The following is a 56,361-nucleotide window of genomic DNA, read 5'->3' as shown; positions in this document are numbered from 1 at the left end:
GGGAGGGGCTGCGCGGCCAGCGCGAGTCCCGCGAGTCGGGGCCGCCCGCAGGGTCGGTCCTGGTGGACGTGCCGGGCGGCGGCCACGGCACCGGGGCCGTGCGGGCCCGGCTCGTGCTGCTGGCGGTCGCGTCGCCGCTGCTGCCGGTCCACCGGATGGCGGCGGAACGGGCGGCGGCCATCCTCGCGGTGGTGCTGATGCAGGCGCGCCAGGAGGAGGAGCTGGCCGCGCGCGGGCGCGGCGACTTCCTGACCGACCTCGCGGAGGGCCGGATCACCGCCGAGGACGCGCCCGGCCAGGCGAAGGTGCTCGGCTTCAAGCCGGGCGAGGGCCCGCTGCTTCCGGTGGTGATGCGGCTGACCACCGAGTTCTCGGAATCCTCCGCCACCGGCAACTGGGCGGTCCTGGCCCGCGCGGTCCTGGAGGAGCTGTCGTCGGTCGGGGTGCCGGTCCTGTTGGGCGTACGTCCGGTGGAGGGCCGGGTGCCGCTGCTGCTGGGGCTGCGCTCGGAGTCGGAACGTACGGCCGTGGCGGACCGGGTCGCGGCGGCGCTGCGGGCGGGTGTGGAGCGGGCGGGGCTCGCCCGGGCCGGGGCGCAGCCCGTCGTGGTGGTCGGGGTGGCGGGCGGCTGGGCGGCGGCCACGGCGGGGCTGCGCCACGCGGCCGAGACGGCGGCGGCCGCGCAGGGCCTGCCCGAGCTGCCCTGGTACGACGCCCGGCGCCTGGACATCGACCTGCTGCTGTGGCGACTGCGCGAACACCCGGATCTGGCGGCGTTCGTGGAGCGCGCGATCGGCCCGCTGCGCACCCACGACGCGGCCTCGCGCCCACCGCTGCTGCCGACCCTGGAGGTCTATCTGGCGCACGCGGGCCGCAAGGCGGAAACGGCCCGCGAACTGCACCTCAACCGCCAGACGCTCTACAACCGGCTGGCCCGCATCGCGGAACTACTGGGCACGGACCTGGACGACCCACAGACGGTCCTGGCACTGTCGTTGGCGCTACGGGCCCGCCGCCACGTCCCCTGAGCGTCCCTGTGCCTAAAGGGCGCGGGGCTGTGTCATTTCGCGGCTCCGCCGCATGGGCGCGACCAGCCACGCACGGCCCGCAGTCGAATACCGCCTAGTGACGGTTAGTCAACTCATCGTAAACACTGAGTACTTGGGCAACAGTCTCATCCTCGGTAGGCCAGTCCGCCGCCTGCACAGGCCCCGCCTCGGCGAGTTCGAGCCGCCGCACCGGATCCCCCAGCAGCCGCACAACCGCGTCCGCCAGCGCGACAGCGTCCCCGTACGGAACAAGCTCCGCCGCGTCCCCGACCAGCTCCGGCACCCCACCGACGGCGGTGGCGACCAGCGGCACGCCAAGCCGCAGCGCCTCCTGCGCAAGGAGCGCGCGCCCCTCCCAACGGCTCGGCAGCACGGCCACATCGGCGGCGGCGAGCAGCTCGGTGACGTCGTCGCGCCGCCCGATCAGCCGCACCGGCAGCGCCTCGGCCTCGATGCGCCGCTGGAGCGCGGCCCGCTCCCGCCCCTCCCCCGCGATCACAAGCAGCGGTACGGGGTCGAGCCCGCGCCAGCCGTGGGCGGCGTCCAGGAGCACGTCGTACCCCCGGTGCTCGACCAGGCTGCCCACCGCGACGAGCAACGGCCGGTCCACCACGCCCAGTTCGGCCCGCGCCTTGCCGTCGGCGACCGGGGTGCGCGGCCCGGGCACCGCGATCGCGGCGAGCCGGGCGTCCCGGGCGCCGTGCCGCCGGGCGCGGTCGACCAGGTCGGAGGAGGTGCCGAGCACCACGGCGGCCGCGCGGGCGGCCCGGCGCTCCAGGACGCGCAGCAACTGCCCCCGCGCGCCTTCGGCATGGGCGAGGGCGTGCCAGGTGACGACGAGCGGGACCGCGCCGCGCCCGCCCATCGCGAGCGCGGTCCGCACCGCTGCGTTCAGGCCGTGCGCGTGCACCACGTCCGCGCCCGCGCAGACCGCCCGCAGTGCGCCCACCGCGACCGGGTCGCCGCGCCGGGGGACGGGCACGAAGTGCGCGCCCGCGCCCCGGAAGTCGAACTCCCGCTCCAGCGCGGCCGGTGCGCACACGGTGACCCGCACCCCGCGCGCGGCGAGGCCCGCGGCGAGGGAGCGCACATGCGCGCTGCTGCCCGCGCTGCCGCCGCCCAGCACTTGGACCGTACGCAGCTGTGACACGTGAACAGGCTCCCCGGTCGGCGGTCGGGCGGTGTGGGCCCCGGCCAAGAATGCCAGCCCGTACGGACGTTCCGCTCCCGTCCGGACGTTTCCCTGCGTCCACGGCGGGCGGACCCGGACGAGGGACCACCCACACGGGTGATCCCCGAGGCCCGCGTCTTACGCCGTACTCCTTGTGACGCCTAGCCCTCGGCCCGCGCGGTGGCCAGCAGCTCCTCCGCGTGGGCGCGGGCGGTTTCCGAGTCCTCCTGGCCCGCCAGCATCCGGGAGAGCTCGCGGACGCGGTCCTCGCCCTCCAGGACGGTGACGCCGGAGCGGGTCACCGTGCCGTCGTTCGTCTTCTCCACCAGCAGCTGGCGGTCCGCGAAGGCCGCCACCTGGGGCAGATGGGTCACCACGACGACCTGCGCCGACTTGGCCAGCTTCGCCAGGCGTCGGCCGATCTCGACCGCCGCCCGGCCGCCGACACCCGCGTCGACCTCGTCGAAGAGGTACGTCGGTACGGGATCGGTGCCCGCGAAGACCACCTCGACCGCCAGCATCACCCGCGAGAGCTCACCGCCGGAGGCGCCCTTGGCGATGGGCCGGGGCGGGGCGCCGGGGTGCGGGGCGAGCAGCAGCTCGACCTCGTCGGCGCCGGTCGGGCCGTACGCCACGGTCCGCCCGCCCACCTCGACGCCCTCGGCGTCATCCACCTGCCGTACCGCGAACGACACGCGCGCGTGCGGCATCGCGAGGGACGCGAGCTCGGCCGTCACCGCGTCGGCGAACCGCGCGGCCGCCTCCGTACGGGCATCCGTCAACTCCTGGGCGAGCAGCGACAGTTCACCGCGCAGCCCGTCGCGCTCGGCGGTGAGCTCGCCGATCCGGTCGTCGTCGCCGTCCAGCTCGGTCAGGCGTGCCGCGCCTTCCTGCGCCCAGGCCAGGACCGCCGTGATGTCCTCGCCGTACTTACGGGTGAGCGCGGTCAGCGACGCCCGCCGCTCCTCGACGGCCGCGAGCCGCAGCGGGTCGGCGTCCAGGTCGTCCGCGTACCCGGCGAGTTCACCGGCCACGTCGCCGAGCAGGATGCCGACCTCGCCGATGCGCTCGGCGAGCGCGGCCAGCGCCGGGTCGTGGGAGCGTACGGCCTCAAGGGCCCGGTGCGACCCGGCGACCAGCGTGGTCGCGTCGACGCTCTCGGGGTCCTCGGGGTTGCCCGCCAGGGCCGCGTGCGCGAGGGCCGCGGCCGACGCCAGCGCCTCCGCGTGGCCGAGCCGCTCCGCCTCCGCCGCGAGCTCTACGTCCTCGCCCGGCAGCGGTTCGACCGCCGCGATCTCGTTGAGGCCGAACCGCAGCAGATCCGCTTCCTGCGCCCGCTCGCGCGCCCGCGTGGTCAGCTCGTCCAGCTCCACGGCGACGGACCGCAGCCGCCGGTAGGCCTCCGCGTACTTGGTGAGGGGTCCGGTGACCGCGTCGCCCGCGTACCGGTCCAGGGCCTCGCGCTGGCGGGCCGGGCGCAGCAGGCCCTGCTGGTCGGTCTGGCCGTGCACCGCGACGAGTTCGTCGGCGAGCTCCGCGAGCACGCCGACCGGCACCGACCGCCCGCCGAGGAACGCCCGCGAGCGGCCCTCCGCCGAGACGGTACGGCTGACCAGCAGCGCGCCCTCGTCGAGTTCGGCCCCGGCCTCCTCCGCCCGGATCGCCGCGGTGCCGCCCGCGCGCAGCGCGATCCGCCCCTCGACGACCGCCGACTTGGCGCCGATCCGCACCAGGGCGGGGTCGGCGCGCCCGCCGAGCAGCAGCCCGAGGCTGGTGACGACCATGGTCTTGCCCGCACCGGTCTCGCCGGTCACCGCGGTGAACCCGGGCGACAGCTCGACGACCGCGTCGTCGATGACCCCGAGCGACCGTATCCGCATCTCCTCCAACACGCCCCCGACCTTACGAGGTCCCGGGGCCTGATTGCGACGCCCCCCGCACGCTCACCCTCCCGGGCCACCTGCGCTCACCCTCGGGTTAACCCCCGGTTGATCCTGACGGCCGCCCCATTCACCCAGCACCACCCCCTCCACCAGGCTTTTCACCATGAGCACAGGACTGGCCCATTCGGCCCTGCGCGGCCACCGCCCCGCTTTCATCGGTACGTTCGTCGCCGCGATGTTCGCCGCGACCGTGGTGAGCGCGTCGATGACGATGCTGATCAGCACCTCCCCCGACGGCCTGTCCCCGCAGGCGCGTGCCGCTCTGTCGGCCAATGACATCGGCGACATGTCGGTGGTGATGCTGATCGGATCCATCTATATGTCGATCTTCGTGATCGCCTCGACGATGGGTACGGCGGTCACCCAGCAGCACCGCGAGCTCGCGCTGGTACGGGCGATCGGCGCCCGTCCCCGTCAGATCAGGCGGGCCGTGGTCGTCCAGGCCGTCGCCGCCGCCGTCCCGGCCGCGGGGACCGGGTTCCTGCTCGGCGGGGGCGTGCTGAGCCGGGTCTGGTTCGCCGGGATGCGCGACCACGGGCTGATCCCGGCGGAGGTGACGTACCGCTTCACGTGGCTCGCGCTGCCGGTCTGCCTGGCGGTCGCGGTCGTGACGTCGTCGCTCGCGGCGCTGCTCGCCTCGCTGCGGTTCTCGCTGCTGCGGCCCGCCAGGGCCCTGGACGAGGCCTCGGCGGGCCGCCAGGGCCTCGGGTGGCTGCGGGGCCCGCTGGGCGTCGTCGCGGTCGCGGGGGCGTGCACGCTGTCCGTCGCACTCTCGAAGCAGTCCGCCGACAAGGCCGCCCAGGGCGCGTTCCTGGTCCTGCTGCTGTTCTGCCTGGGCGCGGGGCTGCTCGGCCCGAAGGTGGTGGGCCCGGCGGCCCGCCTCGTGTCGGCCCCGGCCCGCCGGTTCGGCGGCAGCGCCCGGCTCGCGATGCTCAACGTCCGCTCCCAGCCCCGCCGTTTCTCCGCCGCCGTGGTCCCGCTGGTCCTGGTCACCGGCTTCGGCCTCACCAAGATCGCGATGCATACGACGGCGGCCCACCGCACCGGCTCCTCGGGCAGCGCGGGCGAGGTGTGGCTGGACTACTTCGGCACCGGCCTGTACGCGGGGTTCGCCGCGATCGCCGCGGCGAACACCCTCGCCATGATCTCCTTCGAGCGCCGCCGCGACATCGCGCTGCTGCGCGTGGTGGGCACGCTGCCCCGCCAGGTGCGGGCGATGGCCGCGTGGGAGGCGGCCATCGTGGCGGCCACCGCGCTGGTGCTCGGCTCGGTGATCGCGCTTGCCACGCTCGCGCCCATGCTGGCGGCCCAGTTCGGCTCGCCGGTCCCGTATCTGCCGTGGCCGACAGCCCTGGCCATCACCACCGGGACCGTACTCCTGACGCTGCTCGCGACCGGCCTGCCGGTACGGGCGGCGCTGCGCAGGCGCGCGATCAGGACGCTCAACGCGACCTGACCGGACGCCTGCTGAGACCGGCTCAGTGCGGCGCGCCGCGCCAACCGCTCACCGGCAGCGCGAACTTCGCGACCAGGCGGTCCGTGAACGAGGCGTGGTGCAGCCGTGCGAGCCGCACCGGCACCGCGCCACGGCGGACCTCCACCCGTGCCCCGGGCGGCAGTTCGACCGTCCGGCGCCCGTCGCACCACAGCACCCCGTGCGGGGTGTGCGGCTGCACCTCCACCGCGAGCACCGAACTCGGCGAGGTCACCAGCGGCTTGGCGAACAGCGCGTGCGCGCTGATCGGCACCATCAGCAGCGCCTCGACCTCCGGCCACACCACCGGCCCGCCCGCCGAGAACGCGTACGCGGTGGAGCCGGTCGGCGTCGCGTACACGATGCCGTCGCAGCCGAACCCGGTCACCGGACGGCCGTCGATCTCCAGGACGACCTCCAGCATCCGCTCGGGCGACACCTTCTGCACGGCGGCCTCGTTCAGCGCCCAGTCGGTGTGGACCACATCGCCGTTGCTGTGCACCACGACGTCGAGGGTCATCCGCTCCTCGACCTCGTACGCGCGCGTGACCACCCGGTCGACGACCTTGTCCAGGTCGTCCCGCTCGGCCTCGGCGAGGAAGCCGACCCGCCCGAGGTTGACGCCGAGCATCGGCACCCCCGACGCCCGCGCGAACTCGGCGCCGCGCAGCAGCGTCCCGTCCCCGCCGAGCACGATCAGCAGCTCACAGCCGTCCAGGCACTGCGGCGTGGCCTCCTTCACCGTCTTCACGGCGTCCGGCAGCGGCAGATCGGCCGCCTCCGCCTCCAGGACGCGTACGCCGATGCCGGACCGCAGCAGCCCCTGCACCACCAGCTCCGCGCTGCGGATGGCGGCGGGCCGCCCCGTGTGCGCGAGCAGGAAGACCGTCCGTACCCCCTCGTCCTGTCCCTGTGCCGCCTCTGCCGAACTGGTCGTGCTCTCCAACGCGCTCAACTGGGTCCCTCCGCCACTGCACGGTCGACATCCGCCGGATCGAGCGCGGGCGCCCCCGCCCGCAGCCACAGAAAGTATTCGACATTGCCGGAGGGTCCGGGCAGCGGGCTGGCAGTGACGCCCACCACGCCGAGGCCGAGGGCCGCGGCCTGCGCGGCCACCGTCCGTACGGTCTCGGCCCGCAGCTCGGGGCTGCGCACCACCCCGCCGCTGCCCAGGCGGTCCTTGCCGATCTCGAACTGCGGCTTGACCATCAGGACCAGGTCCGCGTCGGGCGCCGCGCACCGCACGAGCGCGGGCAGCACCAGCCCGAGGGCGATGAAGGAGAGGTCCCCCACGATGATGTCGACCGGCTCGCCGTCGATGTCGTCGAGCGTCAACTCCCGTACGTTGGTACGGTCCTTGACGGTGACCCGGTCGTCGCTCTGCAGGGACCAGGCGAGCTGTCCGTAGCCGACGTCCACGGCGACCACGTGCCCGGCGCCGGAGCGCAGCAGGACGTCCGTGAAGCCGCCGGTGGAGGCGCCCGCGTCCAGCGCCCGGCGCCCCTCGACCTTCAGCCCCCGCGGCACGAACGCCGCGAGCGCCCCGGCCAGCTTGTGGCCGCCGCGCGAGACGTAGTCCGGGTCGCTGTCGTCGTCGGCGACCACGATGGCGGCGGCGGTCTCGACCTGGGTGGCGGACTTGGTGGCGACGGTCTTGCCCACGGTCACCCGCCCCGCGGCGATCAGCTGGGCGGCGTGCTCGCGCGACCGGGCGAGTTTCCGGCGGACCAGCTCGGCGTCGAGGCGGCGGCGTGCCACTCCTGCCACGTTCGGTTCAGCTCCTGTTGTCGTACGGATGCGGTACCGGGGCCGGTGGCCCCGGGCGGGCGTCGAGCGCGGTCAGCGTCTCGCGCAGCCCCCGGTGTACATCCTCGTACACGTCAAGGTGTCCGTCCGTATCGAGGTGGTCGACGTCGCCGAGCCGCTCGACCAGGGCGTCCACCCCGGCGTCGCCGGTGGGCTCGCGGGGGACGCCCAGGGGTGCCGGGCCAACCGGGTCTGCGGGGCTGTCGCCCACGCCGGCGTCCGCCTCGGGCCCCGGCATCAAGTCACTCATGCCACGACGCTACCGCGTGGCCCTGGGGTACGGTCGATCACGATGGCGACCACGCAGGAGTGCCGCGCGGCACTCGACGAGCTTTCGGACAACATGGCGGGCGCGGAGGGCGACGTGCACGCCGCCGCCGCGCTGGACCGCTCGCTGAGCTGCCACATCACGGACCTGGACATCACGTTCACCGGACGCCTCCGGGACGGCCGTATCCACGTCCACGACACGCTGGACGGCCCGCCCCGCGACCGCGCCCAGATCCGGCTCGCCATGCGGGGCGACGATCTGGTGGCGCTGGTCGGGGGCGACCTCGACTTCGCCCGCGCGTGGGCCACCGGCCGGGTCCGCCTGGAGGCGGGCTTCCGCGACCTGCTGCGCCTGCGGACGCTGCTCTAGGACCCTGTGGACGCCACCGCGGCCCGCTGCCGGGCCGCCGGTACCACCAGCGGGGTGCCCGTCTCCGGGTCGTCGATGACCTGGCAGCGGACCTGGAACACCCGCTCCACCAGCTCCGCCGTGACGATCTCGGACGGGGGACCCTCCGCGACGATCTCGCCGCCGCGCATCGCGATCAGATGCGTGGCGTACCGGGCCGCCTGATTGAGGTCGTGCAGCACCGCGACCAGGGTGCGCCCCTGCTCCTCGTGGAGCTGGGCGCAGAGGTCCAGGACCTCGATCTGGTGCTGGATGTCGAGGAACGTCGTCGGCTCGTCGAGCAGCAGCAGCGGCGTCTGCTGGGCGAGCGCCATCGCGATCCACACCCGCTGGCGCTGCCCGCCCGAGAGCTCGTCGACGTACCGCTCCCCCAGCTCGCCGACCCCGGTCGCCTCCATCGACTCCCGTACGATCCGCTCGTCCTCGGCCGACCACTGCCGCAGCAGCCCCTGGTGCGGGTAGCGGCCGCGGGCCACCAGGTCGGCGACGGTGATCCCGTCCGGCGCGACGGAGGACTGCGGCAGCAGTCCCAGCGTCCTGGCCACCTTCTTCGCGGGCATCGCGTGGATGGTCTCCCCGTCGAGCAGCACCCGGCCCCGGCTGGGCTTGAGCATCCGCGACAGGGCGCGCAGCAGCGTGGACTTGCCGCAGGCGTTGGGGCCGACGATGACCGTGAACGAGTGGTCCGGGATCTGGACCGACAGGTCCTCGGCGATGACCCGCTGGTCGTAGCCGAGGGTCACCGAATCGGCGCTGAGGCGCTGCATGCTCGTACTCCTGGAATCCGTACGGGGGTTGGGGAGGTGCGGGGCGCTCATATCCGGCCCGCCTTGCGCTCGGTGACCAGCAGCCACAGCAGATAGAGACCGCCGAGCACCCCGGTCACCACGCCCACCGGCAGCTTGCTCTCGCCGAACAGCCGCTGGGAGGCCCAGTCGGCGACGACGAGCAGGGTCGCGCCCATGCAGCCGGCGGCCAGGATGTTCGGCCCGGTGGCGCGGGTGAGACGGCGGGCGAGCTGCGGCGCGGTGAGCGCGACGAAGGAGATGGGACCTGCCGCGGCGGTCGCGGCGGCGTTGAGCAGCACGGCGGCCAGCATCAGTACGGTCCGGGTGCGCTGGACGGGCACGCCGAGCGCGTACGCCGCGTCGTCGCCCATCTCCAGCATCCGCAGCGGCCGTCCGTACGCGAGGATCGCCGGGAGCAGCACGGCGAACAGCGCGAGCAGCGGCCAGACCTGGGCCCAGTCGCGCCCGTCGAGCGAGCCGGTCAGCCACACCATGGACCGGGTCGCGTCGACCAGCTGCGCCTTGGTGAGCAGGTACTGGATGCAGGCGGTGAGCATCGCGGCGGTGCCGATGCCGACGAGCACCAGACGGTACCCGTGCACGCCCTTCTGCCAGGCGAGGACGTACACGGCGACACCGGTCGCGAGCCCGCCGATCAGCGCGCCGACCGCGACCTCGGTGGCGCTGCCGCCGAACCACACGATGACGACGAGCGCCCCGACCGCCGAACCCTGCCCGAAGCCGATGATGTCCGGACTGCCCAGCGGATTGCGGGAGATGGACTGGAAGACCGCACCGGAGATCCCGAGCGCGGCGCCGACCAGGAGACCCACGAGCACGCGCGGCAGCCGCAGCTCGTTGACGATGAAGTCCTGCTGCGCGGTGCCGCCGCCGAAAAGGGTGCGGACGACGTCGACGGGCGCGATGTCGAAGTCGCCGCTGCCGACCAGGACCACGCCCGCTGCGAGCGCCGCGACGAGCAGCCCCACGACGACGACCAGCGAGCGGGGGTCGAGCCGGAAGGAGTAACCACCGGGCGTACGAACAGCCTTGACGGACGACTTCGGTGACGGCTTCACGGTCGGCTTCACAGGTGGGCCATCCTCTTGCGGCGTACGAGAAAGATGAAGACGGGCCCGCCGATGAGCGCGGTGACGATGCCGACCTGGAGCTCGGAGGGCCGGGTGACGACCCGACCGACGACGTCCGAGCCGAGCAGCAGCACCGGCGAGAGCACGGCGGCGTACGGCAGGATCCAGCGCATGTCGGGCCCGGTGATGGCCCGGACGATGTGCGGGACCATCAGCCCGATGAAGACGATCGGCCCGCAGGCGGCGGTCGCGGCCCCGCACAGCAGGGTGACGGTGACCATCGACAACACGCGTGTACGGGTCAGATGGGCGCCCAGGGCTCGCGCGGTGTCGTCGCCGAGCGCCATCGCGTTGAGCGGCCGGGCGATGAGCGCCGCGAGCACCAGACCGGCCACCACGAACGGCGCGATCCGGGTGACCGTGGCCGTGTCGGCGGAGGCCAGCGAGCCCACCGACCAGAACCGCAGCCGGTCCAGGGCCGCCGAGTCCATCAGCTGCACGGCGTTGATGTAGCCGTAGAGCGCGGCCGTCGCGGCCGTTCCCGCGAGCGCGAGCCGGACCGGGGTGGCGGCCCGGCTGCCGCCCAGGATGTACACGAGCGCCGAGACGACCGCGGCCCCCGCGAAGGCGAACCACACGTATCCGGTGAGGCTGGTGACGCCGAAGAAGCTGATGGCCGAGACGACGGCGGCGGAGGCGCCCGCGCTGACCCCGAGGATGCCGGGTTCGGCGAGCGGGTTGCGGGTGAGCGCCTGCATCACCGCGCCGGAGACGCCGAGCGCGGCCCCGACGAGCAGTCCGAGCAGGGTGCGGGGGACGCGGGTGTCGTGGACGATGACGTCGTTGGCGGTGCCGGAGTAGTGGAACAGCCCGTGCCAGACGTCCGACACCGGTATCTGTTTCGCACCCACCGCGATACTCGCGACGGCCACGAGGGCCAGCACGCCCAGGGACACCAACAGCCCGGCGGCGCGCATCGCGTGCCGCCGGGGGGTCGCGGCCGGGTTCGGCTTCGGTAGCGCGGGGTCGGTCGTCGCGCCGGGCTCGGGAGGGCTGTCTACCAACACCCGAGTTAGGTTAGCCTACCCTCTCAAGCCCCCGACAGACCCCTTGATCTTTTACGACCTGTCGCACGAGGGAACAGGAGCGGCCAGGTTCACCACCTGCCCACTCCCCGACGTCACAACCCCAGCCGCGCCAGCGCCTTCCCCGCGTCCAGGTCGCACGTACCGTCCCCCGCGTACGTCCACGCCGCCGCGCACAGCGCCCGCAGCCCGTCGATCGGCTCGCCGTCGCCGTCCAGCGCGAACGCCTCGTCGCGCACGGCGGCCGTCCACCCGCCGCACAGGAACTCACCGCTGTTTTCGGCCACTTCCGGCTGGCCGGTCAGCATGCCCCGCAGATCCGCGTCCACGAAGGTGGGCCGGTGCTCGGGCCGGGCGGCGAGCAGCTGGGCGCCGTCGGTCACCCCGGTGAGGACGAGCAGCGAGTCCACCCCGCCGTTGAACGCCCCCTCGATGTCCGTGTCGAGCCGGTCCCCGACCACGAGCGGCTTGCGCGCACCCGTCCGCAGAATCGTTTCCCGGTGCATGGGAGGCAACGGCTTGCCGGCCACGGTCGGCTCGGCGCCGGTCGCGATCCGCACCACCTCGACCGCCGCGCCGTTGCCCGGCGCGATGCCGCGCCCGCTCGGGATCGTCAGATCGGTGTTGGACGCGAACCACGGCGCCCCGGCCGCGATCGCGTAGGACGCCTCCGCGAACCGGCTCCACGCGAGGTCCGGCCCGCCGTACCCCTGCACCACCGCCGCCGGATCGTCCTCGGCCGACTCCACCGGGACGAGCCCGCGCTCGCGCAGCGCGACCCGCAGCCCCTCCCCGCCGATCACCAACACCCGTGATCCGTCCGGGACATGCTCGGCGATCAGCCGCGCCACCGCCTGCGCCGAGGTGATCACATCACCGGGCTCGGCGGGTACGCCCAGCTCGGTGAGGTGCGCGGCCACCGCGTCGGGGGTGCGCAGCGCGTTGTTGGTCACGTACGCGAGATGCATCCCGCCCTCGCGCGCGGTGCCCAGGGAGTCGACCGCGTGCACGATCGCCTCACCGCCCGCGTAGACCACCCCGTCAAGATCCAGCAGAGCCGTGTCGTACGCCTCGCTCAGCGCCACCGCGCTGCCGCTCGGCCGGGTCCTGCTCGGCTGGCTCATCCTCATCCACTCCTCGCTCGATGCTCTCCCCCGATCATCGCGCATGTCCGCACCCCACTTACCATGCACCAATGACCACAACTGGGCGTGCGGACGACGGGCTGCGCCTGATCCCGTTCCGAGGACTGCGCTATGTACCCGAGCGCGTCGGCAGCCTCGCGGCCGTGACCTCCCCGCCGTACGACGTGGTGGTCCGCCCCGACGGCCTGCTGCACCTGGAGTCGGCGGACCCGTACAACATCGTCCGGCTGATCCTCCCGCAGGCGGCCACGCCCACGGCGCGCCACCAGCAGGCCGCGCTGACCCTGGAGGACTGGCTCTCGGAGGGCGTCCTCGCCCCCGATCCGGAACCCGCGCTCTATGTGTACGAGCAGGTGGGCGGCGGACTGCTCCAGCGCGGGCTGATCGGGGCGCTCGCCCTGTCCGAGCCCTCCGAGGGCGTCGTGCTGCCGCACGAGGACGTGATGCCGCACGTCGTCGAGGACCGCGCCGACCTGATGCGGACGACCGCCGCCCACTTCGAGCCGCTGCTGCTCACGTACCACGCCGAGACGGGCGCGAACGGGAGCGCGGCGGGGCTGAACGGAAGCGCGGCCACCGGTCCGGGGGGCGCGGGCGCCGTGATCGAGCGGACCGTACAGCACGAGCCGCTGCTCGCCACGACGACCGAGGACGGCTACAGCCACCGGCTGTGGGCGGTCACCGACCCCGCCGACCTCGCCGCGATCCAGGCCGACCTCGCCCACCACCAGGCGGTCATCGCCGACGGCCACCACCGCTGGGCGACCTACCTGCGCCTGCGCTCCGAGCAGTCCGGCCCCGGCCCCTGGGACTTCGGCCTGGTCCTGCTCGTCGACACGGCCCGCTACCCGCTGCGGGTACGCGCCATCCACCGCCTGCTGCACCGGCTTCCGGTCAGCGAAGCGCTGGCCGCCGTGGCCGAAACAGGTGCCTTCCGCGTCCGTACGTTCGCGGTGCCGCTGCCCGACGCGCTGGACCTCCTGGCGGAGGCGAGCGCCGAGGGCAACGCGTTCCTGCTGGCGGGCGACGGCCGCTTCCACCTCCTCGACCGGCCCGACGAGGACCTCCTCGCCCGCACGATCCGCACGGACCGCCCGCAGGCCTGGCGCGACCTGGACGCCACCGTGCTCCACTCCACGCTCCTGGACCACGTCTGGCGCATCCCGGACGCGCCCGAGCACATCATGTACATCCACGACACGGCGGCCGCCGTCGAGCAGGCGGAACGGCGCGGCGGCACGGCGGTGCTCATGCATCCCGTACGCGAAGAGGTCGTCCGCGACCTGGCCCGCCAGGGCGTGACGATGCCCCGCAAGTCGACGTCCTTCGGCCCGAAGCCCGCGACGGGCCTGGTGCTGCGGAGCCTGACGGTGAGCTGACGCCTTTTTCAGGGCGCGGATACGAGAAAGGGCGGCACCCCGACCGGGGTGCCGCCCTTTTTACTCAGTGGGTTCAGGCCTTGTCGGCCTGGCCCTTGTCCGCGTCGGTGTCAGCGTCCGCTGCCACGACGGGCTGGTCGGCGACGGCCTCGATGTCGAGGTCGTCGTCGGCGTCCACGTCGGCACGCTCGTCGTCCTCGTCGGGCGCGCTGTCCGACTCACCGGCGACGTCGAGCTCCGGCTCGTCGGCGATGACGTCGGCGTCCAGCTCATCCTCGTCGGTCATGGCGTCCACGAAGTCCACGCCGTCCATCTCGGCCAGACGGTCCGAGGCGTCCGTGGCGCCGTCCTTGTCGGACTCCAGCGCCTTGGCGAACCACTCGCGCGCCTCGTCCTCACGGCCGGCGGCGAGCAGCGCGTCGGCGTACGCGTAGCGCAGACGCGGGGTCCACGGCTGGACCGAGTTGGAGGCCAGCTCCGGGCTCTGCAGGGTCACGATGGCGGCGTCGAGCTGGTCCATGTCCCGGCGCGCACCGGCCGCGACCAGGCGCATCTCGACCTGACCGGCCTTGTCCAGCTTCTGCACCTCGGGCGCACCGGCCATCTCAAGGGCACGCTCGGGCCGGCCGAGGCCGCGCTCGCAGTCGGCCATGACGGGCCACAGCTCGACGTGCCCGGTCATCCGCTTCGCGGCCCGGAACTCGGCCAGCGCCTCGGAGTACTTCTGCGTCGCGTACGCGGCGAACCCGGCCGCCTCGCGGACCGCAGCCACACGGGAGGCGAGCCGCAGCGCGATACGCGAGTACGCGTACGCCTGCTCGGGGTCCTCGTCGATCAGCCGGGCCACCATGACGAGGTTCTGCGCGACGTCCTCGGCGAGGGTCTTGGGCAGGCTCAGCAGCTCCTGACGCACGTCCTCGTCGATCTCGTTGCCGGTGACGTCCTGGTCGATCGGCAGCCGCTTGATCGGCTCACGGTCGCGCTCCCGCTCACGGCGGTCGTCGCCACGGTAGCCGCCGCGGTCGTCACGGCCGCGGTACCCACCACGGTCGTCGTCGCGACGCGGTCCACGGTCGTCGCGACGGAACCCGCCACGGTCGCCGCCGCGGTCATCGCGACGGAACCCACCGCGGTCGCCGCCCCGGTCGTCACGGCGGTCATCGCGACGGAACCCACCGCGCTCGTCGTCGCGGCGCGGGCCACGGTCATCGCGACGGTCGTCACGGCGGAAACCACCACGGTCGTCATCGCGACGGGGGGCCGGACGGTCATCGCGACGGCCGTAGCCACCGCCAGAGGGACGGCCACCACGGTCGTCATCGCGGCGGAACGAGGGGCGCTCATCACGACGGTCATCGCGGCGGAAACCACCACGGTCGTCATCGCGACGCGGGGCCGGACGCTCGTCACGACGGTCGTCACGGCGGAAGCCGCCACCGGTACCGCCACGGTTGTCGTCACGACGACCGTAGCCACCACCGGACGGACGACCACCACGGTCATCGTCACGGCGGAACGAGGGGCGCTCATCACGACGGTCGTCGCGACGGAATCCACCACGGTCGTCGTCGCGGCGGGGGGCCGGACGGTCGTCACGACGGCCGTAGCCACCACCGGAGGGACGACCACCGCGCTCGTCGTCACGGCGGAAGGACGGACGCTCGTCACGACGGTCGTCACGGCGGAAGCCACCACGGTCGTCATCACGACGCGGAGCCGGACGGTCGTCACGACGGAAGCCGCCACCGGTACCGCCACGGTTGTCGTCACGACGACCGTAGCCACCACCGGACGGACGACCACCACGGTCGTCATCACGGCGGAACGAGGGGCGCTCATCACGACGGTCGTCACGGCGGAAGCCACCACGGTCGTCATCACGACGCGGAGCCGGACGGTCATCGCGGCGGAAGCCGCCACCGGTACCGCCACGGTTGTCGTCACGACGGCCGTAACCGCCACCGGAGGGACGGCCACCACGGTCGTCATCACGACGGAAGGACGGACGGTCGTCGCGACGGCCATAGCCACCGCCGGAACCGCCGCCGTAGCCGCCACCGGACGGACGACCGCCACGGTCGTCGTCACGGCGCGGGCCACGGTCATCGCGGCCTCGGTCATCACGGCGGTCGTCGCGGCGGAAGCCGCCACCGGAGCCACCACGGCTGTCGTCGCGGCGGCCGTAGCCACCGCCGGAGCCACCACGGCTGTCGCCGCGGTTGTCGTCACGGCGCGGGCCGCGGTCGTCACGACCGCCCCGGTAGCCGCCCCTGTCACCGCCGTCACGGCTGCGCCACTCGCGCTGCGGACGGTCCTCGGGAGAGTTGGTGGACATCGGTGCGACTCCTGTCTTCGGGTACTGCTAGTCATTCTCGCGCAGTCGGCTGCCCGACGCGCTTCGGCAAATTGAAACAAAAACAAAAAAGGACCCTTGGTCCCAGCGTGAACGCTGGGACCAAGGGTCCTGAAAGATTGTTCGGCGGCGTCCTACTCTCCCACAGGGTCCCCCCTGCAGTACCATCGGCGCTGAAAGGCTTAGCTTCCGGGTTCGGAATGTAACCGGGCGTTTCCCTAACGCTATGACCACCGAAACCCTATCGGTTTCGAGCGAACAAGCACACTCTTCAATTAAGTGGGTTCTGCTCAACCAGCAACTGTTCGTTGCTTCAGAACAAACACAGTGGACGCGAGCAACTGAGGACAAGCCCTCGGCCTATTAGTACCAGTCAGCTCCACCCCTTACGAGGCTTCCACATCTGGCCTATCAACCCAGTCGTCTACTGGGAGCCTTACCCTCTCAAGGAGGTGGGAATACTCATCTCGAAGCAGGCTTCCCGCTTAGATGCTTTCAGCGGTTATCCCTCCCGAACGTAGCCAACCAGCCATGCCCTTGGCAGGACAACTGGCACACCAGAGGTTCGTCCGTCCCGGTCCTCTCGTACTAGGGACAGCCCTTCTCAATATTCCTACGCGCACAGCGGATAGGGACCGAACTGTCTCACGACGTTCTAAACCCAGCTCGCGTACCGCTTTAATGGGCGAACAGCCCAACCCTTGGGACCGACTCCAGCCCCAGGATGCGACGAGCCGACATCGAGGTGCCAAACCATCCCGTCGATATGGACTCTTGGGGAAGATCAGCCTGTTATCCCCGGGGTACCTTTTATCCGTTGAGCGACGGCGCTTCCACAAGCCACCGCCGGATCACTAGTCCCGACTTTCGTCCCTGCTCGACCCGTCGGTCTCACAGTCAAGCTCCCTTGTGCACTTACACTCAACACCTGATTGCCAACCAGGCTGAGGGAACCTTTGGGCGCCTCCGTTACTCTTTAGGAGGCAACCGCCCCAGTTAAACTACCCATCAGACACTGTCCCTGATCCGGATCACGGACCCAGGTTAGACATCCAGCACGACCAGAGTGGTATTTCAACGACGACTCCACAACCACTGGCGTGGCTGCTTCACAGTCTCCCACCTATCCTACACAAGCCGAACCGAACACCAATATCAAACTGTAGTAAAGGTCCCGGGGTCTTTCCGTCCTGCTGCGCGAAACGAGCATCTTTACTCGTAGTGCAATTTCACCGGGCCTATGGTTGAGACAGTCGAGAAGTCGTTACGCCATTCGTGCAGGTCGGAACTTACCCGACAAGGAATTTCGCTACCTTAGGATGGTTATAGTTACCACCGCCGTTTACTGGCGCTTAAGTTCTCAGCTTCGCCACACCGAAATGTGACTAACCGGTCCCCTTAACGTTCCAGCACCGGGCAGGCGTCAGTCCGTATACATCGCCTTACGGCTTCGCACGGACCTGTGTTTTTAGTAAACAGTCGCTTCTCGCTGGTCTCTGCGGCCACCCCCAGCTCAGAGTGCAAGACTCATCACCGGTGATGGCCCCCCTTCTCCCGAAGTTACGGGGGCATTTTGCCGAGTTCCTTAACCATAGTTCACCCGAACGCCTCGGTATTCTCTACCTGACCACCTGAGTCGGTTTAGGGTACGGGCCGCCATGAAACTCGCTAGAGGCTTTTCTCGACAGCATAGGATCATCCACTTCACCACAATCGGCTCGGCATCAGGTCTCAGGCTTCATGCTGTCCGGATTTGCCTAGACAGCGCCCTACACCCTTACCCCGGGACTACCACCGCCCGGGCTGGACTACCTTCCTGCGTCACCCCATCGCTTACCTACTACCACCTTGGATCAGCGGCTCCACCACTCCCCTTTGTCCGAAGACTCCAGGGCGGCTTCACGGCCTTAGCATTAATGGATTCGATATTGGGCGTTTCAAAGCGGGTACCGGAATATCAACCGGTTGTCCATCGACTACGCCTGTCGGCCTCGCCTTAGGTCCCGACTTACCCTGGGCAGATCAGCTTGACCCAGGAACCCTTAGTCAATCGGCGCACACGTTTCTCACGTGTGTATCGCTACTCATGCCTGCATTCTCACTCGTGAACCGTCCACAACTAGCTTCCGCTGCTGCTTCACCCGGCACACGACGCTCCCCTACCCATCACAGCGGGCGTTGGCCCTCATGCTGCAATGACACGACTTCGGCGGTACGCTTGAGCCCCGCTACATTGTCGGCGCGGAATCACTTGACCAGTGAGCTATTACGCACTCTTTCAAGGGTGGCTGCTTCTAAGCCAACCTCCTGGTTGTCTCTGCGACTCCACATCCTTTCCCACTTAGCGTACGCTTAGGGGCCTTAGTCGATGCTCTGGGCTGTTTCCCTCTCGACCATGGAGCTTATCCCCCACAGTCTCACTGCCGCGCTCTCACTTACCGGCATTCGGAGTTTGGCTAAGGTCAGTAACCCGGTAGGGCCCATCGCCTATCCAGTGCTCTACCTCCGGCAAGAAACACACGACGCTGCACCTAAATGCATTTCGGGGAGAACCAGCTATCACGGAGTTTGATTGGCCTTTCACCCCTAACCACAGGTCATCCCCCAGGTTTTCAACCCTGGTGGGTTCGGTCCTCCACGAAGTCTTACCTCCGCTTCAACCTGCCCATGGCTAGATCACTCCGCTTCGGGTCTAGAGCGTGCAACTCAATCGCCCTGTTCGGACTCGCTTTCGCTACGGCTTCCCCACACGGGTTAACCTCGCTACACACCGCTAACTCGCAGGCTCATTCTTCAAAAGGCACGCAGTCACGACATACGTGCAAGCACGTATGCGACGCTCCCACGGCTTGTAGGCACACGGTTTCAGGTACTATTTCACTCCGCTCCCGCGGTACTTTTCACCATTCCCTCACGGTACTATCCGCTATCGGTCACCAGGGAATATTTAGGCTTAGCGGGTGGTCCCGCCAGATTCACACGGGATTTCTCGGGCCCCGTGCTACTTGGGTGTCTCTCAAACGAGCCGTCAATGTTTCAGCTACGGGGGTCTTACCCTCTACGCCGGACCTTTCGCATGTCCTTCGCCTACATCAACGGTTTCTGACTCGTCTCACAGCCGGCAGACTGTGAAAGAGAGATCCCACAACCCCCACGACGCAACCCCTGCCGGGTCTCACACGTCATAGGTTTGGCCTCATCCGGTTTCGCTCGCCACTACTCCCGGAATCACGGTTGTTTTCTCTTCCTGAGGGTACTGAGATGTTTCACTTCCCCTCGTTCCCTCCACATGCCCTATGTGTTCAGGCATGGGTGACAGCCCATGACGACTGCCGGGTTTCCCCATTCGGAAACCCCCGGATCAAAGCCTGGTTGACGGCTCCCCGGGGACTATCGTGGCCTCCCACGTCCTTCATCGGTTCCTGGTGCCAAGGCATCCACCGTGCGCCCTTAAAAACTTGGCCACAGATGCTCGCGTCCACTGTGCAGTTCTCAAACAACGACCAGCCACCCATCACCCCACCAACAAGTAGTGAGTGCACTGGGGCCGGCAACTGAAGACTTTGGCCTTACCGGCCGCACCTTCAGACACCCAACAGCGTGCCCGGCCCTCCCAGATCGTCTCTCACGTTCCACGCCGAAGCAGTACTAGTGAAATCTTTCCGGAAGTGCCGAATAGTCAACGTTCCACCCATGAGCTGACCGTGCAGAACATTTGCCTGCAATCGGTACTGTGCTCCTTAGAAAGGAGGTGATCCAGCCGCACCTTCCGGTACGGCTACCTTGTTACGACTTCGTCCCAATCGCCAGTCCCACCTTCGACAGCTCCCTCCCACAAGGGGTTGGGCCACCGGCTTCGGGTGTTACCGACTTTCGTGACGTGACGGGCGGTGTGTACAAGGCCCGGGAACGTATTCACCGCAGCAATGCTGATCTGCGATTACTAGCAACTCCGACTTCATGGGGTCGAGTTGCAGACCCCAATCCGAACTGAGACCGGCTTTTTGAGATTCGCTCCGCCTCACGGCATCGCAGCTCATTGTACCGGCCATTGTAGCACGTGTGCAGCCCAAGACATAAGGGGCATGATGACTTGACGTCGTCCCCACCTTCCTCCGAGTTGACCCCGGCAGTCTCCTGTGAGTCCCCATCACCCCGAAGGGCATGCTGGCAACACAGAACAAGGGTTGCGCTCGTTGCGGGACTTAACCCAACATCTCACGACACGAGCTGACGACAGCCATGCACCACCTGTATACCGACCACAAGGGGGGCACTATCTCTAATGCTTTCCGGTATATGTCAAGCCTTGGTAAGGTTCTTCGCGTTGCGTCGAATTAAGCCACATGCTCCGCTGCTTGTGCGGGCCCCCGTCAATTCCTTTGAGTTTTAGCCTTGCGGCCGTACTCCCCAGGCGGGGAACTTAATGCGTTAGCTGCGGCACCGACGACGTGGAATGTCGCCAACACCTAGTTCCCAACGTTTACGGCGTGGACTACCAGGGTATCTAATCCTGTTCGCTCCCCACGCTTTCGCTCCTCAGCGTCAGTAATGGCCCAGAGATCCGCCTTCGCCACCGGTGTTCCTCCTGATATCTGCGCATTTCACCGCTACACCAGGAATTCCGATCTCCCCTACCACACTCTAGCTAGCCCGTATCGAATGCAGACCCGGGGTTAAGCCCCGGGCTTTCACATCCGACGTGACAAGCCGCCTACGAGCTCTTTACGCCCAATAATTCCGGACAACGCTTGCGCCCTACGTATTACCGCGGCTGCTGGCACGTAGTTAGCCGGCGCTTCTTCTGCAGGTACCGTCACTTGCGCTTCTTCCCTGCTGAAAGAGGTTTACAACCCGAAGGCCGTCATCCCTCACGCGGCGTCGCTGCATCAGGCTTTCGCCCATTGTGCAATATTCCCCACTGCTGCCTCCCGTAGGAGTCTGGGCCGTGTCTCAGTCCCAGTGTGGCCGGTCGCCCTCTCAGGCCGGCTACCCGTCGTCGCCTTGGTAGGCCATTACCCCACCAACAAGCTGATAGGCCGCGGGCTCATCCTTCACCGCCGGAGCTTTCCACCCAGAAGCATGCGCTTCCAGGTCGTATCCGGTATTAGACCCCGTTTCCAGGGCTTGTCCCAGAGTGAAGGGCAGATTGCCCACGTGTTACTCACCCGTTCGCCACTAATCCACCCCGAAGGGCTTCATCGTTCGACTTGCATGTGTTAAGCACGCCGCCAGCGTTCGTCCTGAGCCAGGATCAAACTCTCCATGAATGTTTACCGGTAATCCGGTGCACACCACGAAAGAGCGGAACAACCCGGTCGGAATATGACCAGTTGTCCTCAGCGTCCTCGCTGTGTTGTTGCCACCCGCAAGCGGATGGACTTTTCAAAGGAACCTCCAACCCACCATCACTGGCAGGCCGGGGTTGTCAATCTGGCGTTGACTTTTGGCACGCTGTTGAGTTCTCAAGGTACGGACGCTTCCTTTGTTCCCGTTTCCGGGCCCTCCGGGCGCTTCCTTCGTTTCCGACTCTATCAGACTCTTTCGCGTCCGATTCCCGTGTCGGCGGGATTTGCTTTCCGGGGTTTTCGCTTTCGCGCTTTCCCTTTCGGCGTGGTCACTACTTTAGCCGATTTCCCCGGCCGCTCATAATCGAGCCGCTGGATCCGAATTTCGGCATGCCGAAACAGGGACCCGTTCGGGTCAGCCGTAGGTAGTGGGTGGCCGCTTCGGGTTGCTGAACAGCAGGGCCCGTCTCAAGCGGCTCGGGCTACGTTAGGCGTCCGGCGGGGCCGAGTCAAGTTGCGCGGCGGCGTGGCTGATGGGCTCGGTAGGGGCTGACTGTCGGGTCGTCAGAGATCCAGAACCGCCAGGGATGTGGGGCTCCCTCGCCGCCCACTCCCGTGCGCGGACCACTGCGCACCAGGTCGGGGGCTGCGGGCGTGCCCGTAAGTACGGACAGCGGGGCGCCGGGGGCGGTGCAGACGTCCGTACCGTCCAGGGCCCGGTCGATGTCCAGGGCCGTGGCCAGGCGGGCCGGGCCTTTGGCCAGTTCCTTGTCATTTCGGGCCGAGATTCGACGTTTGCGGGCCAGCTCCGCGCCCACCTGGATCTCGCCCGCCCGCAGCAGCACCCCGCTCGCCCGGCCCTCGGGGCCGCACACCAGGTTGAGGCAGTGCCACATCCCGTAGGTGAAGTAGACGTACGCGTGTCCGGGCGGGCCGAACATCACGCCGTTGCGGGCGGTCCGGCCCCGGAAGGCGTGGGAACCCGGGTCGTTGGCTCCGTCGTACGCCTCCACCTCGGTCAGGCGCAGCTCGACCGGGCCGTCGGGGGTGCTTCTCACCAGGGTGCGGCCGAGCAGGTCGGGGGCGACCTCCAGGACAGGGCGGTCGAAGAAGGCGCGTGGAAGTGGCATACGTTCGGGGCCCGCGATCATGGCGTACGAGCGTAGCGGTTGGCGGCGCGGAACCGGAGCCCGAGGCTGCGCGTTCACAAGGGGCAGGATCTATGGAGGGAACAGCATGGGGTTCAAGCGTCTGCTTGCGAGCCTGGGGGCCGGGGGCGCTTCGGTGGAGACCGGGCTGACCGAGGCCAATGTCGTGCCGGGCGGTGTCGTCCAGGGCGAGGTGCGCATCCAGGGCGGGTCCGTGGACCAGCAGATCGAGGGGCTCTCGGTCGGCTTGCAGGCGCGCGTCGAGGTCGAGGGCGGTGACCACGAGACCAAGCAGGACATCGAGTTCACCAAGGTGCGGCTCGGCGGGGCCTTCGAGGTGAAGGCGGGCGCAGTGCACGTGGTGCCGTTCGGGCTTGAGATCCCCTGGGAGACGCCGGTCACGACCGTCGACGGGCAGCCGCTGCGCGGAATGCACATCGGCGTGACGACGGAGCTGGAGATCGCGCGCGCCATCGACGCGGGCGATCTGGACCCGCTGCCCGCACAGCAGGCGATCCTCGACGCCTTCATCAAGCTGGGCTTCCGCTTCAAGAGCGCGGACATGGAGCGCGGGCACATCCGTGGGACGCGGCAGCGGCTTCCATTCTACCAGGAGATCGAGTTCTACGCGCCGTCGGAGTACCGCGGGCTGAACCAGGTGGAGCTGACGTTCGTCGCGGACGACCGCGCCATGGACGTCGTCCTGGAGATGGACAAGAAGCCGGGCCTGTTCAGCGAGGGCAGCGACTCGTACCGCTCGTTCCAGGTCGGTCTGTACGACTACCAGGGGACGGATTGGGCCGCGTATCTGCACCAGTGGCTGGCGGAGGTCGGCGGCAGGCGCAACTGGTTCTAGGCTCGGCCCCAATCACTGGTTACCGATCAGGAGGTGCACGCGTGAGCGAGCTCAAGAGGCCGCCGCTTCCCCATGACTTCCACCCCGAGGTGCCGTCGTTCACCGTGGTGAGCGAGGACGTCCAAGAAGGCGCGGTATTGAAGGACGCCCAGGTCTACGCGGCGGGGAACACCTCGCCCCACCTTCGGTGGGAGGGGTTCCCGGCCGGGACGAAGAGCTTCGCGGTGACGTGCTTCGACCCGGACGCGCCGACGGGCAGCGGGTTCTGGCACTGGGTGGTGTTCGACATCCCGGCGTCGGTGACCGAGCTGCCGACGGGCGCGGGCAGCGGGAAGTTCGAGGGGCTGCCGGCCGGGGCGGTCCAGGTCCGCAACGACTACGGGTCGAAGGACTTCGGCGGCGCCGCTCCGCCGGCCGGGGAGTCGCACCGCTATGTGTTCACCGTTTACGCGGTGGATTCGGAGAAGCTGGGGCCGGACGCGGACGCCTCCTGCGCCGCCGTCGGATTCCATCTGCGTTTCCACGCACTGGGACGCGCCCAGCTGATCGGCACGTACACCGGTCCTTCGAACAGCTGACTCCGGGTAGCTGATCGTTCCTTCATTGTTTGCCCTGCTCTGGTCTTGGAGAGATCAGAGCAGGGCATTTTTAATGCGTTGTCCGTTGTGGCAAGCCCGGCCAGAGTTGATCCAAGCCCGCCAGGGGGTGGGCCGGCACTACGCGGAGGTGGGCATTATGCGGGACACACTGGTACTGAACGCGAGCTTCGAGCCGCTCTCGACGGTGACGCTGAACCGTGCCGTGGTGCTGATCCTCCAGGACAAGGCCGTCGTCGAGCAGGAGCATCCCGAGCTCAGGATGCGTGCGGCCGCCGTCGAGATACCGGTGCCGCGGGTGATCAGGCTCTGCCGGTACGTACGGGTGCCGTTCCGAAGACAGGCTCCGTGGTCGAGAAGGGGTGTGCTGGTCCGGGACCAGCACCGTTGCGCGTACTGCGGGCGGCGCGCGACGACCGTGGACCATGTGGTGCCGCGGGCCCAGGGCGGGCGGGACAGCTGGCTGAACACGGTGGCGTCGTGCGCGGAGGACAACCACCGCAAGGCGGATCGGACGCCGGAGGAGGCGGCGATGCCGCTGTTGCGTCAGCCGTTTGTGCCGTCGCCCGCCGACGCGATGCTGCTCGGGATGGCGGCCGGGGATCGGTCCGCTCTGCCGGAGTGGTTGGCTCGGGGGGCCGCGTAGCACTGCGCGTGCAGTTTTACGACTGCGGACCGTGCGCGGCGGCGCCGCTGGTGCAGTAATTCGACTGCGGGCCGTGCGTGGCTGGTCGCGCAGTTCCCCGCGCCCCTAAATACCTGGGGGGTGACCCACCGCTTTATCGCGGTGGGTCACCCCCCAGGTTTTTTCTCACCGCAGCACCAGCTGCACGATCGCCACCACCCCCACCGCGATGATCACGCCGCGCAGTACCGCGGGCTTCAGGCGGCGGCCGACCCTCGCGCCGATCTGGCCCCCGATCGTCGAGCCGACGGCGATGAGGAGGACCGACGTCCAGTCGAAGTCGGCGACAAAGAGGAAGAAGAGGGCCGCGACGCCGTTGACCACGGCGGCGAGGATGTTCTTGACGGCGTTGATCCGCTGCAGGGACTCATGGAGCAGCAGGCCCATCAGGGAGAGATAGAGGACGCCCTGGGCGGCGCCGAAGTAGCCGCCGTAGATGCTGGCGCAGAAGAGGCCGACGAGGAGCAGTACGCCGCCGTCGGGGTTGGTCTCCGTGCCGGTGGCCTCGCGGCGGCGCTTGAGCGCGGCGGCGATGCGCGGCTGGAACAGGACGAGCAGCAGGGCCAGGCCGACCAGTACGGGGACGATCGCGTCGAACGCCTTCGACGGCAGGGCGAGCAGCAGGATCGCGCCGGTCAGTCCGCCGATGAGGGCGGCGGCGCCGAGGCGCAGCACCCGGTGGCGCTGGCCGGTCAGTTCGCCCCGGTAGCCGATGGCCCCGCTGATGGAGCCGGGGACCAGGCCGAGGGTGTTGGACACGTTCGCCGTGATCGGCGGAAGACCGGTGGCCAGCAGCACGGGAAAGGTGATCAGGGTGCCGGAGCCGACGATCGTGTTGATGGTGCCGGCGCCGACGCCGGCCGCGAAGACCGCGAGTGCTTCCCAGATGGGCAAGGCCATCTCCTTACACAATCAGTGAGACGCCTCCCCGCCATGGAGGTCGAGGGGCCGTACTGATCATGCACGCTTGTGTGGAGGAGACAGTCGTCCGGGTCGCATCATGGACTTCGCGCCACCGTGGCGCCAACTCGCGTCAGTCGACGGGGGGTTCCTCGCGGCGCTCGGAGCCCGTGTTGAAGCCGGGCACTCCGCTGCCGAGGTTGCCGAACGCGCCGGACAGGCCCTTGAGCGCGTCGCCGATCTCGCTGGGCACGATCCAGAGCTTGTTGGCGTCGCCCTCGGCGATCTTCGGGAGCATCTGGAGGTACTGGTAGGAGAGGAGCTTCTGGTCGGGGTCGCCCGCGTGGATGGACTCGAAGACCGTACGGATCGCCTGGGCCTCGCCCTCGGCGCGCAGCGCGGCCGCCTTGGCCTCGCCTTCGGCGCGCAGGATCGCGGACTGCTTCTCACCTTCGGCGCGCAGGATCTCCGACTGCCGGACACCTTCGGCCTGGAGGATCGCGGCGCGCTTGTCACGGTCGGCGCGCATCTGCTTCTCCATCGAGTCCTGGATGGAGGTCGGCGGCTCGATCGCCTTGAGCTCGACGCGGTTGACGCGGATGCCCCACTTGCCGGTGGCCTCGTCGAGGACGCCGCGCAGGGCCGCGTTGATCTCCTCGCGGGAGGTCAGGGTCCGCTCCAGGTCCATGCCGCCGATGATGTTGCGGAGCGTGGTGACGGTGAGCTGCTCGATGGCCTGGATGTAGCTGGCGACCTCGTAGGTGGCGGCCCGGGCGTCGGTCACCTGGTAGTAGATGACGGTGTCGATGTTGACGACCAGGTTGTCCTGGGTGATCACCGGCTGGGGCGGGAACGGCACGACCTGCTCGCGCAGGTCGATGCGGTTGCGGATCGAGTCGATGAACGGGACGACGATGTTCAGTCCGGCGTTCAGCGTCCTCGTATAGCGGCCGAAGCGCTCCACGATGGCGGCGCTGGCCTGCGGGATCACCTGGATGGTCTTGATCAGGGCGATGAAGACCAGCACCACCAGAATGATCAGGACGATGATGATCGGTTGCATCGCGTTCCCCGTGCCTCTCTTGCCTCTAGGAAGTGCCCGGAAGCGCTGGCGCTCCCGGCCCGGATGATCCTGGCATGGTTCACATCACGATGGCAGTCGCTCCGTCGATCTCGACCACATCGACCTGCTGGCCGGGCTCGAAGGACTGGCCGTCGTCGAGCGTACGGGCCGACCAGACCTCGCCCGCGAGCTTGATCCGGCCGCCACTGCCGTCGACTCTTTCCAGGACGACCGCCTGACGGCCTTTCAACGCGTCGATTCCGGTGGCGAGTTGGGGCCGCTCGCTGCTGTGCCGGGCCGCGATGGGCCGTACGACGGCGATGAGCGCGACCGAGACCGCGAGGAAGACGAGGACTTGGGCGACGGTGCCCAGGCCCAGGCCCGCGCCGACGGCGCCGGCGACAGCGCCGACGGCCATCATGCCGAACTCCGGCATCGCGGTCAGTACGAGGGGGATGCCCAGACCCGCTGCTGCGATCAGCCACCAAACCCATGCGTTCACGAGGTCATGGTAGGTCCGGGCACCCCGTCACGGACAGTGCACCTTTGAACGGCCGGGCGTCAGGCGAGCGGGAGGCCGGTCGCGGAGTAGCGGTCGCCGCGGTGCTCGACGACGAGCGGGAGCCCGAAGCAGAGCGAGAGGTTGCGGGAGGTCAGCTCGGTCTCCATGGGGCCGGCGGCGAGCACCTTGCCCTGGCGGATCATCAGGACGTGGGTGAAGCCGGGGGCGATCTCCTCGACGTGGTGCGTGACCATGACCATCGAGGGCGCGAACGGGTCGCGCGCGAGCCGGCCGAGCCGGCGCACCAGGTCCTCGCGGCCGCCGAGGTCGAGACCGGCGGCGGGCTCGTCGAGGAGCAGGAGCTCGGGGTCGGTCATCATCGCGCGGGCGATGAGGGTGCGCTTGCGCTCGCCCTCGGAGAGGGTGCCGAACTTGCGGTCCAGGTAGTCGGTCATGCCGAGCCGGTCGAGGAAGGCGCGGGCGCGCTCCTCGTCGACGGCGTCGTACTGCTCCTGCCAGGTGGCGGTCATGCCGTACGCGGCGGTGAGCACCGTCTGGAGCACGGTCTGGCGCTTGGGCAGCTTGTCGGCCATGGCGACACCGGCCATGCCGATGCGCGGGCGCAGCTCGAACACGTCCACCTTGCCGAGCCGGTCGCCGAGGATCGTCGCCGAGCCGGTGGTCGGGAAGAGGTAGCTGGAGGCGATGTTGAGGAGGGTGGTCTTGCCGGCGCCGTTGGGGCCGAGGATCACCCAGCGCTCGCCCTCCTTGACCGACCAGGAGACGTCGTCCACCAGAGCGCGTCCGTCGCGGACCACGGATACGTCCACCAGCTCCAGTACATCGCTCATGAGCGCGTTGTCTCCCCATGCAATCGTCTTGAGGTCCGGGCTGTGCCTGTGGGCAGGGCCCCGGGAAATCTCCCAGACAAAACCTACGCCACTGACGGAGTGGACCTGCCGTGAGGGCCAGTCCCTAGGCTGGGGCCATGTTCTCGGAACCACGTTCAGGTCGGCTGGCCGCATGGGGAAATGCCCTGTTGGCCGGGAAAGTTTCGCCGGACGACGCCGCGCTGGCGATCGTCGGGGACGACACGGTGCACCGGGTGGCGGGGCTGCCCGGGGAGGCGGCGCCGGTGGGACTCACGCTGGCGCTCGGTCGGCTGCGCGCTCTCGGCGTCTCCGGCTTCCGGGTCGCGCTGCCCGCGCCGGGGCATCCGCTGGGGCTCAGCGGGCCGCCGGAGTTCAACGCGCGGGCGCTGGAGGCCGGGGAGGCGGTGGTCGGCTTCGGGGCGCCGCACGGTCTGGTGCCCGAGGTCCGCGAGGCGGGGCCGACCGGTGATGTGCACACCGAGGTGGTGTGGCACTGCCTCGCGGTACGTCAGGCGCCGCCCGCCGATGTGCCCTCGCTCGGGGAGGCGGAGCGGGAGCTCGCGGAGGCGCTGTGGGACGCGACGGCGGCGCTGACGCGGCTCGACATCGCCGGGGCGGGTCCGGCGGCGGAGGCGGCGATCGACGCGTACCGGGCGCGGGCGGAGGTCTTGGGCTCCGGCGAGGAGGTCCTGGCGCCGGGCTACCCGCCGCGTGCGGTACGGGTGTTGGAGCTGGCCCGGCGGGTGGGGCTGCTCGTCTCGGTGGCGCAGGCGGCCGAGGGGCGCTCCGTGGCGGGCGCGGTGAGCGCGTCGGAACTGGCGGCCCGTAGTGCGGTGCTGCGCCCGGTCGAGCGGGTGGCCCGGCGGGCGCGGGTGGCGGCGTACAACGCGGTGGTGGAGGAGAAGGAGCGGGGGTAGGGGGCGGGGGGTGCGGGGGCTCCACCCCCGGGCCCCCTCAGGAGCGCGCCCCTGTACCCCCTACCCCCCTTGAACCCTCGCCGCAGTCAGTCGTTCTGGCACTCGTTCCCGAAGGCCGAGTTCAGCAGGCCGACGACGTTGATCGTGTTGCCGCAGACGTTGACCGGGACGTGGACCGGGGCCTGGATCAGGTTGCCGGAGACCACGCCCGGGGAGTCCTTGGCCTCGCCGTGGGCGTCCGCTCCGTGCGCGGAGGCCGCGCCGGCACCGGCGGCCATGAGTCCACCGGCGACCATGGTGATGGCGGCGGCCTTCTTCAGGTTCTTCACTTCAGGTTCCTCCTGGTCCCGCTGCGGCGGAGCGCCGCAGCACGCCATGAAGAACGCCTGTCGTACCGGAGGGATGCGCCGGACGGGTGACATCCACCCGACGGTATGAATCTCTCACCGGAGCATGACGATCCGTATTTACGGATCGTCGGCCCGACGGCTACCCCGCCACCCCGTGCCGTACCGCCCACAGCGCCGCCTGGGTGCGGTCCGCGAGGTCCAGCTTCATCAGGATGTTGGAGACGTGCGTCTTGACGGTCTTCTCGGAGAGGACGAGCGCCCGGGCGATCTCGCGGTTGGAGCGGCCGTCCGCGATCAGGCCGAGGACTTCGCGCTCGCGCTCGGTCAGCGAGGTGCCCCGGCCCTGGCCGGTGCCCGCGTCGTCCTGGGAGAGCAGCGCGCCCGCGACCTCGGGCTGGAGCAGCACATGGCCCGCGTGGACCGAGCGGATCGCCCCGGCCAGCGCCTCCGGGTCGACGTCCTTGTACACATAGCCCGCCGCGCCCGCCCGCAGCGCGGGCACCACCGTGCGCTGCTCGGTGAAGCTGGTGACGATCAGGACCTTCGCCGGGTTGGCGAGCGTGCGCAGCTTGCGCAGCGCCTCGATGCCGTCCATGCCGGGCATCTTCACGTCCATCAGGACGACGTCGGGCTTCAGCTCCTCGGCCCGGGCGACCCCCTCGGCGCCGTCGGCGGCCTCGCCGACGACCTCGATGTCGTCCTGGACCTCAAGGAACGTACGCAGTCCGCGGCGGACCACCTGGTGGTCGTCGACCAGGAGCACTTTGATGCTGTCAGCCACCTGGCACCTCCATCTCGATCGTGGCGCCCTGGCCGGGTGCCGATTTCACGATGAGCCGGCCCCCGACGCCGCTCGCCCGGTGCCGCATCGACACCAGGCCGAGGTGGCGGCCGGCCCGGCGGACCGCGCGGGGCTCGAATCCCTGGCCGTCGTCGACGACCCGCAGGGCGGCGCCGTGGCCGCGCCGTACCAGGACGACGGAGACGTGCTGTGCCTGCGAGTGGCGCAGGGCGTTGTGCAGGGCCTCCTGGGCGACGCGCAGGAGCGCCTCCTCCTGGGCGGGCGGCAGCGCCCGCACCCCGCAGTTCTCGAAGGTGACCTCGGCGCTGTGGGCGCGGTCGAGCACCTGGATCTGCGTACGCAGGGTGTTGACCAGGCCGTCCTCCTCCAGGGCGGCCGGGCGCAGCTCGACGACGGCCGCGCGCAGCTCGTCGGCGGCCTCGGCGGCGAGCACGGCCACCTGCTGGAGCTCGCCCTTGGCGCGGGCCGGGTCGCGGTCGATGAGGGCGGCCGCGGCCTGGGCGGTGAGCCGCAGCGAGAACAGCTTCTGACTGACCGCGTCGTGCAGCTCGTGCGCGAGGCGCGTGCGCTCCTCGGTGATGGTGAGCTCGCGGCTGCGCTCGTAAAGACGGGCGTTGGTGAGCGCGATCGCCGCGTGCTGGGCGAGGATGCCCAGCAGTGCGGCGTCGTCCTCGGTGAAGCCGCAGCCGCCGTCGGGCTTGGGGCAGCGCTTGTTGGCGAGGAAGAGGGTGCCCACCGTCTCCTCGCCGTCGCGGATCGGCACGCCCAGGAAGTCGGACATGTCGGGGTGCGCGGCGGGCCAGCCGCCGAAGCGGGGGTCCTTGCGCACATCGGCGATCCGCTCGGGCTTCTCCTCGTGCAGCATCGCCGCGAGGATGCCGTGCTGGCGCGGCAGCGGACCGATCGCCTTCCATTGCTCGTCGCTGACGCCGTCGACCACGAACTGGGCGAAGCCGCCGTGGTCGTCGGGGACGCCGAGCGCCGCGTACTCCGCGTCCAGCAGCTCGCGCGCCGACGCGACGATCGTCTTGAGGACGTCGCGGACCTCAAGATGCCTGCTCATCGCGAGGAGCGCGGTGCTGACGGCGGCGAGGCCGGAGCTCGGTCGGTGACTCATGGGATCACCGTACCCGTGGGGTGTGACGGTGCGTATCCGCCTGTGGACGGCCGTGGGTTAGGACCCGCGGACTAGGTCGAAGTGCCTTGATCGGCTGGGGCGGGCGGCTGAGGCGGACGGGACGTACGGGGAGTGACGCTGAGGTTGTCGGCGGGAGGAGCCCGGTCCGCCGACAGGAAGAGACGACGGGCACCGACGAACGGGCACACGCCGAGGGGACGGACATCATGCCGGTAGCGATCATCACCGGGGCTTCGAAGGGGCTCGGCCGGGCACTGGCGCGGGCACTGGCCGCGCGGGGCTGGGATCTCGTACTGGACGCCAGGACCGCGTCCGTACTGAAGGAGAGCGCCGACGGGCTCGACGCACACGGCAGCAAGGTCGTCCCGCTCGCCGGGGACGTCACCGACGCCGCCCACCGCCGCGCCCTGGTGGCTGCGGCCGAGGAGCTCGGCGGGCTCGATCTGCTGGTGCACAACGCGAGCGCGCTGGGCGCCGAGCCGCTCGTACCGCTTCAGAAGCAGCCGCTGGACGGGTTCCGGGCGGCGCTTGAGACCAATGTGGTGGCGGCGCTGGGTCTCGTACAGGAGTCGCTGGAGCTGCTGCGGGCTTCGTCTGCGGGGGCGGTGATCGCGGTCAGTTCGGACGCGGCCGCCGAGGCGTATGAGACGTGGGGTGGTTACGGGGCGTCGAAGGCGGCGCTCGACCAGCTGGCGGCGGTGCTCGCGGTGGAGGAGCCGGGGCTGCGGGTGTGGGCGGTGGATCCGGGAGACATGGCGACCGATCTGTACCGGGCCGCCGTGCCCGGGGACGAGGACGGGCGGCCCGAGCCCGCGTCGGTGGTGCCCGGCTTCCTGCGGCTCCTCGACGAGCGCCCGGCCAGCGGGCGCTACACGGCCCCGGCTCTGGTGGCGGGGGAATGATGACGACCGACATCGCCGTCCAGGTGCCCGAGGAACTGCTGGCGTCCGTGCCCGCCGAGGTGCGCGGCTCGGGGCGGGACGACGTACGGCTGCTGGTGTCACGGGGCACCGAGGTCACGCACCACGCGTTCCGGGAGCTGGCCGGGCAGCTGCGGGCCGGGGACGTACTCGTGGTCAATACGTCGGCCACCATGCCGTCGGCCGTCGACGGCACGGCGGACGGTGAGCCGGTGGTGGTGCACTTCTCGACGCTGGGCCCGGACGGGCGCTGGGCGGTCGAGCTGCGCACGCCGGAGCCCTCGGGCAGCACCAGCCGGCGCACCGGTACGCGCGCGTGGACGGCGGTGGCGCTCCCGGGCGGGCACCGGCTCGTCCTGGAGGAGGCACTCAGCGCGGACGGGGACCGGCTGTGGTGGGCGCGGACGGACACCTCGGACGTGCCGGGGCTGCTGCGGCGCTACGGGCGCCCCATCCGGTACTCCTACACCGCGGGCGACCAGCCGCTCTCCGCCTATCAGACGGTCTTCGCACTGCCGACGGCGGACGGGGCGGGCTCGGCGGAGATGCCGAGCGCGGCGCGGCCCTTCACGGTGGAGCTGGTCGCGGAGCTGGTGCGGCGGGGTGTGCAGTTCGCGCCGATCACCCTGCATACGGGGGTGGCCTCGGCGGAGGCGCACGAGCCGCCCTATCCGGAGCGCTTCGAGGTCTCGGAGGCCACAGCGTGGCTGGTGAACGCGGCCAGGGCGGGCGGCGGGCGGATCGTGGCCGTGGGCACCACCGCCGTACGCGCCCTTGAGTCGGCGGCCGGGCCGGACGGGGTGGTGCGGGCGGCGTCGGGGTGGACGGATCTGGTTGTCACGCCCGGGCGCGGGGTACGCGTCGTGGACGGGCTGCTGACCGGGCTGCACGAGCCGGAGGCCTCGCATCTGCTGATGCTGGAGGCGATCGCGGGGCGGGCCGCGATCGGCGCCGCGTACACCGAGGCTCTGGCCGGGCTCTATCTCTGGCACGAGTTCGGCGACGTCCACCTCATACTTCCGGACGACAACCGTCACTCACCGAATTGCTCTTGCAACGGATGGTGAAACCGACACAAGACCGATGTGAGCCCGGGCATAGGACGCACATCACTTACGAAGCAGCGTAGTGGACGGATAAAGACGCTGTGAGCGGGGCGAGCGGGGGCGGGGAGCAGGTTTTCCCCGCCCCTGATCCACTATCCGGCTTCGTAGGTCACACCTTTGCCACGGGATTTTGCGGCCGCTAAGAATGGCTCCCGTCGCACAGCGCTGCGGCTCCACGCCGCGGCGCTTTCGTGTGCCGTCCCCGTCATTCGGAAGAGGTCCAACAGCCATGCCCGAGTCCAGCAACCCTGGTCACAGTCGTCTGAACAAGACGCACAAGATCTCGCTTGCCGGCGTCGCCGCCCTCGGTGCCGCCGCCCTCGCCTTCTCGGTCCTGCCGGGCAGCGGCGAGTCGGGCACCGCAGTGGCCGCCGAGCCGGCCTCCTTCTCCGTCACCGCCGCCGGTGCCAACGCGAAGAACGTCGCGGAGAGCATCACCAAGCAGCAGGTCACCGCCGTCAAGCTGGCCAAGGCGCAGGCCGAGGCCGACGTGAAGGCCAAGGCCGAGGCCGAGGCGAAGAAGCGCGAGGCGGACGCCGCCGCGAGCCGCGCCGCCGCCCGCAAGCCGGTCTACACGAACAACCTGGACGGCTGGATCCGTCAGTCCCTGGACATCATGAAGGACAAGGGCATCCCGGGTTCGTACAACGGTCTGTACCGCAACATCATGCGGGAGTCGACCGGCAACCCGAACGCCGTCAACGGCTGGGACATCAACGCCGTCAACGGCACCCCGTCGATCGGCCTGCTCCAGGTCATCCAGCCGACGTTCAACGCCTTCCACGTGCCCGGCACGTCGAGCAACATCTACGACCCGGTCGCCAACATCACCGCCGCGGCCAACTACGCGGCGAAGACTTACGGCTCGATCGACAACGTCAACGGCGCCTACTGATCGCTGACTGACGCAGACGGCAGACGGCAGACGGCGAGAGGGCGGCACCCCGGGTGGGGTGCCCCCCTCTCGCCGTATGGGTGCGGTGATTACTTCCGCATGACCTCCGGCTCATGGCGGCGCAGCAGGCGCGCGACCACGAAGCCGCAGATGATGCCGAGGACGATCAGCACGGTGATGTTGATCCCCCACTGGCTCGCCGAGTGCTTCCACAGCGGGTCCAGGTCGGTGGGGTGGTTCTGGTCCCACGGCGGCATCAGGTGCGCGAGGTCCAGGGTCGTACCCGCGCCCGCGATGGCCCAGCGCGACGGCATCAGCCAGGCGACCTGCTCCAGGCCGATCGAGCCGAAGACCTTGAAGAGGATGCCGGTGAACACGACCTGCACGATCGCGAACATGACGAGCAGCGGCATGGTCTTCTCGGCGGTCTTCACCAGCGAGGAGATGACCAGGCCGAACATCATCGAGGTGAAGCCGAGCGCGATGACCACCAGGCAGATCTCGACGGCCGGCGGCATGATCAGGCCCTCCTTGGGGAGGTCCCGGGTGGAGAAGCCGATGCCGCAGATGATGACGCCCTGGATGGCGGTGATCACGCCGAGCACGATGACCTTGGACATCAGGTACGCCGAGCGGGACAGACCGGTGGCCCGTTCCCGTTCGTAGATGACCCGTTCCTTGATCAGTTCTCGTACGGAGTTGGCCGCGCCGGAGAAGCACATGCCGACCGCGAGGATCAGCATGATCGTGCCGGCGTCGCTGTTGAACCTGAAGGGCGGGGTCGGCGCGCCGAGGCCGAACTTCGCGGGGATGACCACGCTGACCGCGCCGAGGACGGCGGGCAGGATGACCATCAGGCCCATGAAGCCCTTGTCGGAGGCGATGACCGACGAGTACCGCCGCATCAGCGTCCACAGCTGGGAGCCCCAGCCCTGCGGCTTGGGCGGGCGGATCTGGTTCGGCGACGGCATCTGCACCGACTGGGCGGCGACGGCGTCGATGTCCGCGGCGTACATCTGGTAGTGCTGCGAGCCCTTCCAGCGGCCCGCCCAGTCGTAGTCGCGGTAGTTCTCGAAGGCGGAGAAGACATCGGCCCAGGTGCCGTAGCCGAAGAAGTTGAGCGCTTCCTCGGGCGGACCGAAGTACGCGACCGAGCCGCCCGGCGCCATCACCAGGAGCTTGTCGCAGATCGCCAGCTCCGCCACCGAGTGGGTGACGACGAGGACCGTGCGGCCGTCGTCGGCGAGCCCGCGCAGCAGCTGCATGACGTCGCGGTCCATGCCCGGGTCGAGGCCGGAGGTCGGCTCGTCCAGGAAGATCAGCGACGGCTTGGTCAGCAGCTCCAAGGCGACCGAGACGCGCTTGCGCTGGCCACCGGAGAGGGAGGTGACCTTCTTCTCCTTGTGGATGTCCAGCTTGAGCTCGCCCAGGACCTCGTCGATCCGCTGGTTGCGCTCGGCCTCGCTGGTGTCGGCGGGGAAGCGCAGCTTGGCCGCGTACTTCAGCGCCTTCTTGACGGTCAGCTCCTTGTGCAGGATGTCGTCCTGCGGGACCAGACCGATGCGCTGGCGCAGCTCGGCGAACTGCTTGTACAGGTTCCGGTTGTCGTAGAGGACGTCGCCCTGGTTGGCGGGCCGGTAGCCGGTGAGCGCCTTGAGCAGGGTGGACTTGCCGGAGCCGGAGGGGCCGATGACCGCGATGAGCGACTTCTCGGGGACGCCGAAGGAGACGTCCTTGAGGATGTCCTTGCCGCCGTCGACCGTCACCGTGAGGTGGCGGGCGGAGAAGGAGACGTCACCGGTGTCGACGAACTCCTCAAGGCGGTCGCCGACGATACGGAACGTCGAGTGGCCGACGCCGACGATGTCGTTGGGGCCGAGCACCGCGGTGCCGCCCTTGGCGACCGGCATACCGTTGACGTACGTGCCGTTGTGGGACCCGAGGTCGCGGATCTCCATCCGGCCGTCGGGGGTGGCGTGGAACTCGGCGTGGTGGCGCGAGACCTGGAGGTCGGAGACCACCAGCTCGTTCTCCAGCGCACGGCCGATGCGCATCACCCGGCCGAGCGCCATCTGGTGGAACGTGGTGGGGCTGCGGTCGCCGTAGACCGGCGGCGCGCCCGCGCCCTGGCCGGGGCCCTGCTGCTGCGGGACGTGCGGCGGCTGCGGGGCCGGGGCCTGCTGCTGCCAGGCCTGCTGCGGAACCTGCTGGGGTGCCTGCTGCTGAGCCGCCTGCTGGGGCTGCTGAGGCGCCCAGCCCTGGCCGCCGTGCTGGGGCTGCTGCTGCGGCGGAGCCTGCTGCGGCGCCTGCTGGGCCGCGGCGGCGGGCTGCGCGTACGCGCCGGCACCGGCGGGCGCGGCGGCCGCGGCCGCCGCTGCACCGGTGAGATTCAGCCGCGGGCCGTCCGTAGCGTTGCCCAGGTGCACCGAGGAGCCGGGCCCGATCTCCATCTGATGGATCCGCTGGCCCTGCACATAGGTGCCGTTGGTGCTGCCGTGGTCCTCGATGACCCAACTCCGGCCGCCCCAGCTGATCGTGGCGTGCCGCCACGAGACCCTGGCGTCGTCGACGACCAGGTCGCCCTGCGGATCACGTCCGAGGGTGTACGACCGGGACGCGTCGAGCGTCCAGGTCCTGCCATTCAATTCCAGTACGAGTTCCGGCACTCCATGCCCCACTTGTTGTCCCCCGAGCAATCCCCCGATACGAGGAGTCTAGGGATGGCGAACATCGGGGGGAACTATTTCAGGCCCAGGCTCGTATCCGAAACCCGGCCCTTGTGAATTACGTGCACAGACGTGTAGCAGTACCGCAACAGCCGTGCCCGAACGCGCCGTTGACTTGGGAGAAACGCCCCCGGACAGTAGGAACCACCCATGACTGCGTACGGATCATGCGCGAATGGGGCAAGTTGGAGCAAATCCCGGGGGGCCTGATGAGCATGGGCGACAGGGGCGCGAAGAGGGATTCCGGAGCGCTCGCCGCCCCCGGTGCGAAAGAGGCCCGTGGGACTTCCGGGCGCTTGCCCTGGGGCGATGTGCTGCTCGCGTCGGTCGCCTCGGTCAGCTGGGCGCTGGTCGGCATGGCGGGCGTGGCGGCCCTCGGGCTGCATCTGCTGGGCGCGGACGCGGCGGGGGCGTTGGGTCCGATGACCGCCGCCGTGGTGGTGCTCGGCGCGGGCGGTTCGGTCACCCCGTCCGGGGACGTCTCGGCGTTCGGGCTGACCGGCGCCGAGGCACGCACGGCCGTCGACATCACGCCACTGGGGGTCTCGCTCGCGGGCGCGCTGCTGCTCGCCTTCTTCTTCCTGCGCTCGTTGCGGGCGGCGGGCGCACCGCTGCCCGGAGCCGAACTGGCCGCGCGGGTCGGCGGGGTGACGGTGCTGTTCGTCGGGGTGGTGGCCGGGCTCGCCTGGGCCGGGCACGACCTCATCACCTTCGACGGCGGCGCGCTCGGGCTCGACAAGGCGAAGGTGCCGGGGACCGGCGGGGTGTCCATCCCCGGGCTCGGCGACCTCGGGGACATCGGCGGGCTGCTGCCGGGCCGACTCGGCAAGCTCGCCGACGCCAAGGCGCAGGTCGGGTTCACCGTGAACACCGCGCACTCGCTGGCGGGAGCGGTGCTCTGGGTGCTCGGCGTGGTGCTGATCGCGCTCCTCGCCTCCCGGCGCACCCCGCTGCCGCGCGGCTGGGAGTGGGCGCACCGGACCGTACGGCCGGCCGCGTCCGCGCTGGCCGCGGTGCTCCTGGTGGCGGTGCTCGCGGGCCTCGCGGCGGCCGCGTACGCCCTCATCGGCGACGACCACCCCAAGCGGATCGCGGGCGCCGCGCTGCTCGGCGCGCCGAACGGGGTGTGGCTGGCGATCCCCCTCGGCCTGCTCGTCCCCTGGAGCGGACACGCGAGCGGCGCCCTGCTGAAGGTGCTGCCCGACCCGCTCAACAAACTGCTCGGCGTCAAGGCCGACCAGCGGGTGAGCCTGAGCCGCCTGGCCGAACTGGACGGCCGCGTCTATCTGCTGGCGGTCGCGCTGGGCGTGATGATGCTGTACGCGGGGGTGCTCGCGGCATCGCGTACGCCGGTGCGGGGACTCTCGGCGGGGGCGTTCGCAGGACGGTGTGCGCTGGCGCTCGCCGCGGTGACGGCGCTCGCGCTGCCGCTGCTCGTGTGGCTGACGGGTGTCTCGGCCGACGCCTCGCTGTCCGTGCTCGGCTTCGACGCGTTCGGCGCGGACATCGCGCTGCACGGGAGCGCGGGGCTCGCCGTGGTGCTGGGCGCGGCGTGGGGCGCGGCCGCGGGCGGGGCCGGGGCGCTGCTCGCGTACACGGTGGGGGCGGCGGGGCGACGGGTGGCCGGGCTCGCCGCCGAGCCGGTCCCGGCCGCCGCGGGACCGAGTGCGGACGAGGTGTACCGGCGGCCCGGCCCCTACACCCCGTCGCCGGTGTACCGGCCCTCGCACGACGAGACCAATCCGTATCTGCGCGCGCCCGAGCAGGGGGTGCACGGGCAGCCGACGGTGGCGGGACCGCTGACTCCCCCGCCGCAGCGCGCCCGGCCCCGGCAGCGTCCGCCGAAGCCGCAGGAGAAACCACCGCCTCCCGCACCACCGCCGGGGGCGGGGAGGCAGGGGTGACCACCCGGCGGCCGGGCCCGCCGAGGGGCTCGGAGCCGCGCTGGGCGACCGTGAGGTCACCTCGAAGTGACCACCAGGTAGCGGTCCGCTGTCGATTCGCCGCCGGGCGGTGACACGCTGTCCGGTGGGCGGGACAGGCCGTCGGGGGCGCGCGCCGGGCCTATACGGTGGGATCACCATGAGCGCATCACAGCCCCCTCGCCCCGCTGGTCAGAACCCTGACGCGCCCCTCGGTGCGGCAGGCGCGGACACCCCCGCCCCCTCGGCCGGCGCCGACGTCCCCACCCTCCTCGTCAAGATCTTCGGCAAGGACCGGCCCGGGATCACCGCCGGGCTCTTCGACACGCTCGCCGCCTACTCCGTCGACGTCGTCGACATCGAGCAGGTCGTCACCCGTGGCCGTATCACCCTGTGCGCGCTCGTCACCGAGCCGACCGTGAGCACGGCGGGCGAGCTGCGGGCCACCGTGCACAGCTGGGCGGATTCGCTGAAGCTCCAGGCCGAGATCATCTCCGGCATCGGCGACAACCGGCCGCGCGGCAGCGGGCGTTCGCACGTCACCGTGCTCGGGCACCCGCTCACCGCCGAGTCCACGGCGGCCATAGCGGCCCGGATCACCGCCACCGGCGGCAACATCGACCGTATCTTCCGGCTCGCCAAGTACCCCGTCACGGCGGTCGAGTTCGCCGTCTCCGGCGCCGAGACCGGGCCCCTGCGCACCGCGCTCGCCGTCGAGGCCGCGGCCCTCGGCGTCGATGTGGCCGTCGTCTCGGCCGGACTGCACCGCCGCGCCCAGCGGCTCGTCGTGATGGACGTGGACTCCACGCTCATCCAGGACGAGGTCATCGAGCTCTTCGCCGCGCACGCCGGCTGCGAGGACAAGGTCGCCGAGGTCACCGCCCAGGCGATGCGCGGCGAGCTCGACTTCGAGCAGTCGCTGCACGCGCGTGTGGCGCTGCTCGCCGGGCTCGACGCCTCCGTCGTGGACAAGGTCCGCGCCGAGGTGCGGCTCACTCCGGGCGCGCGCACCCTGATCCGTACGCTCAAGCGGCTCGGCTACCAAGTGGGCGTCGTCTCGGGCGGGTTCACCCAGGTCACCGATGATCTGCGCGAACGGCTCGGCCTCGACTTCGCCTCCGCCAACACCCTGGAGATCGTCGACGGCAAGCTCACCGGACGCGTCACCGGCGCGGTCGTCGACCGGGCCGGGAAGGCCCGGCTGCTGCGCGAGTTCGCGGCCGAGGCGGGCGTACCGCTCGACCAGACGGTGGCGATCGGCGACGGCGCCAACGATCTCGACATGCTCAACGCGGCCGGTCTCGGTGTCGCGTTCAACGCCAAGCCGGTGGTCCGCCGGGCCGCCCACACCGCCGTGAACGTGCCGTTCCTGGACGCCGTCCTCTATCTCCTCGGGATCACCCGCGAGGAGGTCGAGACCGCCGACGGGCTCGTTGACGAGCCCCACTGACGCGCGCACGGCAGAAGGCCCCGGCAGCGTGCGCGCCAGGGCCTTCTGTCGTACCGCGTGACACGGGCGCGACCTGAGGGCCTGTCTTTGGACCCCCGCCTGCTCTCAGTCGTGCGGCGCCCAGAAGTCCGTCAGGGTGCCGACGCCGTGCTCGACCGACTTCCACGAGCCGGTGAACGCGACGACCGCGTAGGCGGCGGTCGGGAAGCCGCTCCGGTTCATCCTCGGCAGCACATCGCCCTGGGAGCCGCCCGCCAGCGCGTCCGCGAGCGCGTGCATCCCGGGGTTGTGGCCGACCAGAAGCAGGTCGTTCACATCGTCCGGGGTCTCGTTGAGGAGGGCGAGCAGCTCGCCGAGCGAGGCCTCGTACAGCCGCTCCTCGTACACGGTCCGGGGGCGGTGCGGCAGTTCGTGCACGGCCAGTTTCCAGGTCTCGCGGGTCCGGACCGCGGTCGAACAGAGAGTCAGATCGAATTCGATCTCGGTGTCCGCGAGCCGGCGCCCGGCCACGGTGGCGTCCGTACGGCCGCGGTCGGCGAGCGGCCGGTCGTGGTCGGACACCTGGGGCCAGTCGGCTTTGGCGTGCCGGAGGAGGACGATCCTGCGGGGTGTGTCGACGCTCATGCCCCCCAGCTTCGCATGAATCACGCCATCGGGCGCAGGGTGTCGGGGAGCTCTCCCGCCCGGGTTGACAAGGGCGTTCAGCGGGACAGGGTGTGCTGGATGCGGTCCACGAGGTGGCTGAGAGCGGGGGCGCCGGAGTCGGCGTCGGCCTCGTGCGAGCCCGTGATGAGCACGAGCAGGACGACGAACGCGACCGTCGGCAGCGCCACCGCCCACCACGGCAGCCTGAAGTCGGCGTCGGCGGTGGCCGGGTGGGTGGACCGGTTGTTCGTGGCCGGCATGGCCGCCTCCGTAAATCCGAAAAGGTGACGTACGTCGGGTCGCTGACGTACGTCGAACCTACGGATCACGGCATCGTCCGCCCATCCGGTGACCCACCCACTTACCCCGGGGCTTTCCCCCCTAGGGGTCAGGGGGGCCAGCACCACCATCGGCCGCGTCGCCCCAGGTCAGAAGGGCGGCGAAGGGCGTGACGGGGCTGCTCGGGAGGGGTGGGGCAACCAGGGGGGCGGGGGTCAGGGTGAGGCGAGGGTGGCGATGACGGCGATGACCGCCGTGATCGCCAGCATCGCGCCGAGCACGATGAGCAGCTTCTTCTGACCGTTCTGGGGATTCGGTTCGAGCACAGGCATGCGCTCAGTCTCGCATTCCCGCTTCGTCCTCCACCGTCCGGTCCCGGCCTGCCAGCGACCCGACCACGATCTGCGGCACCATCAGGCCCGCCATCAGCGCGATCGGCAGGCCCCAGCCGCCGGTCCGGTCGTAGAGGGCGCCGACGAGGGTGGGGCCGGGGATCGAGATGAGGTAGCCGGTGGACTGCGCGAAGGCGGAGAGGCGGACCACGCCCGTACCGGTCCGCGAGCGCATGCCGATCATCGTGAGGGCCAGCGGGAAGGCGCAGTTGGAGATGCCGAGCAGCAGCGCCCAGGCCCAGGCGCCGGCGGCCGGGGCGAAGTAGAGGCCCGCGTAACCGGCGAGTCCGCAGGCGCCGAGGACGGCGACGATCGGGCCCTGGTTCCGCATCCGGGTGGCGACGCGCGGGATGACGAACGCCAGCGGCACACCCATCACCATCGTCACCGCCAGCAGGACGCCCGCGGTCCCGGCCGACACCCCGGCGTCCCGGAAGATCTGCGGCATCCAGCCCATCGTGATGTACGCGGCGGTGGCCTGGAGGCCGAAGAAGCAGGCGAGCGCCCAGGCGGTACGGCTGCGGGTGATCTTGAAGGCGGGCTCCTCCTCGGCCTGCGCCCGCGCGGCCGTCTGCCGGTCCTGGCGCCCCGACCGGTCGCGTACGAGCAGCAGCCACGGCAGTACGGCGACGACGGCGAGCAGCGCCCACACGCTCAGGCCGGTACGCCAACTGCCGCCCAGGACATCGGTCATGGGCACGGTCGCGGCGGCGGCGAGCGCGGTGCCGAGGGCGAGAGCCATCGAGTACAGGCCGGTCATCTGGCCGACCCGGTCCGGGAAATACCGCTTGACGATCACCGGCATCAGGACGTTGCTGACCGCGATGCCCATCAGGGCGAGCGCGCTGGCGGCGAGGAAGCCGGGGGTGCCGCCCGCGAACGGGCGGAGCAGCAGACCGGCGGCTATCGCGACCATGCCCGCGCAGACGACCACGGCGGGGCCGAAGCGGCGGGCCAGGCGCGGCGCCATGATGCCGAAGACGGCGAAGCAGAGCGGCGGCACGGAGGTGAGGACACCGGCGACGCTGCCGTTCATGTGCAGCCCGTCGCGCACCTCCTCGAAGAGCGCGCCGAGGCTGGTGATGGCCGGGCGGAGGTTGATCGCGGCGAGCACGAGGCCGACGAGCACGAGCCGCGTGGTCCACGCCGCCCGGCCGTCCGTACGCGCGCCGAGGCCATCCGTACGCGTGCCCGTGCCGTCCGGGTTCGCGCCCGTGGGGGCTTCAATGGAGGCGTCGGTCATGGTGCCCGGCGCGGGGCTCAGGGTGCGGGTCTCGTCGTCGGCCATGACGCCATCATAGAATCATGGGATGATTGGTTGTCCAATCGCTTGGGACGGCCACCGAACACAAGGAGCGGCATGACGCTGAGCTCTCCGCGGCGCTCTCCCCTCGCCGACCAGGTGATCGCGCAGCTGCGCAACCAGATCACCTCGGGCGAGTGGCCGGTGGGATCGCGCATCCCCACCGAGCCCGAGCTGGTCGAACAGCTGGGGGTCGCGCGCAACACGGTCCGCGAGGCGGTCCGCGCGCTCGCGCACAACGGGCTGCTCGACATCCGGCAGGGCTCCGGCACGTATGTCGTCGCGACCAGCGAGCTGGCGGGCGTGATGCACCGGCGGTTCGCCACCGCCGACCCCCGCCATGTGGCCGAGCTGCGCTCCACCCTGGAGTCGTCGGCGGCCCGGCTGGCCGCCGAGCGGCGCACCCCGCGCGATCTGGCCCAGCTGGACGCGGCGCTCGCGCGGCGCGAGGAGGCCTGGGCGTCGGGCGACGCGGAGGCGTTCGTCGCCGCCGACGCCACCCTGCACCTGGCGATCGTGGCGGCCTCGCACAACGACGTACTGACCGAGCTGTACGCCGACCTCGGCGACCTCCTGCGCGACTGGCTGCGCGACGACGTCGGCCGGGAGCTGCGGCCGGAGAACCACATGGACCACGCGCGCCTGGTCGAGGCGATCCGGGCGGGCGACGCGGACACGGCGGCGACGGAGGCGGCGGGCCACGCGTTCTTCTGCCTGAACCAGCGCCTCTAGGGCGCGTTTCCTCAGTCCTCCGCGAGCTCGGGCTCCTCGATCACGACGGGGGCCCGCCGGGGCCGGGGCGTCAGGGTGCCGGTCGCCTTGGGATTGTGCTTCTCGTGGGTGACCCACACGGCTCGTACCTCTTTCCAGCAGCGGTCCGTGAGCCGCACGGTCTGCGCCGGGGCGACCGCGACCGGCGCCGCGTCCGCCGCGATGTCCCACCAGCGCACGCACTGGGTGTGCAGTCGCACCCGGTCGGTGTCGGGATACGGGTTGTGGCAGTACGCGATGACGTGCGAGCCCAGGACCGAGGTGCGGCAGTCGGCCCCGAAGGGCTCGGGCGGCGCCGCCTGCGCGGGCTCGTCGGGGGCGGTGGCGGCCCGTACGACCGTCGGAAGTGCGAAAGAGGCCGGGATCGCGGCAAGGAGCGCCACGACGGCGACGGCTCGGCGCTGCGCTGTCCGCAAGGGCCGCACTGCCCACCTCCTCCCCGACCGGATGCCCGACATGTCCGCTTCGATCAGTCTGCGGGGAAGTAGCCGGACACGCACGACGGCCGCCCTCCGTCCGCATACAGCGGAGGAGGACGGCCGTCGTCAGCGCGTCGGAGGATCAGGCACCGATCATGTGCACGCCGCCGTCGACGTGGACGATCTCGCCCGTCGTCTTCGGGAACCAGTCCGAGAGCAGGGCCACGATGGCGCGGCCGGTCGGCTCGGGGTCGGCCATGTTCCAGTCCAGCGGGGAGCGCGTGTCCCACACCGCCGCCAGGTCCGAGAAGCCCGGGATGGACTTCGCGGCCATGGAGCCGATCGGGCCCGCCGAGACCAGGTTGCAGCGGATGCCCTCCTTGCCCAGGTCACGGGCGAGGTAGCGCGAGGTCGCCTCCAGGGCGGCCTTGGCCGGGCCCATCCAGTCGTACTGCGGCCAGGCGAACTGCGCGTCGAAGGTCAGACCGACGACCGCGCCGCCGGAGCTCATCAGCGGGCGGCAGGCCATGACCAGCGACTTCAGCGAGAACGCCGAGACGTGCATCGCGGTCGCGACCGACTCGAAGGGGGTGTTCAGGAAGTTGCCGCCGAGGGCGTCCTGCGGGGCGAAGCCAATGGAGTGGACGACGCCGTCGAGGCTGCCGAGCTCCTCCTTGACCAGGCCCGCGAGCCGGTCCAGGTGCTCCTGGTTGGTCACGTCGAGCTCGATGACCTTGGCGGGCTTGGGGAGCTTCTTGGCGATGCGCTCGGTCAGGGTGGGGCGCGGGAACGCGGTCAGGATGACCTCGGCGCCCTGCTCCTGAGCCAGCTTGGCGGCGTGGAAGGCGATGGACGACTCCATCAGCACACCCGTGATCAGGATGCGCTTGCCGTCGAGAATTCCGCTCATGTGATCAGTGACCCATGCCCAATCCGCCGTCAACCGGGATGACGGCACCAGTGATGTACGAGGCGTCGTCCGAGGCGAGGAAGCGGACCGCGGCGGCGATCTCCTCGGGCTGCGCGTAGCGGCCCAGCGGCACCCCGGAGATGATCGAGGTGCGCTGCTCGTCGGTGAGCACCTTGGTCATGTCGGTGTCGACGAAACCGGGTGCGACGACGTTGAAAGTGATGTTGCGGGAGCCCAGCTCGCGCGCGAGGGAGCGGGCGAACCCGACGAGACCGGCCTTGGAGGCCGCGTAGTTGGCCTGGCCGGGCGAGCCCATCAGACCGACGACGGACGAGATCAGGACGACACGGCCCTTCTTGGCGCGCAGCATGCCGCGGTTGGCGCGCTTGACGACCCGGAAGGTGCCGGTGAGGTTGGTGTCGAGGACGGACGTGAAGTCCTCCTCGGACATGCGCATGAGGAGCTGGTCCTTGGTGACGCCGGCGTTGGCGACGAGCACCTCGACGGGCCCGTGGGCCTCCTCGATCTGCTTGTAGGCCTGCTCCACCTGCTCGGCGTCGGTGATGTCGCACTTGACGGCCAGGCAGCCGAGCTCGGCGAGGGCCGCCGGCGGCTCGCCGGTGCGGTACGTGATCGCGACCTTGTCGCCGGATTCGGCGAAAGCGCGGGCGATGGCGAGGCCGATGCCCCGGTTTCCTCCGGTGACGAGAACCGAGCGGCTCAACGGATCACCCTTTCGATAGCGGTTTCGTACTTCCGCAAACTATCGGTACCTGCACGTGTACGGGGAATCGACCTGTGACAGTGGCGTGGAAGATGCGCTGTGGGGTCCCTACAGAAAGACGTAGGCAGACGGCCCGCGAACGCGACATGATCGGGGCGACCGGTCTCACACGACAGGAGACATCCGTGCCTCATTCCCTCGACGCGGCCTTCACGGCGCTGCCGCTGCGCGCCCTCGCCGACGCCGCGCTCGCGCGGGCCCGTGCGCTCGGCGCCGACCACGCCGACTTCCGTCTGGAGCGGGTGCGCAGCGCGGCCTGGCGGCTGCGCGACGCGAAACCGTCCGGGTCGTCCGACACCACGGACCTCGGTTACGCGGTCCGGGTGGTGCACGGCGGCGCCTGGGGGTTCGCCTCCGGTGTCGATCTCACCATGGACGCCGCCGCCAAGGTCGCCTCGCAGGCCGTCGCGATGGCGAAGCTGTCGGCGCAGGTGATCGCGGCCGCCGGGTCGAAGGAGCGCGTGGAGCTGGCGGACGAGCCGGTGCACTCCGAGAAGACCTGGATCTCCGCGTACGAGATCGACCCCTTCTCCGTACCGGACGAGGAGAAGAGCGCGCTGCTCGCCGACTGGAGCGAGCGGCTGCTGCGGGCGGACGGGGTGGCGCATGTGGACGCCTCGCTGCTCACCGTCCACGAGAACAAGTTCTACGCGGACACCGCGGGCACCGTCACCACCCAGCAGCGCGTCCGGCTGCACCCGCAGCTCACGGCGGTCGCGGTGGACGGCAAGACGGGCGAGTTCGACTCGATGCGGACGATCGCTCCGCCGGTCGGGCGCGGCTGGGAGTACCTGACCGGCACCGGCTGGGACTGGGACGCCGAGCTGGAGGAGGTCCCCGCGCTGCTGGCCGAGAAGATGCGGGCGCCGAGCGTCGAGGCGGGCACGTACGACCTGGTCGTGGACCCGTCGAACCTGTGGCTGACCATCCACGAGTCGATCGGCCACGCCACCGAGCTGGACCGCGCTCTCGGCTACGAGGCGGCGTACGCGGGCACCTCGTTCGCCACCTTCGACCAGCTGGGCAAGCTGGCGTACGGCTCCTCGATCATGAACGTCACCGGCGACCGCACCGCCGAGCACGGCCTCGCGACCATCGGGTACGACGACGAGGGGGTGGCGGCGCAGAGCTGGGACCTGGTGAAGGACGGCACGCTCGTCGGCTACCAACTCGACCGCCGCATCGCCAAGTTGACCGGCCTCGGCCGCTCCAACGGCTGCGCCTTCGCGGACTCCCCCGGGCATGTCCCCGTCCAGCGCATGGCCAACGTCTCGCTCCAGCCGGACCCGGGCGGGCTCTCGACGGAGGATCTGATCGGGGGCGTGGAGCGCGGCATCTATGTGGTCGGCGACCGGTCGTGGTCGATCGATATGCAGCGCTACAACTTCCAGTTCACCGGCCAGCGGTTCTTCCGTATCGAAAACGGCCGACTGGCAGGGCAGTTGCGCGATGTCGCCTATCAGGCGACCACCACCGACTTCTGGGGCTCGATGGAGAAGGTCGGCGGCCCGCAGACGTACGTCCTGGGCGGCGCCTTCAACTGCGGCAAGGCCCAGCCGGGCCAGGTGGCAGCGGTCTCCCACGGCTGCCCGTCGGCCCTGTTCCGGGGCGTCAACATTCTGAACACCACGCAGGAGGCCGGGCGATGAGCTCTCGTACGACCGTCAAGCCGCACGAGATCGTCGAGCGGGCGCTCTCGCTGTCCACCGCCGACGGGTGCGTCGTCATCGCCGATGAGCACTCCTCCGCCAATCTGCGCTGGGCCGGAAACGCGCTGACCACCAACGGCGTGACGCGCGGGCGCACCCTCACCGTGATCGCGACCGTCGACGGGGCCGAGGGCACGGCGTCCGGGGTGGTGTCGCGGTCCGCCGTCACCGCCGACGACCTGGAGCCGCTGGTACGGGCCGCGGAGGCGGCGGCGCGCGGGGCCGGGCCCGCCGAGGACGCCCAGCCGCTGATCGACGGGGTGCCGGTGGCCGCCGACTTCACCGAGGCACCCGCCGAGACGTCCTCGGCGGTCTTCGCCGCGTTCGCCCCGGCCCTCGGCGAGGCCTTCGCCCGCGCCCGCTCGGGCGGCCGCGAGCTGTACGGCTTCGCGCACCACGAGATGACCACGTCCTACCTGGGGACGTCGACGGGCCTGCGGCTGCGCCACGACCAGCCGACCGGCACGCTCGAAGTCAACGCCAAGTCGCCGGACCGCACCCGCTCCGCCTGGGCCGGGCGTTCCACACGGGACTTCAAGGACGTCGACCCGGGCGCGCTCGACGAGGAGCTGGCAGTCCGGCTCGGCTGGGCCGAGCGGCGGATCGATCTGCCCGCCGGGCGGTACGAGACGCTGCTGCCGCCCACCGCCGTCGCCGACCTGCTGATCTACCAGCTGTGGTCGTCCAACGCGCGCGACGCCGCCGAGGGCCGCACCGTCTTCTCCAAGCCCGGCGGCGGCACCCGGCTCGGCGAGACGCTGGCCCCGCTGCCGCTGACCCTGCGCAGCGACCCGAACGAGCCGGGCCTGGAGTCCGCGCCGTTCCAGCTGGCGCACGCCTCCGGCGACGACGCCTCCGTCTTCGACAACGGTCTGCCGCTGGCCCCCACCGACTGGATCCGGGACGGGAAGCTGGAGCGGCTGATCACCACCCGGCACAGCGCGGGGCTTACCCGGTTGCCCGTCACGCCCTCGATCGGCAACCTGGTCCTGGACGGCGGTGGCGAGCGCTCGCTGGACGAGATGGTCGCCGCCACCGAGCGCGGTCTGCTGCTGACCTGCCTCTGGTACATCCGCGAGGTGGACCCGGCGACGCTGCTGCTGACCGGGCTCACCCGGGACGGCGTCTACCTGGTCGAGAACGGCGAGGTGGTCGGCGCGGTCAACAACTTCCGGTTCAACGAGTCGCCGGTGGACCTGCTGTCGCGGGCCACCGAGGCCGGGCGGACCGAGAAGACGCTGCCGAGGGAGTGGAGTGACTGGTTCACCCGGACCGCGATGCCCGCCCTGCGGGTACCGGACTTCAATATGAGCTCGGTCAGCCAGGGCGTGTGACCCCCATACACTGGCTGTTGCACATCAATACACCAGACCTAGGAGACGTACGACCGTGACGGACATCGTCGATGAGCTGCAGTGGCGCGGGCTGATCGCCCTCTCCACTGACGAGGACGCACTGCGCAAGGCGTTCGCGGACGGTCCCGTCACGTTCTATTGCGGCTTCGACCCGACCGCGCCCAGCCTGCACCTGGGCAACCTGGTCCAGATCCTCACCATGCGCCGGATCCAGCAGGCGGGCCACCGTCCGCTGGGTCTGGTCGGCGGTGCCACGGGTCTGATCGGCGACCCCAAGCCGAACTCGGAGCGCACGCTGAACGCGCCCGAGGTCGTCGCGGGCTGGGTCGAGCGGCTGCGCGGGCAGATCGAGCGGTTCCTCGACTTCGAGGGCCCGCACGCCGCGACCATGGTCAACAACCTGGACTGGACGTCGGGCCTGTCGGCCATCGAGTTCCTGCGCGATGTCGGCCAGCACTTCCGGGTCAACAAGATGATCGCCAAGGAGGCGGTCGCGCGGCGGCTCAACTCCGACGTGGGCATCAGCTACACCGAGTTCAGCTACCAGATCCTCCAGGGCATGGACTTCCTGGAGCTGTACCGGCGCCATGGCTGTGTCCTGCAGACCGGCGGCAGCGACCAGTGGGGCAACCTCACCGCGGGCACCGACCTGATCCACCGGGTCGAGCCCGAGGCCGAGGTGCACGCGCTGGCCACCCCGCTGATCACCAAGGCGGACGGCACCAAGTTCGGCAAGACGGAGTCCGGCACGGTCTGGCTGGACCCGGAGCGCACCACGCCGTACGCGTTCTACCAGTTCTGGCTGAACGCGGACGACCGTGATGTCTCCAAGTTCCTGCGGATCTTCAGCTTCAAGTCCCGTACGGAGATCGAGGAGTTGGAGCAGCTCACCGAGGAGCGTCCGCAGGCGCGTGCCGCACAGCGCGCGCTCGCCGAGGAGCTGACCACGCTGGTGCACGGCGCCGACCAGTGCGCGGCCGTCATCGCCGCGTCCAAGGCGCTGTTCGGCCAGGGCGATCTCGCGGAGCTCGACGAGCCGACGCTGGCCGCGGCGCTCAGCGAGCTGCCGCACGCCAAGGTGGCCGAGCTCGGTCCGGTCGTCGACCTCTTCGCCGAGGTCGAGCTGGTGGCGAGCAAGTCGGCGGCCCGGCGCACCGTGAAGGAGGGCGGCGCCTACGTGAACAACGCGAAGGTGACGTCCGAGGACGCGGTGGTCACGGCCGACGATCTGCTGCACGGCCGGTGGCTGGTGCTGCGCCGCGGCAAGAAGAACCTGGCCGCGATCGAGGTCACCGGCGTCTGACCCGCGCCTTCGACACGTACGGCGGGGGCGGACCCGTTACGGGCCGCCCCCTTCGGCGTACCGTCAGGCCTGCTGTTCGTCAGGCCTGCTGTTTGTTGCCTCTCAGCGCCATGTACACCATGTCGCCGAGGAAGACGATCACGACCGCCGCCGCGATCTGGAGGCCGTGCCGGCCCCAGTCGATGCCCTTGGTCTCGGCGATGCCGATCGCCCGGGCGACCGAGTTGCCGACCACACCGCCGATCATGCCGAAGATGGTCGTCAGCCAGAGCGGACTGTGCTGCTTGCCGGGCAGGATCGCCTTCGCGATGATGCCGAGCACGAAACCCACGATGATCGCCCACAACCAGCCCATGGCTGCCTCCTCGTTCCGCCCGTCAGGAGCGCTGCGCTGAGCACCGCGTCGGGCCTTCCGCTCGACATGAGCGGTCGCAGCCAGTGTTGACCCATCCGCCATACGGCGCATGTCGGACTCGTCCGTACGCAGTACGCACCGGATCATTCGCACACGTCGGACCTGCCCCGGTCTCGAACCCGACGCACCCCGGGCGTACGGTGAGAGCAGTCCGGGCCGGGGAGAGTCCGGTGTGGAGTCGGGTGGTGGAGCGTGTCGCGGAAGCGGAGCGGGGCCGAGGTCTTCCGGATCACCGGGGCCCGGCAGGGACTCGCCGAGGATGTGCGGGGGCGCCAGCGGCGCTATGTGATCTCGATGTCGATCCGTACGGTGTCGGTCGTCCTGACCGCCGTCCTGTGGAACATCGAGCGCCCTGTCGCAATCGTGACCCTGGTGTTGGGAGCCCTGCTCCCCTATGTGGCTGTCGTGATCGCCAACGCCGGCCGGGAGAACGTGCCTTCACTGCCCTCGACCTACATTCCGGCGCCGTCGCGACCCATGCTCGGGGCCGCTCCGCAGGGCGGTCCGGCGCGGCCTTCGGGGGCCGCCGGGACCCCTGACCACGAACAGTGGTCACGCGAGCAGACCTGATCCGTCACAGTCTGCAAAGCTCAAGAAAAGCTCAGATCAATCATGAAGTTCCGGTGCACCACACCGGGTCCCCCATGACATACTGCGTAGGCGCTCCGCATCCCCCGTCGGAGCGACGGACCGACGCCGGGCAGCTCCCCCCGTGGCTGCTCGGCGTCGCCATGTCACCCCTCGTCGATGGCGCAGAATGTATCCGTGAGTGACGAGATCGCCGACGAGACGCCCATCTGTTCCGCCAAGGGCTGCCGCACCGAGGCCGTTTGGGTGCTGGCATGGAACAACCCGAAGCTTCACACGCCGGAGCGCCGCAAGACGTGGCTCGCGTGCGACGAACACCGCGAGCACCTCTCCCAGTTCCTCGGGATGCGCGGTTTCCTCAAGGACGTGGTGCCGCTCGCCGAGTGGGAATCAGCCGCCGATCGCTGACATCGGGCGGTCGGGCTGGAGGAACGCCGGGTCGTCCAGACCGGATCCGGCCTTCTTCCCCCACATCGCCAGCTTCCACAGCCGGGCGATCTCCTCGTCCGGCGCGCCCGAGCGCAGCGCGCCCCGCAGGTCGGATTCCTCGCGCGCGAACAGACAGGTGCGGACCTGGCCGTCGGCGGTGAGCCGGGTGCGGTCGCAGGCGGCGCAGAACGGGCGGGTCACCGAGGCGATGACGCCGACCCGGTGCGGCCCGCCGTCCACCACCCAGCGCTCGGCGGGCGCGGAGCCCCGCTCGTCGTCGCCCTCGGGAGTGAGCGTGAACCGCGTACGGAGCGAGGTGAGTATGTCACCCGCCGTGATCATGCCGTCGCGCTTCCAGCCGTGCTGGGCGTCCAGCGGCATCTGCTCGATGAACCTCAGCTCGTAGTCGTTCTCCACCGCCCAGGCCAGCAGGTCGGGGGCCTCGTCGTCGTTGAGCCCGGGCATCAGGACCGCGTTGACCTTGACCGGGGTGAGCCCGGCCTCGCGGGCGGCCGCCATGCCTTCGATGACGTCCTTGTGGCGGTCGCGGCGGGTGAGCGTCTTGAAGACGTCGGGGCGCAGGGTGTCCAGGGAGACGTTGACCCGGTCCAGACCGGCCGATTTCAGTGCGGCCGCCGTGCGCTTCAGGCCGATGCCGTTGGTGGTGATCGACATCCGGGGGCGCGGCTCCAGAGCCGCGCAGCGCTCCACGATGCCGACGACGCCGGGCCGCAGCAGCGGCTCCCCGCCGGTGAAGCGGACCTCGGTGATCCCGAGATCGGTGACGGCGATCCGGATCAGGCGGACGATCTCGTCGTCGGTGAGCAGATCCGGCTTGGAGAGCCACTGCAGGCCCTCTTCCGGCATGCAGTAGGTGCAGCGCAGATTGCAGCGGTCCGTCAGCGAAACGCGCAGGTCAGTGGCGACCCGGCCGTACGTGTCGATGAGCACTGTGGGCCCCCTCCCCCGGTGTCCGGATGATGTATACCGCCGAGCCTACGCGAGAGCTCCGACAACTACAGGGGCCGTTTGCCACGAGGTGCGACGCGGCCGCGTCGTAGGTCTCTACGACACGGCCGCGGTGGGTTTCCGTACGGACGTCCTCAGTGAGCACCGACGCCCGTGAGGGACTTGACCTCCAGTTCGGCGTACTTGCCGGCGTCCGGCTCCTCCTTGGAGAGGAGCGATCCGATCAGGCCGAGCAGGAAGCCGACCGGGATCGAGATCAGGCCGGGGTTCTCCAGCGGGAACCAGTGGAAGTCGACGCCCTTGAACATCGACGTCTTCGGGTTGCCGGAGACCACCGGCGAGAACAGCACCAGGACGACCGCCGTGGTCAGACCGCCGTAGATCGACCACAGCGCGCCCTGGGTGGTGAACCGTTTCCAGAACAGGCTGTACAGGATGGTCGGCAGATTGGCGGAGGCGGCGACCGCGAAGGCCAGCGCCACCAGACCCGCCACGTTCAGGTCGCGCGCGAAGGCGCCGAGCACGATGGCGACCGCGCCGATGAAGACGGTCGCCCCGCGTGCGGCCCGGACCTCCTCCTGCTCGGTCGCCTTCCCCTTGCGGATGACATTGGCGTAGATGTCGTGCGCGAAGGAGGACGACGAGGCGAGCGTGAGGCCCGCGACGACGGCGAGGATCGTGGCGAAGGCGACCGCCGAGATCACCGCGAGCAGGATCGCGCCCCCGTTGGAGCCACTGCCGCCGCCGATCTCCAGGGCCGCGAGCGGCGCCGCCGTGTTGCCGGCCGGGTTGGAGGCGATGATGTCGGCCGGTTTGAGCAGCGCGGCCGCGCCGAAGCCGAGCACGATCGTCATCAGATAGAACGCGCCGATGATCCCGATCGCCCAGTTGACCGACTTCCGGGCGGCCTTGGCCGACGGGACGGTGTAGAAGCGGATCAGGATGTGCGGCAGACCCGCGGTGCCCAGCACCAGGGCGAGGCCGAGCGAGATGAAGTCCAGCTTGGACGTGCCGGTCTTGCCGTATTTCAGACCGGGCTCCAGGAACGCGCTGCCCTTGCCGCTGTTCTTGGCGGCCGTGCCCAGCAGGTCCGAGAGGTTGAAGTGGAACTTCAGCAGGATCAGGAACGTGATCAGGATGGTGCCCGCGATGAGCAGGACCGCCTTGACCATCTGCACCCAGGTGGTGCCCTTCATACCGCCGATGGTGACGTACACGATCATGAGCACACCGACCAGGGCGACGATCATGATCTTGCCCGCGTCGCTGGTGATACCGAGCAGCAGCGAGACGAGCACGCCCGCACCGGCCATCTGCGCGAGCAGATAGAAGATCGAGACGACGATCGTGGAGGTGCCGGCCGCCGTGCGCACCGGGCGCTGGCGCATCCGGTACGCGAGGACGTCGCCCATCGTGTACCGGCCGGAGTTGCGCAGCGGCTCGGCGACGAGCAGCAGCGCGACCAGCCAGGCGACGAGGAAGCCGATCGAGTACAGGAAGCCGTCGTAGCCGAAGAGCGCGATGGCTCCGGCGATGCCGAGAAAGGACGCGGCGGACATGTAGTCGCCGGAGACCGCGAGCCCGTTCTGGAAGGCGGTGAACTGGCGGCCGCCCGCGTAGAAGTCGGCGGCGCTCTTGGTCTGGCGGCCGGCCCAGACCGTGATGACCAGGGTCGCGGCGACGAACACCGCGAACAGCGTGATGATCAGCGGCCGGTGCTCGCTGGTCGCGGTCGCCGCGAGCGGGACGTGGGCGTACGCGGCGCTCATGCGTCGGCCTCCATACGGGACTTGATCGCCTCGGCGCGCGGGTCCAGCTTGGCCGCGGCGTGCCGCGAGTAGAGCCAGGCGATGAGGAAGGTGGTGAGGAACTGGGCGAGGCCGAAGACGAGCGCCACGTTGATGTTGCCGAACAGCTTGTGGCCCATGAAGCCGCCCGCGTAGTTGGACAGCAGGACGTACAGGAGGTACCAGGCGATGAAGGCGACCGTCAGCGGGAACGCGAACCTGCGGTGGGTGCGGCGCAGTTCGGCGAACTCCTCGCTCGCCTGCACCGCGACGAACTGCTCGGTGGGGGGCTGGACGCGCGTGTCGGTACCGCCCGGGGGCGGTGGCACATCGGTGGCCACGGAGTCTCCTCGCGACGAGGGTGCGGTGGGGATGGACGACAAGGGGGACCTCACAGTCGGGGATCGGTGATGGTGGTCCCCCTGACAACGGCACGGACGGCGTCGCGTCTCGGTTCAGGCCGGTGGATTTTCTCTTCGCCGCGTTCACGGCACGCACACGAATTCTCGGACGAACACCGCCGAACTCGTTGATGGGCCGGGATGATCGGCGATAGCTTCCCTGGTCATGTACCCGTCCAACCGCGACCCGCGGGCGGACGGCTCTCACGGATGATGTGGAGAACCCATGGCGCATCTGGGATCCCGGCGGCGACGGGCGCTCGCGCTCCCGGCCGGTCTGGCGCTCACCGCCTCGCTCGGCTTCCTCCCGGCGGGCACGGCCTCGGCCGCACCGGCCGCCCCCACCGACGGGCCGAACCTTTCGTACGTCGTCAACACCACGGGCGGACACGGCACTTCGGCCCGTATACAGAAGGCGATAGCCCAGGCGGGCGGCACAGTCGTCGTCTCGTACGACCGGATAGGCGTGGTCGTCGTGCACTCGACGAACCCCGCCTTCGCCCAGCGGATACGTACGGTCAGGGGCGTCGCGTCGGCCGGCGCCACTCGCACCACTCCTTTGAAGTCCCTCGCCACCACCGAGGAGGGCACCACCCAGACGCTCACCCCGGCCGAGGCCGCGAAGGCGATGGCCGCGGCCGCGCCCGGCCAGGAGCCGCTTGAGGCCAACCAGTGGGACCTGCGGGCGATCGGCGCGGACAAGGCCGCCAAGATCTACCAGGGCAGCCGCCGGGTCACGGTCGGCGTGATCGACACCGGCGTCGACGACACCCACCCGGACCTGGCGCCCAACTTCTCCGCGTCCCAGTCGGCCAACTGCGTGGGCGGCGTCGCCGACACCTCGCCGGGCGCCTGGCGGCCGTACGTCGGCGGCAGCGACCACGGCACGCATGTCGCGGGCGAGATCGCGGCCGCGCGCAACGGGATCGGGGTCGCCGGGGTCGCGCCGGGCGTGAAGGTCGCCGGGATCAAGGTCGCCGAGCAGGGCAGCGGGCTGTTCTTCACGGAGGCGGTGGTCTGCGGCTTCGTCTTCGCCGCCGAGCACCACATCGACGTCACCAACAACAGCTATTACGTGGACCCCTGGTACTTCAACTGCAAGGCCGACCCGGACCAGAAGGCGCTGCTCGACGCGGTCACCCGGGCCACGCGGTACGCCGAGAACAAGGGCGTCCTGAACGTCGCCGCGGCGGGCAACGAGAACTTCGACCTGTCCAAGCACGCCCTCACCGACACCACCAGCCCCGACGACCAGCCCGCGCCGCATCCCACGGTGACGGTGGACCCGGCCAAGTGCCCCGACATCCCCGCCCAGTTGCCGGGTGTCGTCACGGTCGCCGCGACCGGCGTGCAGGGGATCAAGTCGTACTACTCCAGCTACGGCCTCGGGCAGGTCGACGTGGCCGGGCCCGGCGGTGACAAGTACCAGATCCCGGACACCCCGGACAAGAACGGCCGCGTCCTGTCGACGCTGCCCGGCGGGCTGTACGGCTACAAGCAGGGCACCTCGATGGCGACGCCGCACGTGGTGGGGGTCGCCGCGCTGCTGAAGTCCAAGCACCCGTGGGCGTCCCCGGCGGCGCTGCGGGCGATGCTCAAGGCGCAGGCCGACAACCCCGGCTGCCCGACCGGCCTCTACGACCCGGACGGCAACGGCGTCCAGGACTCCACCTGCGAGGGCGGCAAGCGCGTCAACGGGTTCTACGGCTTCGGCGTCGTGAACGCGCTGCGCGCGGTGACCGAGTAGATCACCACGGGACGGCGAACAACCGGCCGAAGAACCGGCCGTACGACTGATCGCCC

General features: G+C 70.2%; 49 protein-coding genes, 3 rRNA genes and 2 pseudogenes (1 of these 54 cut by a window edge). 20 read left to right on the top strand and 34 right to left on the bottom strand.

Translation table 11 applies throughout. The features are described 5' to 3' along the window. A protein-coding gene (locus tag ACT1U9_RS24910) for a PucR family transcriptional regulator (RefSeq protein ID WP_444534879.1) crosses the window boundary here: on the top strand, positions 1 to 1,028 show its 3' portion. Its footprint begins 604 nt before the window's first position; 1,028 of the gene's 1,632 nt are visible here — the last part of the coding sequence; the start codon falls outside the window, past its left edge; the stop codon is at positions 1,026 to 1,028. A gap of 94 nt (positions 1,029 to 1,122) precedes the next feature. Here ACT1U9_RS24910 and ACT1U9_RS24905 read toward each other — a convergent pair whose 3' ends face one another. After that, positions 1,123 to 2,199, bottom strand: coding sequence for a glycosyltransferase family 4 protein (locus ACT1U9_RS24905; RefSeq protein WP_444534878.1), 1,077 nt, complete (start codon positions 2,197 to 2,199; stop codon positions 1,123 to 1,125). 182 nt (positions 2,200 to 2,381) lie between these two features. Further along, positions 2,382 to 4,100, bottom strand: coding sequence for a DNA repair protein RecN (recN, locus tag ACT1U9_RS24900; protein WP_444539237.1), 1,719 nt, complete (start codon positions 4,098 to 4,100; stop codon positions 2,382 to 2,384). 166 nt (positions 4,101 to 4,266) lie between these two features. Between recN and ACT1U9_RS24895 the strand changes: the two genes are divergently transcribed. Continuing rightward, complete coding sequence (locus ACT1U9_RS24895; protein ID WP_444534877.1) at positions 4,267 to 5,619, top strand: FtsX-like permease family protein; 1,353 nt, start codon at positions 4,267 to 4,269, stop codon at positions 5,617 to 5,619. Between the two features lie 22 nt (positions 5,620 to 5,641). Here the strand turns inward: ACT1U9_RS24895 and ACT1U9_RS24890 are convergent, their stop codons facing one another. The 3 genes from ACT1U9_RS24890 to ACT1U9_RS24880 are packed head-to-tail and all read right to left on the bottom strand — an operon-like array spanning position 5,642 to position 7,693. Continuing rightward, positions 5,642 to 6,583 carry an NAD kinase gene (locus tag ACT1U9_RS24890; protein WP_444539236.1) on the bottom strand — a complete coding sequence of 314 codons (942 nt, stop codon included), beginning with the start codon at positions 6,581 to 6,583 and terminating at the stop codon, positions 5,642 to 5,644. A 5-nt stretch (positions 6,584 to 6,588) separates the two neighbouring features. Then, entirely contained in the window at positions 6,589 to 7,404 is an 816-nt protein-coding gene (locus tag ACT1U9_RS24885) for a TlyA family RNA methyltransferase (RefSeq protein WP_444534876.1), read from the bottom strand. Between the two features lie 7 nt (positions 7,405 to 7,411). Further along, positions 7,412 to 7,693: a hypothetical protein gene (locus tag ACT1U9_RS24880; RefSeq protein WP_444534875.1), complete on the bottom strand. Its 282-nt coding sequence runs from the start codon at positions 7,691 to 7,693 to the stop codon at positions 7,412 to 7,414. Positions 7,694 to 7,735: 42 nt separating this feature from the next. On the opposite strand from ACT1U9_RS24880, the gene ACT1U9_RS24875 reads away from it, so the two are divergent. Beyond that, positions 7,736 to 8,083 carry a sterol-binding protein gene (locus ACT1U9_RS24875; RefSeq protein ID WP_444534874.1) on the top strand — a complete coding sequence of 116 codons (348 nt, stop codon included), beginning with the start codon at positions 7,736 to 7,738 and terminating at the stop codon, positions 8,081 to 8,083. Here the strand turns inward: ACT1U9_RS24875 and ACT1U9_RS24870 are convergent. The 4 genes from ACT1U9_RS24870 to ACT1U9_RS24855 form a co-directional block, all read right to left on the bottom strand. After that, positions 8,080 to 8,889: an ABC transporter ATP-binding protein gene (locus ACT1U9_RS24870; protein WP_444534873.1), complete on the bottom strand. Its 810-nt coding sequence runs from the start codon at positions 8,887 to 8,889 to the stop codon at positions 8,080 to 8,082. The two genes, ACT1U9_RS24875 and ACT1U9_RS24870, sit on opposite strands and share 4 nt — an antisense overlap. 47 nt (positions 8,890 to 8,936) lie before the next feature. Continuing rightward, positions 8,937 to 10,001 (bottom strand): FecCD family ABC transporter permease, encoded by a 1,065-nt coding sequence (locus ACT1U9_RS24865; RefSeq protein ID WP_444534872.1) that lies wholly within the window; start codon positions 9,999 to 10,001, stop codon positions 8,937 to 8,939. Next, on the bottom strand, positions 9,998 to 11,068 hold the full coding sequence (locus ACT1U9_RS24860) for a FecCD family ABC transporter permease (RefSeq protein WP_444534871.1): 1,071 nt from the start codon (positions 11,066 to 11,068) through the stop codon (positions 9,998 to 10,000). Before ACT1U9_RS24860 ends, ACT1U9_RS24865 begins: the two co-directional genes overlap by 4 nt. A 113-nt stretch (positions 11,069 to 11,181) precedes the next feature. Then, on the bottom strand, positions 11,182 to 12,210 hold the full coding sequence (locus tag ACT1U9_RS24855; protein ID WP_444534870.1) for an HAD hydrolase-like protein: 1,029 nt from the start codon (positions 12,208 to 12,210) through the stop codon (positions 11,182 to 11,184). Between the two features lie 71 nt (positions 12,211 to 12,281). Here ACT1U9_RS24855 and ACT1U9_RS24850 point away from each other — a divergent pair, with 71 nt between their 5' ends. Beyond that, positions 12,282 to 13,610 carry a DUF1015 domain-containing protein gene (locus ACT1U9_RS24850; protein WP_444534869.1) on the top strand — a complete coding sequence of 443 codons (1,329 nt, stop codon included), beginning with the start codon at positions 12,282 to 12,284 and terminating at the stop codon, positions 13,608 to 13,610. A 73-nt stretch (positions 13,611 to 13,683) separates the two neighbouring features. On the opposite strand, the gene ACT1U9_RS24845 is transcribed toward ACT1U9_RS24850, so the two are convergent. From ACT1U9_RS24845 to ACT1U9_RS24820, 6 genes and pseudogenes are all read right to left on the bottom strand, one after another. Continuing rightward, a complete protein-coding gene (locus tag ACT1U9_RS24845; RefSeq protein ID WP_444539235.1) occupies positions 13,684 to 14,523 on the bottom strand; it encodes a hypothetical protein in 840 nt (279 codons plus the stop codon). Between the two features lie 81 nt (positions 14,524 to 14,604). Next, positions 14,605 to 15,459, bottom strand: a pseudogene (locus ACT1U9_RS24840) (tetratricopeptide repeat protein); the annotation flags it as partial. Between the two features lie 625 nt (positions 15,460 to 16,084). Next, positions 16,085 to 16,201, bottom strand: a 5S ribosomal RNA gene (rrf, locus tag ACT1U9_RS24835). Positions 16,202 to 16,306: 105 nt separating this feature from the next. Then, positions 16,307 to 19,427: ribosomal RNA gene (locus ACT1U9_RS24830) — 23S ribosomal RNA — on the bottom strand. Between the two features lie 280 nt (positions 19,428 to 19,707). Beyond that, a 16S ribosomal RNA gene (locus ACT1U9_RS24825) occupies positions 19,708 to 21,233 on the bottom strand. Together the 16S, 23S and 5S rRNA genes form the textbook arrangement of a ribosomal RNA operon. 527 nt (positions 21,234 to 21,760) lie before the next feature. After that, positions 21,761 to 22,402 (bottom strand): DNA-3-methyladenine glycosylase, encoded by a 642-nt coding sequence (locus ACT1U9_RS24820; RefSeq protein ID WP_444534868.1) that lies wholly within the window; start codon positions 22,400 to 22,402, stop codon positions 21,761 to 21,763. A gap of 85 nt (positions 22,403 to 22,487) precedes the next feature. Between ACT1U9_RS24820 and ACT1U9_RS24815 the strand changes: the two genes are divergently transcribed. The 3 genes from ACT1U9_RS24815 (at position 22,488) to ACT1U9_RS24805 (ending at position 24,497) form a co-directional block, all read left to right on the top strand. Next, positions 22,488 to 23,255 carry a sporulation protein gene (locus tag ACT1U9_RS24815; protein WP_444534867.1) on the top strand — a complete coding sequence of 256 codons (768 nt, stop codon included), beginning with the start codon at positions 22,488 to 22,490 and terminating at the stop codon, positions 23,253 to 23,255. 41 nt (positions 23,256 to 23,296) lie between these two features. Further along, positions 23,297 to 23,833: a YbhB/YbcL family Raf kinase inhibitor-like protein gene (locus tag ACT1U9_RS24810; RefSeq protein ID WP_444534866.1), complete on the top strand. Its 537-nt coding sequence runs from the start codon at positions 23,297 to 23,299 to the stop codon at positions 23,831 to 23,833. A gap of 157 nt (positions 23,834 to 23,990) precedes the next feature. Continuing rightward, positions 23,991 to 24,497 carry an HNH endonuclease gene (locus tag ACT1U9_RS24805; protein ID WP_444534865.1) on the top strand — a complete coding sequence of 169 codons (507 nt, stop codon included), beginning with the start codon at positions 23,991 to 23,993 and terminating at the stop codon, positions 24,495 to 24,497. A 165-nt stretch (positions 24,498 to 24,662) separates the two neighbouring features. Here the strand turns inward: ACT1U9_RS24805 and ACT1U9_RS24800 are convergent, their stop codons facing one another. The 4 genes from ACT1U9_RS24800 to ACT1U9_RS24785 form a co-directional block, all read right to left on the bottom strand. Further along, the gene (locus tag ACT1U9_RS24800) at positions 24,663 to 25,436 is read right to left on the bottom strand and encodes a sulfite exporter TauE/SafE family protein (protein WP_444534864.1); all 774 of its coding nucleotides are present in this window, start codon (positions 25,434 to 25,436) and stop codon (positions 24,663 to 24,665) included. A gap of 133 nt (positions 25,437 to 25,569) precedes the next feature. Then, complete coding sequence (locus tag ACT1U9_RS24795; protein ID WP_444534863.1) at positions 25,570 to 26,499, bottom strand: SPFH domain-containing protein; 930 nt, start codon at positions 26,497 to 26,499, stop codon at positions 25,570 to 25,572. Positions 26,500 to 26,578: 79 nt separating this feature from the next. Then, the gene (locus ACT1U9_RS24790; RefSeq protein ID WP_444534862.1) at positions 26,579 to 27,001 is read right to left on the bottom strand and encodes an NfeD family protein; all 423 of its coding nucleotides are present in this window, start codon (positions 26,999 to 27,001) and stop codon (positions 26,579 to 26,581) included. A 59-nt stretch (positions 27,002 to 27,060) separates the two neighbouring features. Then, positions 27,061 to 27,852: an ABC transporter ATP-binding protein gene (locus ACT1U9_RS24785; RefSeq protein WP_444534861.1), complete on the bottom strand. Its 792-nt coding sequence runs from the start codon at positions 27,850 to 27,852 to the stop codon at positions 27,061 to 27,063. A gap of 137 nt (positions 27,853 to 27,989) precedes the next feature. Between ACT1U9_RS24785 and ACT1U9_RS24780 the strand changes: the two genes are divergently transcribed. Continuing rightward, complete coding sequence (locus tag ACT1U9_RS24780) at positions 27,990 to 28,790, top strand: hypothetical protein (RefSeq protein ID WP_444534860.1); 801 nt, start codon at positions 27,990 to 27,992, stop codon at positions 28,788 to 28,790. An 86-nt stretch (positions 28,791 to 28,876) separates the two neighbouring features. Here the strand turns inward: ACT1U9_RS24780 and ACT1U9_RS24775 are convergent, their stop codons facing one another. The 3 genes from ACT1U9_RS24775 to ACT1U9_RS24765 form a co-directional block, all read right to left on the bottom strand. Next, a complete protein-coding gene (locus ACT1U9_RS24775; RefSeq protein ID WP_444539234.1) occupies positions 28,877 to 29,119 on the bottom strand; it encodes a chaplin in 243 nt (80 codons plus the stop codon). Between the two features lie 160 nt (positions 29,120 to 29,279). Further along, on the bottom strand, positions 29,280 to 29,921 hold the full coding sequence (locus ACT1U9_RS24770) for a response regulator (protein WP_444534859.1): 642 nt from the start codon (positions 29,919 to 29,921) through the stop codon (positions 29,280 to 29,282). Then, positions 29,914 to 31,059: a GAF domain-containing sensor histidine kinase gene (locus ACT1U9_RS24765; protein ID WP_444534858.1), complete on the bottom strand. Its 1,146-nt coding sequence runs from the start codon at positions 31,057 to 31,059 to the stop codon at positions 29,914 to 29,916. The genes ACT1U9_RS24770 and ACT1U9_RS24765 overlap by 8 nt, the downstream gene beginning before the upstream one ends. A 227-nt stretch (positions 31,060 to 31,286) precedes the next feature. Between ACT1U9_RS24765 and ACT1U9_RS24760 the strand changes: the two genes are divergently transcribed. The 3 genes from ACT1U9_RS24760 (at position 31,287) to ACT1U9_RS24750 (ending at position 34,001) form a co-directional block, all read left to right on the top strand. Continuing rightward, the gene (locus tag ACT1U9_RS24760) at positions 31,287 to 31,982 is read left to right on the top strand and encodes an SDR family NAD(P)-dependent oxidoreductase (protein WP_444534857.1); all 696 of its coding nucleotides are present in this window, start codon (positions 31,287 to 31,289) and stop codon (positions 31,980 to 31,982) included. Next, positions 31,979 to 33,067, top strand: coding sequence for an S-adenosylmethionine:tRNA ribosyltransferase-isomerase (locus ACT1U9_RS24755; RefSeq protein ID WP_444534856.1), 1,089 nt, complete (start codon positions 31,979 to 31,981; stop codon positions 33,065 to 33,067). The genes ACT1U9_RS24760 and ACT1U9_RS24755 overlap by 4 nt, the downstream gene beginning before the upstream one ends. Positions 33,068 to 33,335: 268 nt before the next feature. Continuing rightward, entirely contained in the window at positions 33,336 to 34,001 is a 666-nt protein-coding gene (locus ACT1U9_RS24750) for a transglycosylase SLT domain-containing protein (protein ID WP_444534855.1), read from the top strand. An 89-nt stretch (positions 34,002 to 34,090) separates the two neighbouring features. Here the strand turns inward: ACT1U9_RS24750 and ACT1U9_RS24745 are convergent, their stop codons facing one another. Then, complete coding sequence (locus ACT1U9_RS24745) at positions 34,091 to 36,679, bottom strand: FHA domain-containing protein (RefSeq protein WP_444534854.1); 2,589 nt, start codon at positions 36,677 to 36,679, stop codon at positions 34,091 to 34,093. 344 nt (positions 36,680 to 37,023) lie between these two features. Here ACT1U9_RS24745 and ACT1U9_RS24740 point away from each other — a divergent pair, with 344 nt between their 5' ends. Together ACT1U9_RS24740 and serB are read left to right on the top strand one after the other, a co-directional pair. Further along, the gene (locus ACT1U9_RS24740; protein ID WP_444534853.1) at positions 37,024 to 38,631 is read left to right on the top strand and encodes a streptophobe family protein; all 1,608 of its coding nucleotides are present in this window, start codon (positions 37,024 to 37,026) and stop codon (positions 38,629 to 38,631) included. 178 nt (positions 38,632 to 38,809) lie between these two features. Then, positions 38,810 to 40,099, top strand: coding sequence for a phosphoserine phosphatase SerB (gene serB / locus ACT1U9_RS24735; protein ID WP_444534852.1), 1,290 nt, complete (start codon positions 38,810 to 38,812; stop codon positions 40,097 to 40,099). A gap of 105 nt (positions 40,100 to 40,204) precedes the next feature. On the opposite strand, the gene ACT1U9_RS24730 is transcribed toward serB, so the two are convergent. The 4 genes from ACT1U9_RS24730 to ACT1U9_RS24715 form a co-directional block, all read right to left on the bottom strand. Beyond that, positions 40,205 to 40,723, bottom strand: coding sequence for a SixA phosphatase family protein (locus ACT1U9_RS24730; protein ID WP_444534851.1), 519 nt, complete (start codon positions 40,721 to 40,723; stop codon positions 40,205 to 40,207). Positions 40,724 to 40,800: 77 nt separating this feature from the next. Beyond that, positions 40,801 to 41,004 carry a hypothetical protein gene (locus ACT1U9_RS24725; RefSeq protein ID WP_444534850.1) on the bottom strand — a complete coding sequence of 68 codons (204 nt, stop codon included), beginning with the start codon at positions 41,002 to 41,004 and terminating at the stop codon, positions 40,801 to 40,803. 234 nt (positions 41,005 to 41,238) lie between these two features. Then, a complete protein-coding gene (locus ACT1U9_RS24720; RefSeq protein WP_262928591.1) occupies positions 41,239 to 41,355 on the bottom strand; it encodes an SGM_5486 family transporter-associated protein in 117 nt (38 codons plus the stop codon). 4 nt (positions 41,356 to 41,359) lie between these two features. Next, on the bottom strand, positions 41,360 to 42,703 hold the full coding sequence (locus ACT1U9_RS24715) for a CynX/NimT family MFS transporter (RefSeq protein WP_444534849.1): 1,344 nt from the start codon (positions 42,701 to 42,703) through the stop codon (positions 41,360 to 41,362). 72 nt (positions 42,704 to 42,775) lie between these two features. Between ACT1U9_RS24715 and ACT1U9_RS24710 the strand changes: the two genes are divergently transcribed. Further along, positions 42,776 to 43,450: a FadR/GntR family transcriptional regulator gene (locus tag ACT1U9_RS24710; RefSeq protein WP_444534848.1), complete on the top strand. Its 675-nt coding sequence runs from the start codon at positions 42,776 to 42,778 to the stop codon at positions 43,448 to 43,450. A 104-nt stretch (positions 43,451 to 43,554) separates the two neighbouring features. On the opposite strand, the pseudogene ACT1U9_RS24705 reads toward ACT1U9_RS24710, so the two are convergent. The 3 genes and pseudogenes from ACT1U9_RS24705 to fabG form a co-directional block, all read right to left on the bottom strand. Then, positions 43,555 to 43,905 (bottom strand): annotated as a pseudogene (locus ACT1U9_RS24705) (hypothetical protein); the annotation flags it as partial. A 145-nt stretch (positions 43,906 to 44,050) separates the two neighbouring features. After that, on the bottom strand, positions 44,051 to 44,818 hold the full coding sequence (gene fabI, locus ACT1U9_RS24700; protein ID WP_188274557.1) for an enoyl-ACP reductase FabI: 768 nt from the start codon (positions 44,816 to 44,818) through the stop codon (positions 44,051 to 44,053). Between the two features lie 4 nt (positions 44,819 to 44,822). Beyond that, complete coding sequence (gene fabG, locus ACT1U9_RS24695) at positions 44,823 to 45,542, bottom strand: 3-oxoacyl-[acyl-carrier-protein] reductase (RefSeq protein WP_361431630.1); 720 nt, start codon at positions 45,540 to 45,542, stop codon at positions 44,823 to 44,825. A gap of 185 nt (positions 45,543 to 45,727) precedes the next feature. Between fabG and ACT1U9_RS24690 the strand changes: the two genes are divergently transcribed. Genes ACT1U9_RS24690 through tyrS form a run of 3 tightly spaced genes read left to right on the top strand, consistent with a single transcriptional unit; the run spans position 45,728 to position 49,969 of the window. Continuing rightward, entirely contained in the window at positions 45,728 to 47,251 is a 1,524-nt protein-coding gene (locus tag ACT1U9_RS24690; RefSeq protein ID WP_444534847.1) for a TldD/PmbA family protein, read from the top strand. Continuing rightward, positions 47,248 to 48,645: a metallopeptidase TldD-related protein gene (locus ACT1U9_RS24685; RefSeq protein ID WP_444534846.1), complete on the top strand. Its 1,398-nt coding sequence runs from the start codon at positions 47,248 to 47,250 to the stop codon at positions 48,643 to 48,645. The genes ACT1U9_RS24690 and ACT1U9_RS24685 overlap by 4 nt, the downstream gene beginning before the upstream one ends. Before the next feature lie 55 nt (positions 48,646 to 48,700). Then, positions 48,701 to 49,969 (top strand): tyrosine--tRNA ligase, encoded by a 1,269-nt coding sequence (tyrS, locus tag ACT1U9_RS24680; RefSeq protein ID WP_444534845.1) that lies wholly within the window; start codon positions 48,701 to 48,703, stop codon positions 49,967 to 49,969. A gap of 79 nt (positions 49,970 to 50,048) precedes the next feature. On the opposite strand, the gene ACT1U9_RS24675 is transcribed toward tyrS, so the two are convergent. Continuing rightward, a complete protein-coding gene (locus ACT1U9_RS24675; protein ID WP_444534844.1) occupies positions 50,049 to 50,324 on the bottom strand; it encodes a GlsB/YeaQ/YmgE family stress response membrane protein in 276 nt (91 codons plus the stop codon). A gap of 252 nt (positions 50,325 to 50,576) precedes the next feature. On the opposite strand from ACT1U9_RS24675, the gene ACT1U9_RS24670 reads away from it, so the two are divergent. Then, entirely contained in the window at positions 50,577 to 50,954 is a 378-nt protein-coding gene (locus ACT1U9_RS24670) for a DUF3099 domain-containing protein (protein WP_444534843.1), read from the top strand. 177 nt (positions 50,955 to 51,131) lie between these two features. Then, positions 51,132 to 51,380 (top strand): hypothetical protein, encoded by a 249-nt coding sequence (locus ACT1U9_RS24665; protein WP_444534842.1) that lies wholly within the window; start codon positions 51,132 to 51,134, stop codon positions 51,378 to 51,380. Here the strand turns inward: ACT1U9_RS24665 and moaA are convergent. The 3 genes from moaA to ACT1U9_RS24650 form a co-directional block, all read right to left on the bottom strand. Then, entirely contained in the window at positions 51,363 to 52,352 is a 990-nt protein-coding gene (moaA, locus tag ACT1U9_RS24660; RefSeq protein ID WP_444534841.1) for a GTP 3',8-cyclase MoaA, read from the bottom strand. The two genes, ACT1U9_RS24665 and moaA, sit on opposite strands and share 18 nt — an antisense overlap. 152 nt (positions 52,353 to 52,504) lie before the next feature. Beyond that, positions 52,505 to 54,139, bottom strand: a complete 1,635-nt coding sequence (locus ACT1U9_RS24655) for a solute symporter family protein (RefSeq protein WP_444534840.1) — start codon at positions 54,137 to 54,139, stop codon at positions 52,505 to 52,507. Then, a complete protein-coding gene (locus ACT1U9_RS24650; RefSeq protein WP_444534839.1) occupies positions 54,136 to 54,498 on the bottom strand; it encodes a DUF485 domain-containing protein in 363 nt (120 codons plus the stop codon). The genes ACT1U9_RS24655 and ACT1U9_RS24650 overlap by 4 nt, the downstream gene beginning before the upstream one ends. A 286-nt stretch (positions 54,499 to 54,784) precedes the next feature. Here ACT1U9_RS24650 and ACT1U9_RS24645 point away from each other — a divergent pair, with 286 nt between their 5' ends. Further along, a complete protein-coding gene (locus tag ACT1U9_RS24645) occupies positions 54,785 to 56,305 on the top strand; it encodes a S8 family peptidase (protein WP_444534838.1) in 1,521 nt (506 codons plus the stop codon). Positions 56,306 to 56,361: the final 56 nt, after the last annotated feature.

Source organism: Streptomyces sp. BR1 (assembly GCF_052373795.1).
Lineage (GTDB): Bacteria > Actinomycetota > Actinomycetes > Streptomycetales > Streptomycetaceae > Streptomyces.
This window is presented reverse-complemented; position numbering and strand designations above follow the sequence as displayed.

Bases quoted from the DNA above. Each gene is read 5' to 3' on its own strand.
- recN (WP_444539237.1), bottom strand. From the start codon at position 4,100: ATGCGGATACGGTCGCTCGGGGTCATCGACGACGCGGTCGTCGAGCTG.
- ACT1U9_RS24895 (WP_444534877.1), top strand. From the start codon at position 4,267: ATGAGCACAGGACTGGCCCATTCGGCCCTGCGCGGCCACCGCCCCGCT.
- ACT1U9_RS24880 (WP_444534875.1), bottom strand. From the start codon at position 7,693: ATGAGTGACTTGATGCCGGGGCCCGAGGCGGACGCCGGCGTGGGCGAC.
- ACT1U9_RS24875 (WP_444534874.1), top strand. From the start codon at position 7,736: ATGGCGACCACGCAGGAGTGCCGCGCGGCACTCGACGAGCTTTCGGAC.
- ACT1U9_RS24870 (WP_444534873.1), bottom strand. From the start codon at position 8,889: ATGCAGCGCCTCAGCGCCGATTCGGTGACCCTCGGCTACGACCAGCGG.
- ACT1U9_RS24855 (WP_444534870.1), bottom strand. From the start codon at position 12,210: ATGAGCCAGCCGAGCAGGACCCGGCCGAGCGGCAGCGCGGTGGCGCTG.
- ACT1U9_RS24850 (WP_444534869.1), top strand. From the start codon at position 12,282: ATGACCACAACTGGGCGTGCGGACGACGGGCTGCGCCTGATCCCGTTC.
- ACT1U9_RS24820 (WP_444534868.1), bottom strand. From the start codon at position 22,402: ATGATCGCGGGCCCCGAACGTATGCCACTTCCACGCGCCTTCTTCGAC.
- ACT1U9_RS24815 (WP_444534867.1), top strand. From the start codon at position 22,488: ATGGGGTTCAAGCGTCTGCTTGCGAGCCTGGGGGCCGGGGGCGCTTCG.
- ACT1U9_RS24805 (WP_444534865.1), top strand. From the start codon at position 23,991: ATGCGGGACACACTGGTACTGAACGCGAGCTTCGAGCCGCTCTCGACG.
- ACT1U9_RS24800 (WP_444534864.1), bottom strand. From the start codon at position 25,436: ATGGCCTTGCCCATCTGGGAAGCACTCGCGGTCTTCGCGGCCGGCGTC.
- ACT1U9_RS24795 (WP_444534863.1), bottom strand. From the start codon at position 26,499: ATGCAACCGATCATCATCGTCCTGATCATTCTGGTGGTGCTGGTCTTC.
- ACT1U9_RS24785 (WP_444534861.1), bottom strand. From the start codon at position 27,852: ATGAGCGATGTACTGGAGCTGGTGGACGTATCCGTGGTCCGCGACGGA.
- ACT1U9_RS24780 (WP_444534860.1), top strand. From the start codon at position 27,990: ATGTTCTCGGAACCACGTTCAGGTCGGCTGGCCGCATGGGGAAATGCC.
- ACT1U9_RS24765 (WP_444534858.1), bottom strand. From the start codon at position 31,059: ATGAGTCACCGACCGAGCTCCGGCCTCGCCGCCGTCAGCACCGCGCTC.
- ACT1U9_RS24760 (WP_444534857.1), top strand. From the start codon at position 31,287: ATGCCGGTAGCGATCATCACCGGGGCTTCGAAGGGGCTCGGCCGGGCA.
- ACT1U9_RS24755 (WP_444534856.1), top strand. From the start codon at position 31,979: ATGATGACGACCGACATCGCCGTCCAGGTGCCCGAGGAACTGCTGGCG.
- ACT1U9_RS24750 (WP_444534855.1), top strand. From the start codon at position 33,336: ATGCCCGAGTCCAGCAACCCTGGTCACAGTCGTCTGAACAAGACGCAC.
- serB (WP_444534852.1), top strand. From the start codon at position 38,810: ATGAGCGCATCACAGCCCCCTCGCCCCGCTGGTCAGAACCCTGACGCG.
- ACT1U9_RS24730 (WP_444534851.1), bottom strand. From the start codon at position 40,723: ATGAGCGTCGACACACCCCGCAGGATCGTCCTCCTCCGGCACGCCAAA.
- ACT1U9_RS24725 (WP_444534850.1), bottom strand. From the start codon at position 41,004: ATGCCGGCCACGAACAACCGGTCCACCCACCCGGCCACCGCCGACGCC.
- ACT1U9_RS24720 (WP_262928591.1), bottom strand. From the start codon at position 41,355: ATGCCTGTGCTCGAACCGAATCCCCAGAACGGTCAGAAGAAGCTGCTC.
- ACT1U9_RS24715 (WP_444534849.1), bottom strand. From the start codon at position 42,703: ATGGCCGACGACGAGACCCGCACCCTGAGCCCCGCGCCGGGCACCATG.
- ACT1U9_RS24710 (WP_444534848.1), top strand. From the start codon at position 42,776: ATGACGCTGAGCTCTCCGCGGCGCTCTCCCCTCGCCGACCAGGTGATC.
- fabI (WP_188274557.1), bottom strand. From the start codon at position 44,818: ATGAGCGGAATTCTCGACGGCAAGCGCATCCTGATCACGGGTGTGCTG.
- ACT1U9_RS24685 (WP_444534846.1), top strand. From the start codon at position 47,248: ATGAGCTCTCGTACGACCGTCAAGCCGCACGAGATCGTCGAGCGGGCG.
- ACT1U9_RS24675 (WP_444534844.1), bottom strand. From the start codon at position 50,324: ATGGGCTGGTTGTGGGCGATCATCGTGGGTTTCGTGCTCGGCATCATC.
- ACT1U9_RS24665 (WP_444534842.1), top strand. From the start codon at position 51,132: ATGGCGCAGAATGTATCCGTGAGTGACGAGATCGCCGACGAGACGCCC.
- ACT1U9_RS24655 (WP_444534840.1), bottom strand. From the start codon at position 54,139: ATGAGCGCCGCGTACGCCCACGTCCCGCTCGCGGCGACCGCGACCAGC.
- ACT1U9_RS24645 (WP_444534838.1), top strand. From the start codon at position 54,785: ATGGCGCATCTGGGATCCCGGCGGCGACGGGCGCTCGCGCTCCCGGCC.